This window comes from Bacillus sp. FSL L8-0152, assembly GCF_038006365.1.
In the GTDB taxonomy this organism is placed as follows: domain Bacteria; phylum Bacillota; class Bacilli; order Bacillales; family Bacillaceae_G; genus Bacillus_A; species Bacillus_A cereus.
This window is the reverse complement of record NZ_JBBOVB010000001.1, coordinates 85,001-142,193: the sequence shown is the minus strand read 5'-3', so window position 1 is coordinate 142,193 and position 57,193 is coordinate 85,001. Positions and strand designations below refer to the sequence as shown.

Genomic DNA, 57,193 nt, shown 5'->3' with positions numbered 1-57,193 from the left:
ACCCTACAAGTTCAATTGCCTCTCTTGCCTTTTGCTTCGCTTCTTCTACAGATACCCCAAAATTAGTAGGGCCGAAACAAATATCTTTCTCCACAGTCTCTTCAAACAACTGATGTTCTGGGAATTGAAAGACAACCCCTACTTTTTTACGTAGTGGCTTTAGCTTTTTTTCTTTCTTTCCTGCCGAAATCAAATGTTCACCAATTTGAACTGTACCATTTGTCGGCTGCAATAAACCATTTAAATGTTGAATCATCGTCGACTTACCTGAACCAGTATGACCGATAATGGCATAATAACCCCCACTTGGAAACGACACGTCTACATCATAAAGTGCGCGTCTTTCAAATGGAGTTTTATATTGATAACGATGTTCTACTTTTTGGAATGTAATCTCCAAAGTTCGTTCACCAAGCTTTCCATTGTAAGATGCGTATTTTGCAAAAGAATTTCATTTCTTTTTAATAATTCTGCTATTTTCACCGAAAACGGTACATCTAAGCCAATTTCTTGGAGCATATGAGAGGATTTGAAAATTTTTTCTGGAGTCCCTTCCTCTAATATTTCTCCCTTATTTAAAATAATGACACGATCTGACTGTGCCGCTTCTTCTAAATCGTGTGTAATTGATAGCACAGTAATACCTTTTTGATTAACAAGTTGTCTAACCGTTTCTACTACTTCACGTCTTCCTTGAGGATCTAACATTGACGTTGCTTCATCTAATATTAAAATAGATGGCTGAAGTGCTAAAACGCCTGCTATTGCCACTCGCTGCTTTTGCCCACCAGATAAGGAATGAGGCTCATCATTAAGAAAATCTTCCATACGGACAAGTCGTAAGGCCTGTTCTAATCTTTCAATCATTTGTTCTCTGGGCATTCCGATATTCTCTAAGCCAAATACAACATCATCTTGCACTGTTGTTCCAACAAATTGATTATCTGGATTTTGAAATACCATTCCAATTTGTTTTCGAACATCCCATACCGTTTCCTCTGATAAAACCATTGAATCATTTACTGTAATAGTCCCTGCTTCCGGCAAAAACAAACCATTCAATAATTTTGCAAGTGTAGACTTTCCTGAACCGTTTTGTCCAATAATAGATACCCATTCTCCCTCATATAAGGAAAATGAAACATCTTTTAATGCATACGTGGCTGCCCCAGGATATTGAAATGATATATTTCCTATCCGAAGTTTCTCTTTTTTCAATAGAAGGCACCCTTTCCTTCGCCAAGCTCGCCTATTTTTATATTTAAAAAAAAGGGCCATGACCAGTTTCTTGAAAAGAACTGTCCTGCCCTTTTAATTATCATTATACTAACTCGATAATTACCATTGGTGCTGCGTCTCCGCGACGTGGACCAATTTTTGCAATACGAGTGTATCCGCCTTGGCGCTCAGCATAGCGTGGAGCTACATCAGCGAATAATTTTTGAAGTGCATCTTGACCAGTCTCAGCGTTAGCTACTTCATTGCGAATGAAAGCTGCTGCTTGACGACGAGCATGAAGATCTCCGCGTTTACCTAAAGTGATCATTTTTTCCACTACAGAACGAAGTTCTTTTGCACGAGTTTCTGTCGTTTGGATGCGCTCGTTGATAATTAAATCAGTAGCTAAGTCACGTAACATAGCTTTACGTTGCGCACTTGTACGGCCTAATTTTCTGTATGCCATTCGTAGTTCCCTCCTTTGTTCATGGGTTTAAATCCTCAGTCGTCTTTACGTAAACCTAAACCTAATTCCTCAAGTTTATGTTTAACTTCTTCTAAGGATTTACGTCCTAAGTTACGAACTTTCATCATATCTTCTTCTGTTTTGTTCGCAAGCTCTTGTACAGTATTAATTCCTGCACGTTTTAGGCAATTATAAGAACGAACAGAAAGGTCTAGTTCTTCGATAGTCATCTCAAGAACTTTCTCTTTTTGATCTTCTTCCTTCTCGACCATAATCTCAGCATTTTGTGCTTCATCAGTTAAACCAACAAAGATATTTAAATGCTCAGTTAAGATTTTGGCACCTAAAGAGATAGCTTCTTTTGGCCCGATGCTTCCATCCGTCCATACATCAAGCGTAAGCTTATCATAATTAGCCACTTGTCCGACACGTGTCTTTTCCACTTGGTAAGTCACACGTGATACTGGAGTATAAATAGAATCAATAGGAATTACTCCTATTGGTTGATCTTCGCTTTTATTTGCATCAGCTGGCGTATACCCACGGCCACGCTTTGCAGTTAAACGCACGCGGAAATGCGCATCTTTTGCTAACGTTGCAATGTGTAAATCTGGATTTAAGATTTCTACATCACTATCGTGAGTAATATCAGCAGCTGTGACAATACCTTCGCCCTGCACATCAATTTCCAACGTCTTCTCTTCTTCAGAGTAGATTTTAAGAGCTAACTTTTTCAAGTTTAAGATGATCGTCGTAACGTCTTCTACTACGCCCTCAACTGTTGAAAATTCATGTAATACGCCATCGATTTGGATAGCAGTAACAGCGGCACCAGGGAGTGAGGATAAAAGAATACGACGTAAGGAGTTACCCAAAGTAGTACCATATCCACGCTCAAGCGGTTCAATTACGAATTTACCATATTTAGCATCTTCGTTAAGTTCAACCGTTTCGATTTTCGGCTTTTCGATTTCAATCATTAACTAAACCCTCCTTCAAAACGTCGAAACCCCGGTTAAACAAAGGTATAACCCCTGTCTAACCGAAAGTCCCCCTTAGGCAGTTCCCGATTGTGCACAACAAGCGATGTTTCTGTACGAAATTTCTCGATAATGCATCATATCCATTATAGACAAAAGGGAAAATTCTATACAGAAAAATTACACACGACGACGTTTTGGCGGACGACATCCATTATGAGGAACTGGAGTAACATCTCTAATTGCTGTTACTTCTAGACCTGCAGCTTGAAGAGCACGAATTGCAGCTTCACGACCAGCACCAGGACCTTTAACAGTAACCTCTAAAGTTTTTAAACCGTGCTCCATTGCAACTTTAGCAGCAGCTTCAGCAGCCATTTGCGCAGCGAATGGAGTAGATTTACGAGATCCACGGAAACCAAGTGCACCAGCACTAGACCAAGAAAGCGCGTTACCGTGAGTATCTGTAAGTGTTACGATTGTGTTGTTGAAAGTAGAACGAATATGAGCTATACCAGCTTCGATATTCTTTTTCACACGTTTTTTACGAGTGTTTGTTTTACGTGCCATTGTTAGTTCAACCTCCTTTACTTATTATTTCTTTTTATTTGCTACTGTACGACGTGGACCTTTACGTGTACGAGCATTGTTTTTAGAATTTTGACCACGAACTGGTAAACCACGACGGTGACGAAGACCACGGTAAGAACCGATCTCCATTAGACGTTTAATGTTAAGAGATACTTCACGACGAAGGTCTCCCTCAACTTTAATACGATCGATAACATCACGGATACGTCCTAATTCGTCTTCCGTTAAATCACGAACTCGTGTTTCTGAAGAAATACCAGCTTCAGTAAGAATTTTTTCAGCAGTTGTGCGACCAATGCCGAATACGTAAGTTAAAGAAATAACAACGCGTTTGTCTCGAGGAATATCTACACCTGCGATACGTGCCATTCTGAATGCACCTCCTTCTGATTAACCTTGTTTTTGTTTATGTTTAGGGTTTTCACAAATAACCATTACTTTTCCACGTCTACGAATAACTTTACATTTTTCGCAGATTGGTTTAACTGACGGTCTTACTTTCATGTCTCGAACCTCCTTAAAGATTACGGAGTGCTATATTATTTAAAACGGTACGTAATACGACCACGATTTAAATCGTACGGAGATAATTCTACCGTAACTTTGTCTCCTGGTAAAATACGAATGAAGTTCATACGGATTTTACCAGAAACGTGAGCCAATACGACATGCCCATTCTCTAATTCTACTTTGAACATAGCATTTGGCAACGTTTCAAGAACGGTACCTTCGACTTCAATTACATCATCTTTAGCCATTCAATAGTTCTCCCTTCTTCAAATCAGTAACATTTTACACTGCTCTGAAATCCCGGAGAGCCAGCTACTTATAAAGTGGTAAGGATTTCGTATCCTGCTTCTGTAAGAGCAATCGTGTGCTCAAAATGGGCACACCATTTACCATCTACCGTTACCACTGTCCAGTCATCAGATAGTGTTTTTACATATCGTCTTCCTTGATTCACCATCGGCTCAACACAGATGACCATTCCCGGCTTTAATCTAGGGCCTCTATTTGGTGGACCATAGTGCGGGATTTGAGGGTCCTCATGTAAGTCTTGCCCGATTCCGTGACCAACATACTCCCTAACGATCGAGAATCCATTCTCTTCAGCATGGGTTTGAACCGCATGTGAGATATTTGATAATCTCTCGCCTGGTTTTACTTGTTCTAGACCAAGATACAACGATTTTTCTGTGACATCAAGTAGCTTTTGAACAGATTCAGAAATGTTTCCAACTGGATACGTCCATGCAGAATCTCCATGGTACCCATTGTATTTCGCACCAATATCGATACTGATGATATCGCCCTCTTTGAGCTTGCGCTTTCCTGGAATTCCGTGTACAAGCTCTTCATTTACAGAAGCACATATGCTCCCCGGAAATCCGTTGTATCCTTTAAAAGATGGCGTAGCACCATATTTTTGAATCGTCTTTTCCGCTATTTGATCGAGCTCTTTCGTTGTAATTCCTGGAGTAATGTGCTGTTTCAACTCTTGATGAGTTAAAGCAACGATTCTGCCAGCTTCTCGCATGATTTCTATCTCGCGAGGAGTTTTGCAGATGATCATTACGCTAAGCCTCCGATGAGAACATCGATATCAGCAAATACTTTATTGATATCTTGCTCACCATTAATGCTTTTTAAGTAACCAAGCTCGTCGTAGAAATCAAGCAAAGGTTTTGTTTGCTTAATATTCACATCTAAACGATTTGCTACAGTTTCTTCATTGTCATCAGAGCGTTGGTATAATTCGCCACCACATTTATCGCACACATCAGCTGTTGCTGGTGGATTGAATTCTAAGTGGTAAGTCGCACCGCACTCTTTACAAATGCGACGGCCTGTAAGGCGTTTTAATAACAACCCTGAATCCACATTAATGTTTAAAACATAGTCGATTTTTTTGCCAAGATCTTTCATAATCTCTTCAAGAGCTGATGCTTGTGCAACAGTTCGTGGGAAACCGTCTAGTAAGAAACCTCTTACGCAGTCTTCTTGACTTAAACGTTCACGAACAATTCCGATTGTAACTTCATCTGGAACAAGTGCACCTTTATCAATAAAAGATTTTGCTTGTAGACCCATTTCAGTTTCAGCCTTCATAGCTGCACGGAACATATCTCCTGTTGAAATGTGAGGGATGTTATACTTGGCTACAATCTGTTCGGCTTGTGTACCTTTACCAGCACCAGGAAGCCCCATTAAAATTAAGTTCATCCTTGTTCCCCCTCAGTACATGAGCATGTAGGGAAGATGGTTCTTCCCACTTACTCACTGCTTGATAAACCCTTTGTAATGGCGTTTTACCAGTTGGCTTTCTAGCTGCTTCATTGTTTCTAAAGCAACGCCGACAACGATTAACATACTCGTTCCACCAATCTGTGCAGATGGAGGAAGATTTCCCAATTTCGTAAAGATAACTGGTAAGATTGCAATCGCTGCTAGGAAAATTGATCCTACAAAGGTCAAACGATACAAGATTTTTGTTAGATATTGTTCTGTATTCTTACCCGGACGAATACCTGGAACATATCCACCTTGCTTGTTTAGATTCTCTGACATTTGCTCTGGATTAACCTGAACAAACGCATAGAAATATGTGAAGGCTACAATGAGCGCAACATATATGATCATTCCCACTGGGTGAGAATAGTTAAAGTTTGCAATAATCCACTGCGATACATCATGTTTCGGGAAGAACTGTGCAATAGTTGGAGGCGTAATTAAGAATGAAACAGCAAAAATGACTGGAATAACACCCGCACTATTTACCTTAAGCGGTAAATGTGTGTTTTGTGCTCCAGCATGATTCCCATTCCCTCCTGTTACACGCTTCGCGTATTGAATTGGGATCTTTCTAACAGCTTGTTGAATGAAAATAACACCAACAATAACTGCTAGCACAGCTAGTAAAATCAATGCAACTTTAACGATACTCATGAACAATTGATCTCCGATATTTTGAAACTGTTGTTGATACACTTGAGATATAACACTTGGGATCGCTGCAGCAATACCGCCAAAGATAAGGATGGAAATACCATTACCCACACCTTTAGCTGTAATCTGTTCGCCTAACCACATTAAAAATGCAGTACCAGCAGTCAGTACCGTAGCAATGTATAAATAAGTGCTCCAACCAGGATTCAAAATTAATTGCCCACCTACCATACCGTTAAAACCGATTGACATACCAAACCCCTGAATAAACGCAAGAACAATTGTAAAGTAACGCGTGAATTGCGTTAGTTTACGACGGCCCATTTCACCTTGCTTCGACCATTCCGAAAATTTAGGAACAACATCCATCTGCAATAATTGCACGATGATGGATGCTGTAATATACGGCATGATTCCCATCGCAAAGATGGAGAAGTTTTTCAAGGCGCCACCGCCAAATGTATTTAGAATACCTAAAGCATTTAATTGGTCTTGTGCTTTCAGTACGTCTCCATTTGTAAATGGCACTGGGATAAACGTGCCAATCCTGAATACGATTAACATCGCTAAAGTGAATAATATTTTACGTCTTATCTCAGCAACGCGCATAAAGTTGGAGATTGTACGAAACATTAGATCACCTCAACTGATCCGCCAGCTGCTTCAATTGCTTCTTTAGCACTTGAAGAGAACTTGTGCGCTTTAACAGTTAGTTTTTTCTCTACTGCTCCGCTTGCAAGAATTTTAACACCGTCGTTTAACTTGCTGATAACGCCAGTTTCCAGCAATAATTCAGGTGTTACTTCTGTACCATCTTCAAAACGATTTAACGTTGATAAGTTTACAATAGTAAACTCTTTACGGTTAATGTTTGTGAAGCCGCGTTTTGGTAAACGACGGAATAATGGAGTTTGACCACCTTCGAAGCCAAGACGAACACCGCCACCAGAACGTGCGTTTTGTCCTTTATGACCTTTACCAGCAGTTTTACCGTTACCAGAACCGATACCACGACCGACACGGTTACGTACTTTACGAGAACCTTCTGCAGGTTTTAATTCATGAAGTTTCATTCCCAGGCACCTCCTTATATTAATGAGTTATCCTTAAGCTTCTTTTACAGTTAAAAGGTGAGAAACTTTGTTGATCATACCAAGAATAGCAGGAGTTTCTTCCTTAACTACAGTTGAATTCAACTTTTTAAGACCTAAAGCTTCTACCGTCGCACGTTGATCTTGTGGACGACCAATTACACTACGAGTGAGGGTAATTTCTAACTTTTTCGCCATTTGTTTTCCCTCCTTAACCTAGTAGCTCTTCTACAGATTTACCGCGTAATTTTGCAACATCTTCAGCGCGCTTAAGTTCGCTTAATCCGTTCACAGTAGCGCGAATCATGTTGATTGGTGTGTTAGAACCAAGAGATTTCGAAAGAATATCTTGTACACCAGCTAATTCAAGTACCGCACGAACAGGTCCACCAGCAATAACACCAGTACCTTCAGCAGCAGGTTTTAAGAATACTTCACCAGCTCCAAAGTGACCGTTGATTGTGTGTGGAATTGTTGTACCAACTAATGGTACAGCGATTAAGTTTTTCTTAGCGTCTTCGATAGCTTTGCGGATTGCGTCTGGTACCTCTTGTGCTTTACCAGTACCGAATCCAACATGACCGTTTTTATCGCCAACTACAACTAGTGCAGCAAAGCGGAAACGACGACCACCCTTAACAACTTTCGCGACACGATTTATCGTAACTACACGTTCTTCAAGTTCTAATTTACTTGGGTCAATGCGATGCATCAATTTTCCCTCCTTTGACCATTAAAATTGTAATCCAGCCTCACGAGCAGCTTCAGCTAGAGCTTTAACACGGCCATGGTATAAGTAACCACCGCGATCAAATACTACTTCTTTAACGCCTTTCTCTACAGCACGCTTAGCAACTGATTCTCCAACTTTCGTAGCAGCTTCAGTATTGCTAGTACCGTTAAGAGCAAGGTCTTTATCAAGAGTAGATGCACTTACTAACGTTACACCATTCACATCATCAATAACTTGAGCGTAAATATGTTGGTTAGAACGGAACACGTTTAAACGTGGACGCTCTGCAGTACCAGTAAGTTTAGCACGTACACGTGCATGTCTTTTCTTACGAGTCGCATTTTTATCAGCTTTAGTGATCATTTTCTTGTCACTCCTTTCTCTCACCTAACGGGTTTACTTAGCAGTTTTACCTTCTTTACGACGAACAACTTCGCCTTCGTAACGAATACCTTTACCTTTGTAAGGCTCAGGAGCACGTACAGCACGGATGTTAGCAGCAAATTCGCCAACACGTTGCTTGTCGATACCTTTAATTACGATTTTAGTTGGTGCAGGTACTTCAACTTCAAGACCTGCTTCCGGAGTCATTTCTACTGGATGAGAATAACCTACGCTTAAAACAAGTTTATCTCCTTGTTTTTGAGCACGGTAACCAACACCGACTAATTCAAGTCCGCGTGCGAAACCTGCAGTTACACCTTCAACCATGTTTCCGATTAAAGCACGAGTTGTACCGTGTAATGCACGGTGTTCCTTCTGTTCAGATGGACGCTCAACTGTTAGTGTATTTTCTTCAATTTTGATAGACATATCAGCATTGAATTTACGAGTTAATTCACCTTTAGGGCCTTTTACTGTTACAGTATTGTCTTCTGCAATTGTAATAGTAACACCTGCAGGGATTTCAAGAATCTTTTTACCAATACGAGACATGTGGTCACACCTCCGTTCGTTTTAAATATATATTACCAAACGTATGCTACTACTTCTCCACCAGTTTGTAATTGACGAGCGTCTTTGTCTGTCATTACTCCCTTAGATGTAGAAACAAGAGCGATACCTAATCCGTTAAGTACACGTGGTACTTCGTCAGCTTTAGCGTAAACGCGTAAGCCAGGTTTACTGATACGTTTTAATCCAGTGATTACACGTTCATTGTTTGCACCATATTTCAGGAAAATACGAAGGATACCTTGTTTGTTATCCTCGATGTATTCTACATCACGAATGAAACCTTCACGTTTTAAAAGTTCAGCGATCTCTTTTTTGATTTTAGAAGCAGGAACCTCTAATTTCTCATGACGTACCATGTTCGCATTACGGATGCGAGTAAGCATGTCTGCAATTGGATCTGTCATCACCATGTGTTTTACCTCCTTCCCATTTGTGGGTTTTACCAACTAGCTTTTTTAACACCAGGAATTTGACCTTTATATGCAAGTTCACGGAAACAAATACGGCAAAGTTTAAATTTGCGGTATACAGAATGCGGACGACCGCAGCGTTCGCAACGTGTATACTCTTGTACTTTAAACTTAGGAGTACGCTTTTGTTTCGCTATCATAGATTTTTTAGCCACGTTTTCGCCTCCTCTACTTAGCGTTGGCTTCCATTATTTTTGGAATGGCATACCGAATTGTGTTAAAAGTTCACGAGCTTCTTCATCAGTTTTCGCTGTAGTAACGATTACGATGTCCATACCGCGTACTTTGCTTACTTTATCATAATCAATCTCAGGGAAGATAAGTTGCTCTTTAACACCTAATGTGTAGTTCCCACGACCATCGAATGATTTCTTAGAAACACCACGGAAATCACGTACACGTGGTAAAGAAACCGATACTAATTTGTCGAAGAACTCATACATTTGCTCGCCGCGTAAAGTTACTTTCGCACCGATTGGCATACCTTCACGAAGACGGAAACCAGCGATTGATTTTTTAGCACGAGTTACAACAGGTTTTTGACCTGCGATTTGTGTTAATTCTTCTACTGCATTGTCTAAAGCTTTTGAGTTAGATACCGCGTCACCAACACCAGTGTTGATTACGATCTTTTCGATTTTCGGTACTTCCATCACAGATTTATAGTTAAACTTGCTCACTAGAGCAGGAGTAATTTCCTTTTGGAACTTCTCTTTAAGGCGATTCAATGAAGTGACCTCCTTTCTTAAGAAAATTATTTATCTAATAATTCACCAGATTTTTTTGCAATACGAACTTTTTTACCATCTTCTACTTTGAAGCCTACGCGAGTAGGTTCACCTGTTTTCGGATCTAAAATCATAACGTTAGAAACGTGAATAGGTGCTTCTTTAGTAATAATTCCACCTTGTGGATTTAATTGAGATGGCTTAGAGTGTTTTTTAACGATGTTAACACCCTCAACGATAACACGGTTTTGCTTTGGGAAAGCCACAAGGATAACGCCTTGTTTTCCTTTGTCTTTACCAGTGATTACCTGTACTTTATCACCTTTTTTTACATGCATCTTAATTCTGCACCTCCTTAGCAAGGCAATACCTTAAATTATAGAACTTCTGGAGCTAAAGAAACGATCTTCATGAAGTTGCTATCACGTAATTCACGAGCTACTGGTCCGAAGATACGAGTACCACGTGGGCTCTTATCGTCTTTAATGATAACCGCTGCGTTTTCATCAAATTTGATGTAAGAACCGTCCGGACGACGAGCTCCGCTCTTCGTACGTACTACTACTGCTTTAACAACGTCACCTTTTTTAACAACGCCACCTGGTGTTGCTTGTTTTACCGTAGCAACGATAATGTCACCAATGTTAGCATATTTACGACCAGAGCCGCCTAATACTTTAATTGTTAAAAGTTCACGTGCACCAGAGTTGTCAGCAACTTTCAAACGAGATTCTTGTTGGATCATGTTATGAAACCTCCCTTCGGACTAAAAATTCCGATTCGTCTATTTAGATAATAACCGCTTCTTCAACGATTTCAACTAAACGGAAACGCTTAGTAGCAGAAAGCGGGCGAGTTTCCATGATTTTAACGATATCGCCAAGTTTCGCTTGGTTTTGCTCATCATGGGCTTTGTACTTCTTAGAATACTTAACACGTTTTCCGTACAAGGAATGAGTTTTGTAAGTTTCAACTAAAACTGTAATCGTTTTGTCCATTTTGTCAGACACTACACGACCAGTATAAACTTTGCGTTGGTTACGTTCGCTCACTATGCAAACCTCCCCTCAATTTATCGATTAATTCCGATCTCTCTTTCACGAACTACAGTTTTCATACGAGCAATTGCTTTACGCACTTCACGAATGCGAGTTGGATTCTCTAATTGTCCTGTAGCAAGTTGGAAGCGAAGATTAAACAACTCTTCCTTTAAAGCTTTAACTTTTGTTTCGATTTCGGCAGTGGTTAATTCACGAATATCATTAGTTTTCATTAGATTCACCACCATTTTCTTCACGTTTTACGAATTTACATTTCACAGGTAACTTGTGAGCTGCAAGACGTAATGCTTCGCGTGCTACCTCTTCAGATACACCCGCGATTTCGAACATAATTTTCCCAGGTTTTACTACTGCTACCCAGCCTTCTGGTGCCCCTTTACCGGAACCCATACGTACTTCTAGAGGTTTTGCAGTGTAAGGTTTAGAAGGGAAAATTTTAATCCATACTTTACCGCCACGTTTCATGTAACGAGTCATTGCACGACGAGCAGCTTCGATTTGACGGTTTGTAATCCATGAAGCAGCTTGTGCTTGTAAACCGAATTCACCGAAAGCAACTTCAGTTCCACCTTTAGCACGACCACGCATTTTACCACGATGCTCTCTACGATATTTTACGCGTTTTGGCATTAACATATTATTTTCCTCCTTCCTCAGAAGCTTTCTTTTTTGTAGGAAGGACTTCTCCACGGTAGATCCATACTTTTACGCCTAATTTACCGTATGTTGTATCAGCTTCAACTGCTGCATAGTCAATATCAGCGCGAAGTGTATGAAGTGGAACAGTTCCTTCACTGTAAGATTCTGCACGAGCGATATCAGCTCCGCCAAGACGACCAGAAACCTGTGTTTTAATACCTTTAGCACCTGCACGCATAGCACGTTGAATAACTTGCTTTTGTGCACGACGGAATGATACACGGTTTTCTAATTGACGAGCGATGTTTTCGCCTACTAATTTAGCGTTAAGATCAGCTCTCTTAACTTCTAAAATGTTGATGTGTACACGCTTGCCTGTTAATTGGTTAAGAGCTTTACGAAGTGCTTCAACTTCAGTACCACCTTTACCAATTACCATACCAGGTTTTGCAGTGTGAATTGTAACATTTACACGATTTGCTGCACGTTCGATTTCTACTTTAGCAACAGCAGAATCTTTTAAGCGTACATTAATGTACTCACGGATTTTGATGTCTTCATGTAATAATGTAGCGTAATCTTTCTCAGCGAACCAACGAGATTCCCAGTCACGGATAACACCGACACGAAGACCAATTGGATTAACCTTTTGACCCATCGATTATCCCTCCTTCTTTTCTGATACCACAACTGTAATGTGGCTTGTGCGTTTGTTAATTTGGCTTGCACGACCCATTGCACGTGGACGGAAACGTTTCAACGTTGGACCTTCGTCAACGAAGACTTTTTCAACAACTAGGTTGTTAATGTCCATCTCATAATTGTGCTCTGCATTTGCGATTGCAGATTTTAAAACTTTTTCTACAACTGGAGAAGCAGTTTTTGGTGTGTGGTTAAGGATAGCAATCGCTTCACCCACTTGCTTACCTCGGATTAAGTCTACTACTAAACGAACTTTACGAGGAGCAATACGAACTGTTCTCGCTACTGCTTTAGCTTGCATTGAAGTGCCTCCTCTCATTATCTTCTAGTTTTCTTATCGTCAGCAAGGTGACCTTTATACGTACGAGTTGGTGCGAATTCACCTAACTTATGGCCAACCATATCCTCAGTGATGTACACAGGTACGTGTTTACGACCATCATATACAGCGATTGTGTGTCCGATGAACTGAGGGAAGATTGTTGAACGGCGAGACCAAGTTTTAACAACTTGTTTTTGCTCAGATGCAACTAATTTTTCCATTTTGCTCATTAAGTGATCATCGACAAATGGTCCTTTTTTTAAGCTACGAGCCATTTTGGTGCCTCCCTTCGTGATTGGCGTACGGTTCTAGAAATGAACCGTACTACAATCCCATTATTTTTTACGACGACGAACGATGAATTTGTCAGACGCTTTGTTTTTCTTACGAGTCTTGAATCCAAGAGTTGGTTTACCCCATGGAGACATTGGAGACTTACGTCCGATTGGAGAACGTCCTTCACCACCACCGTGTGGGTGATCAACCGGGTTCATTACAGAACCACGAACTGTTGGGCGTTTACCTAACCAGCGAGAGCGACCTGCTTTACCGATTTTGATAAGTTCGTGTTGTTCGTTACCTACTTGACCGATTGAAGCGCGACAAGCAGATAATACAAGACGTACTTCACCAGAAGTTAAACGTACAAGTACGTATTTACCTTCTTTACCAAGTACTTGAGCAGATGTACCAGCAGAACGAACTAATTGTCCGCCACGACCAGGCTTAAGCTCGATGTTATGAACAACAGTACCTACTGGAATGTTGATTAATGGTAATGCGTTACCGATTTTGATGTCAGCTTCTGGGCCAGACATAACTTCCATACCTACTTCTAAAGATTTAGGAGCAAGAATGTAACGTTTTTCACCGTCAACGTAGTTAATTAATGCGATATTCGCAGAGCGGTTTGGATCGTATTCGATCGTAGCAACGCGTCCTGGAATTCCATCTTTGTTACGCTTAAAGTCGATGATACGGTATTGACGCTTATGTCCGCCACCTTGATGACGTACAGTAATTTTACCTTGGTTATTACGACCAGCCTTCTTGCTTAAAGGAGCAAGTAATGACTTTTCGGGTCTGTCAGTCGTGATTTCAGCGAAATCATTCGTAGTCATATTACGACGACCGTTAGTAGTTGGATTATACTTTTTAATTCCCATCTCAATTTCCCTCCTTCTTTAGTAAGAATTAAACGCCTTGGAAGATTTCGATTTCTTTGCTGTCAGCAGTTAGCTTAACGATTGCTTTACGACGACGGCTAGTAAAACCAGCGTGACGACCAACGCGTTTTGCTTTCGGCTTGTAGTTCATGATGTTCACTTTTTCTACTTTAACACCAAAGATCGCTTCAAGAGCATCTTTAACTTCTGTTTTATTAGATTTAACGTCCACATCGAACGTGTATTTTTTTTCAGCCATCATTTCCATAGAACGTTCAGTGATAACTGGGCGCTTAATGATATCACGAGGATCTCTCATTATGCAAGCACCTCCTCTACTTTTTCCACTGCCGCTTTTGTCATGATTAGCTTATCATGATGAAGCACGTCTAAAACGTTTACGCCATCAGCAGTGATTACTGTTACTCCAGGGATATTGCGAGCAGATAACTCTACAGATTCGTTTGCATCAGCAGTTACGATAAGAGCTTTCTTCTCAACAGTTAATCCTTTAAGTACTGCTAGCATGTCTTTTGTTTTTGGTGCATTTAACACTAGGTCTTCAAGAACTACAATGTTGTTCTCAACTACTTTAGTAGCTAATGCAGATTTGATTGCTAAACGACGAACTTTCTTAGGAAGTTTGTACGCATAGCTTCTTGGTGTAGGTCCGAATACCGTACCACCACCACGCCATTGAGGAGAGCGGATAGACCCTTGACGAGCACGTCCAGTTCCTTTTTGACGCCATGGTTTACGACCACCACCGCGAACTTCAGAGCGAGTTTTTACTTTGTGTGTACCTTGACGTAAAGATGCACGTTGCATCATTACAGCTTCGAAAAGTACAGCTTCATTTGGTTCGATACCGAAAATAGCTTCAGCTAATTCGATTTCACCAACCTGTGAACCAGTTTGGTTATATACAGTAACTTTTGGCATTGGAATTCCTCCTTCCTATTGTGAATTATTTGCTAACCTTCACAGCGCCTTGAACAACTACAAGAGATTTCTTAGCACCTGGAACGTTACCTTTTACTAGTAATAAGTTGCGCTCAGTGTCAACTTGAACGATTTCTAAGTTTTGGATAGTAACTTGGTCTCCACCCATACGTCCAGCAAGTTTTTTGCCTTTGAATACACGGTTCGGAGCAACTGGGCCCATTGAACCTGGACGACGGTGATAGCGAGAACCATGAGACATAGGTCCGCGAGATTGTCCGTGGCGTTTGATAACACCTTGGAAACCTTTACCTTTAGAAATTCCTGTTACGTCAACGATTTCACCTGCAGCGAAAACTTCAACTTTTACCTCTTGACCAACCTCTAATCCGTCCACGTCTGCATCGCGGATTTCGCGAATGAAGCGCTTAGGAGTTGTAGATGCTTTAGCAGTGTGGCCTTGTTCAGGTTTGTTAGTTAACTTTTCACGTTTATCTTCAAATCCTAACTGGATTGCATTGTAGCCATCAGTTTCAGTTGTTTTCTTTTGAAGAACAACGTTTGGATTAGCAGCGATAACTGTTACTGGGATTAACTCACCGTTCTCAGCAAATACTTGAGTCATACCGATCTTTCTTCCTAAGATTCCTTTGGTCATGAGTTACACCTCCTACATTTTTAAGTTATATAATTTATAGTTTGATTTCGATATCTACACCAGACGGTAAGTCTAAACGCATTAATGAATCTACTGTTTGTGGAGTAGGACTCACGATATCGATTAAACGTTTGTGTGTGCGCATTTCGAATTGCTCACGAGAATCTTTGTACTTATGAACAGCACGAAGAATTGTGTAAATAGTCTTCTCAGTTGGTAATGGGATCGGACCAGAAACCGTTGCCCCAGAACGCTTAGCTGTTTCTACAATTTTCTCAGCTGATTGATCAAGAATACGGTGATCATAAGCTTTTAAACGGATACGAATTTTTTCTTTTGCCATTATTTTCCCTCCTTCGTTCGCCTATTTCTAAAATAGACCTTCTCCATGGAAATTTCCCCACACCATGCCATGGCAAAGCGGCCGGGTGTGTCAGCAACCTTCCACTTCATCGCAGTCAAAGACCAACATTGTCTATTATACAATGTTATTCGTCTAGATGCAAGCATCTTTTTGTTTGCATCTGCTTTTCTCTACTTTTGCTATTATACATGGCACTTTAAAGAATTTCAAGTTTTCATCTAACAGAATTCGTTTTACAGTTTCTGGATTATCTTTTTTTGTTTTTATATTACTATAGAAGAAACTCGTCAAAACAAAAAAACACACTCTTCTTCTTTATATAAACGCAAACAAAAAACCTAAGGGAAAATCCCTTAGGTTTTTTTATATCAGCTAAGATTACTCAACGATAGTAGCAACTACACCGTAACCTACTGTACGTCCACCTTCACGAATAGAGAATTTAGTTCCCTCTTCGATAGCGATTGGAGCGATAAGTTCGATAGTCATTTCGATGTTGTCACCAGGCATTACCATTTCAGTACCTTCTGGTAATTGGATGATACCAGTTACGTCAGTTGTACGGAAGTAGAACTGAGGACGGTAGTTAGCGAAGAATGGAGTGTGACGTCCACCTTCTTCTTTAGATAATACGAAAACTTCAGCTTTGAATTTAGCGTGTGCTTTTACAGAGCCAGTTTTAGCAAGAACTTGTCCACGTTGGATGTCTTCACGAGCAACCCCACGAAGAAGAGCACCGATGTTGTCTCCAGCTTGAGCTTGGTCAAGAAGTTTACGGAACATTTCTACACCAGTTACAGTTGTAGAAGCATTCTCTTCAGCAAGACCGATGATTTCTACTACGTCACCAACTTTAACGATTCCGCGCTCTACACGACCAGTTGCAACTGTACCACGACCTGTGATAGAGAATACATCCTCGATAGGCATTAAGAATGGTTTGTCAGTTTCACGTTCTGGAGTTGGGATGTAAGCATCAACTTCAGTCATTAATTCAATGATTTTTGCTTCCCAATCAGCTTCTCCTTGAAGAGCTTTAAGAGCAGAACCTTTGATTACAGGAATGTCGTCGCCTGGGAATCCGTATTCAGATAATAGGTCACGAACTTCCATTTCTACTAATTCTAATAATTCTTCGTCGTCTACCATGTCGCATTTGTTTAAGAATACAACGATGTAAGGAACACCTACTTGACGAGAAAGAAGGATGTGCTCACGTGTTTGAGGCATTGGGCCATCAGCAGCAGATACTACTAAGATACCGCCGTCCATTTGAGCAGCACCAGTGATCATGTTTTTAACATAGTCAGCGTGACCTGGGCAGTCAACGTGTGCATAGTGACGAGTTTCAGTTTCGTACTCAACGTGTGCAGTTGAGATTGTGATTCCGCGCTCTCTTTCTTCTGGAGCAGCGTCGATTTGATCGTATCCGCGTGCTTCAGCACCACCAGCTTTTGCAAGAACTGTAGTGATCGCAGCAGTTAATGTAGTTTTACCATGGTCAACGTGGCCGATTGTACCGATGTTAACATGGGGTTTAGAACGTTCGAATTTAGCTTTAGCCATTCTAAATTCCTCCTTAGTTTATATAGGTTATTTTATATTTAGACTAGAAAGCGAAACTTACGTCCCACTTTCTAAGCTTACATAAGTAGTTATACTCGAACAATTGATAAAAATCAATTATTCGCCTTTATTTTTTTTAATAATTTCTTCTGAAACAGACTTCGGTACTTCTTCATAATGATCAAATGTCATTGAGAATGTTCCGCGTCCTTGAGTGTTAGAACGTAATGCTGTCGCATAACCGAACATTTCAGAAAGTGGAACCATAGCGCGAACAACTTGTGCGTTACCGCGAGCTTCCATACCTTCTACACGTCCACGACGAGATGTTACGTCACCCATGATGTCTCCCATGTACTCTTCAGGAATTACAACTTCAACTTTCATCATTGGCTCAAGAATTACTGGGTTACATTTAGAAACCGCAGCTTTAAGTGCCATAGATGCAGCGATTTTGAACGCCATCTCAGATGAATCGACATCATGGTAAGAACCGTCAACTAATGCTGCTTTAATGTCAACTAGTGGGTAACCAGCTAGTACACCATTTTTAAGTGAGTCTTCAAGACCCGCTCCAACAGCTGGGATGTATTCACGTGGAACTACACCGCCGACGATTTTGTTTTCGAATTCAAATCCTTTACCTTCTTCGTTAGGTGCAAACTCAATCCAAACGTGACCGAATTGTCCACGTCCACCAGATTGACGAGCAAACTTACCTTCAACTTTCGCAGCAGCGCGGAAAGTTTCACGGTATGCTACCTGAGGAGCACCAACGTTTGCTTCGACTTTGAATTCACGGCGCATACGGTCAACGATGATATCAAGGTGAAGTTCACCCATACCAGCGATGATAGTTTGGCCAGTTTCTTGGTCAGTGTGAGCACGGAATGTTGGATCTTCTTCAGAAAGCTTAGATAATGCTGTACCCATTTTATCTTGGTCAGCTTTAGATTTTGGTTCGATAGCTACAGAGATAACTGGCTCTGGGAATTCCATAGACTCAAGGATAACAAGGCTCTTCTCGTCACAAAGAGTATCACCAGTAGTAGTATCTTTTAAACCTACAGCAGCAGCGATATCACCAGCGTAAACTGTTGAAATCTCTTCACGGCTGTTAGCGTGCATTTGTAGGATACGTCCTACACGCTCACGCTTACCTTTAGTTGAGTTTTTCACGTATGATCCAGAGTTTAACACACCAGAGTACACACGGAAGAACGTTAACTTACCAACATAAGGGTCAGTCATGATTTTGAATGCTAAAGCTGCGAATGGTTCTTCATCGCTAGACTTACGTTCTACTTCTTCATCTGTATCCGGAAGAGTACCTTTAATAGCAGGTACATCTAATGGAGATGGTAGGTAGTCGATAACTGCGTCTAACAGAATTTGAACACCTTTGTTTTTGAATGCAGAACCACAGATTACTGGGAAGAATTCTACAGAAGTTGTAGCCTTACGGATACCAGCTTTAAGCTCTTCTACAGTGATTTCTTCACCTTCTAGGTACTTCATCATCATTTCTTCATCAAGCTCAGCTACCGCTTCAATAAGCTTTCCACGGTATTCTTCAGCTAGTTCTTTGTGCTCTTCAGGAATTTCGACACGCTCGATGTCTGTTCCTAAATCGTTACCGTACATGTAAGCACACTCTTCAACAAGGTCAATGATACCATTGAACTCATCTTCAGCACCGATTGGTAACTGAATTGGATGTGCGTTTGCTTGTAAACGATCGTGGATTGTTCCTACAGAGTATAAGAAATCTGCACCGATCTTATCCATTTTGTTAACGAATACGATACGAGGTACACCGTAAGTAGTAGCCTGACGCCAAACAGTTTCTGTTTGTGGTTCTACACCAGATTGTGCATCAAGTACTGCTACCGCACCATCAAGTACGCGTAAAGAACGTTCTACTTCTACTGTGAAGTCTACGTGTCCTGGAGTATCAATGATGTTTACACGGTGACCTTTCCATTGAGCTGTAGTTGCAGCAGAAGTAATTGTGATACCACGCTCTTGCTCTTGCTCCATCCAGTCCATCTGAGATGCACCTTCATGAGTTTCACCGATTTTATGAATACGTCCTGTGTAATACAGAATACGCTCAGTTGCTGTTGTTTTACCAGCATCGATGTGAGCCATGATACCAATATTACGAGTGTTTTCTAAAGAGAACTCTCTTGTCATTTGGTGTCTTGCTCCTTCCATATATGGATTGGATTTTTTATTTTAAGTAGCAAAAAAGCCACTTTATATTGTTACATATGCCAGTGTCCAGTACCCTCATTATGTAAAACGAGCGCCCAACGAAAGGGAGAGGCATTCTCCCTCTCCACACTTCCATAAGCGACAAATAAAGCGGTTTATGCATACATTTATTTTACGTTGAATCCTACCAACGGTAATGAGCAAATGCTTTGTTAGCTTCTGCCATTTTATGAGTGTCTTCACGTTTCTTAACAGATGCACCAGCGTTGTTAGCTGCATCTAAGATTTCGTAAGCTAGACGCTCTTCCATAGTTTTTTCACCACGAAGACGAGCATAGTTTACTAACCAGCGAAGACCTAAAGTTGTACGGCGTTCTGGACGAACCTCAACTGGAACTTGGTAGTTAGCACCACCAACACGACGAGCGCGTACTTCAAGAACAGGCATGATGTTCTTAAGAGCTTGCTCGAATACTTCCATTGGTTCTTTATCTGAACGTTCACGAACGATATCGAAAGCGTTATAAAGAATTGTTTGAGATTTACCTTTTTTACCGTCAACCATCATTTTGTTGATAAGGCGTGTTACTAGCTTAGAATTGTACATTGGATCTGGTAACACGTCACGTTTCGCAACAGGTCCTTTACGAGGCATATTGAGTTCCTCCTTTCATTATAAGTTTATTATTTTTTAGCAGGTTTTGGTCGCTTAGTACCATATTTAGAACGTCCTTGCATACGTTTGTCAACACCAGCTGTATCAAGCGCTCCACGAACGATGTGGTAACGTACCCCTGGTAAATCCTTTACTCGACCACCGCGAATTAATACTACGCTATGCTCTTGTAAGTTATGACCGATACCTGGGATGTAAGCTGTAACTTCAATACCGTTTGTTAAACGTACACGAGCGTATTTACGTAACGCTGAGTTAGGTTTCTTTGGAGTCATTGTACCAACACGAGTACATACACCACGTTTTTGAGGTGCAGAGATATCAGTTGATTTTTTCTTTAAAGAGTTAAATCCTTTGTTTAACGCAGGTGATTTAGATTTCCATACTTTATCAGTACGACCATTTCTCACTAATTGGTTAATAGTAGGCATTTGATTATCCTCCCTTCGCATGTTTGTATGACCACATATCCAGGTGGTTCATTATTAGTTGAAAACAAAGTTTTTGCAAGGAAGAGCAAATGCTCTCTCCTCACAAAAACAGTTTTAACTTATTATTCCTATTGCTGAAGCTCCCACTTGAATCCCCGAAACTTTTCCAAGCTTACGAACTGATTCAACCTTTGTTATGGGTATGTTATGTTGCAAAGCAGTGCGAATGATAACATGGGTTAACCGCACATCAGCATCTTCTGCAATAACAACTTCTTTAACTATACCATTTTTGATTGCTTCCAATGTGCGTTTATGACCAACGACTACATTTTCAGCATTTGACACTTTTTGATAAGACATATAAATATCCTCCAAAGCATCGTTCAGGAGCAACCTTGATTATAGTAACATTTTGACTCATACAATGTCAACTAGGATTAGATGTTTTTATACAAAATTTACGACGGAAAATTTTACTGTTCCACATAAATCTCATCGTTTTCTACATTCATGTTATCTTGTGTTGTTTTTACAAGATCCACTTTGCGATAACGATTCATACCTGTTCCAGCAGGAACAAGTTTACCGATAATAACGTTCTCTTTCAATCCTAGAAGCTCATCACGTTTACCTTTAATTGCTGCATCAGTTAAGACACGAGTTGTTTCTTGGAATGATGCTGCAGATAAGAATGAATCAGTTTCAAGTGAAGCTTTTGTAATACCAAGTAGAACAGGTCTAGCTGTCGCTGGTTGTTTACCTTTCAGTAACACCTTCGCATTCGCATCAGTAAACTGATGGATATCTAGTAATGTTCCTGGTAATACGTCTGTTTCACCTGCATCACTTACACGAACTTTACGTAGCATTTGACGTACCATTACCTCTACGTGTTTGTCACCAATTTCTACCCCTTGCATACGGTATACTTTTTGAACTTCACGTAATAAGTATTCTTGAACTGCTGTAATGTCCGTTACTTTTAGTAATTCTTTCGGATCAATAGAACCTTCTGTTAACTCTTTACCGTGGCTAATTGGCTGTCCTGGAGTTACTTTCAGACGAGCACCGTAAGGAATAGCATACGTACGAGCTTCAACTTCACCCTGTACAACTACTTCTTGGCGATCTTTAACATCGTTGATCGCTGCGATAACACCGTCGATTTCACTGATAACTGCCTGACCTTTCGGATTACGAGCTTCGAAGATCTCTTGGATACGAGGTAAACCTTGAGTGATATCATCTCCGGCAACCCCACCTGTATGGAATGTACGCATCGTTAACTGTGTACCTGGCTCACCGATAGATTGAGCTGCGATAATACCTACCGCTTCTCCTACTTCTACGTCTGTACCAGTTGCTAAGTTACGACCGTAACACTTCTTACATACACCATGGCGAGTGTTACACGTAAACGCTGAACGAATATTTACAGTTTCAACACCCGAATTTTCAACGATATGAGCGATATCTTCAGTAATTAATTGGTTTTCACTAACTAATACTTCACCTGTTTCAGGATGTTTTACAGTTTTTCTTGCAAAACGTCCAACAAGACGATCATATAATGACTCAATTACTTCATTACCCTCTTTAATCGCACCAATTAATAGACCACGATCTGTTCCACAATCATCTTCACGGACAATTACATCTTGTGCAACGTCTACAAGACGACGTGTTAAGTAACCAGAATCGGCAGTTTTAAGTGCTGTATCGGCAAGACCTTTACGCGCACCATGCGTAGAGATGAAGTACTCAAGTACTGTTAAACCTTCACGGAAACTCGATTTGATTGGAAGTTCGATGATACGACCAGATGGATTGGCCATCAGACCACGCATACCAGCAAGCTGAGTAAAGTTAGATGCGTTACCACGGGCACCTGAGTCACTCATCATGAAGATTGGATTGCGTTTATTCAAGGATTTCATCAGTTTTCCTTGGATAACATCTTTTGCATTACTCCAAATAGAGATAACGCGATCGTAACGTTCTTCTTCCGTGATTAAACCGCGACGGAATTGTTTAATTACATTATCTACTTTTGCTTGTGCTTCGTGGAGAATTTCATCTTTTTCGCCTAATACAAGAATGTCAGATACCCCAACTGTAATACCAGCTTTTGTAGAGTACTTGAACCCTAAGTTTTTCATACGGTCAAGCATGCGAGACGTTTCTGTAATTTGGAAACGTTTGAACACTTCCGCAATGATGTTACCAAGGATCTTCTTGCTAAATGGCGCCACTTCTTCGCGACTAGCAATAATTTCTTTAATGTTCGCACCTTTTTCAACGAAATATTCCGCTGGTGTTTCTTTTTCAAGGTTTGAGTTTGTCGGTTCATTAATATAAGGGAACGACTCTGGTAAGATTTCGTTAAATATTAATTTACCAACTGTTGTTAATAGAAGCTTACCTTTTTGCTCTTCAGTAAACGTTACGTTATTTACTGAACTTGCAGCAACTGCAACACGTGTGTGCAGATGTACATATCCATTTTGATATGCAAGTATTGCTTCGTTTGCATCTTTGAAGACCATACCTTCACCGATTGCGCCTTCACGCTCAAGTGTTAAGTAGTAGTTACCTAATACCATATCCTGAGATGGAGTAACAACTGGTTTTCCGTCTTTTGGATTCAAGATGTTTTGTGCCGCTAACATAAGAATACGAGCTTCTGCTTGTGCCTCTGATGATAACGGAACGTGAACCGCCATTTGGTCACCGTCAAAGTCCGCGTTGTATGCAGTACATACAAGTGGGTGAAGACGAATTGCGCGACCTTCTACTAATGTAGGTTCAAACGCCTGGATACCAAGACGGTGAAGTGTTGGTGCGCGGTTTAGAAGTACTGGATGTTCTTTAATCACAGATTCTAAAACGTCCCAAACTTCAGGGTGTACACGCTCAATTTTACGTTTCGCACTCTTAATGTTGTGTGCTAACCCTTTTCCAACTAATTCTTTCATAACAAAAGGTTTGAACAGTTCAAGCGCCATTTCTTTCGGTAATCCACATTGGTACATCTTTAAGTTCGGTCCTACAACGATTACAGAACGACCAGAGTAGTCAACACGTTTACCTAATAAGTTTTGACGGAAACGTCCTTGTTTACCTTTAAGCATGTGAGATAGTGATTTTAATGGACGGTTACCTGGTCCAGTTACTGGACGGCCACGACGACCATTATCAATTAATGCATCTACAGCTTCTTGTAACATACGTTTTTCGTTTTGAACGATAATGCTTGGAGCACCTAGGTCCAATAGACGTTTTAAACGGTTGTTACGGTTAATTACACGACGATATAAGTCGTTTAAGTCAGAAGTAGCAAAACGTCCACCATCTAACTGTACCATTGGGCGTAGTTCTGGTGGGATAACTGGTAGAACATCTAAGATCATCCAAGATGGTTCATTTCCAGAGTTACGGAATGCTTCTAATACTTCTAGACGTTTAATAGCACGAGTACGGCGTTGTCCTTGTGCTGTTTTTAATTCTTCTTTTAAGAAGTCTACTTCTTTATCTAAATCAATGTCTTGTAGTAGCTTTTTAATCGCTTCTGCACCCATAGCAGCTTGGAATGTGCTACCATATCGATCACGATATGCACGGTATTCTTTTTCAGAAAGTAATTGCTTCTTATCAAGTGGTGTATCTCCACTTTCTGTTACAACATAAGAAGCGAAATAAATTACTTCTTCAAGCGCGCGAGGGGACATGTCTAAGACAAGTCCCATGCGGCTCGGGATACCTTTGAAATACCAAATATGAGATACAGGAGCAGCTAATTCAATATGACCCATACGTTCACGACGTACTTTTGCACGCGTTACTTCAACGCCACATCGATCACAAACTACACCTTTATAACGTACACGTTTGTATTTTCCGCAATGACATTCCCAGTCCTTTTGTGGTCCGAAAATACGCTCACAGAACAAGCCATCTTTTTCAGGCTTTAACGTACGATAGTTAATAGTTTCTGGTTTCTTAACTTCACCGTATGACCAAGAACGAATCTTGTCAGGTGAAGCAAGTCCAATCTTCATATATTCAAAGTTATTTACATCTATCAAGGGGCCTACCTCCCTTTTAGTCTACAGGTTATCCCAATTATTCCTTAGTTGTCTCAACTTCGACATTCAATTTATCTGCTGATTGATGATCATCGTCATCTTCTGTATCACGCATTTCAATTTCTGTATCGTCGCTAGACATCATTTTAACGTCCATACCTAAACTTTGCAGCTCTTTAATCAATACTTTGAATGATTCAGGAACGCCTGGTTCTGGAACATTTTCGCCTTTAACAATTGCTTCATAAGTCTTAACACGTCCAACAACATCATCAGACTTCACTGTTAAGATTTCTTGAAGAGTATAAGCAGCACCGTAAGCTTCAAGTGCCCAAACCTCCATCTCACCGAAACGCTGTCCACCGAACTGAGCTTTACCTCCAAGAGGTTGCTGCGTTACAAGTGAGTATGGTCCAGTAGAACGAGCATGAAGTTTATCGTCAACCATGTGCGCAAGTTTGATCATATACATGACACCAACAGATACGCGGTTATCGAATGGTTCACCAGTACGTCCGTCATACAGGATTGTTTTCGCGTCATTTGCCATACCAGCTTCTTCAATTGTGCCCCAAACATCTTCCTCACGAGCACCATCGAATACTGGTGTTGCAATGTGAATGCCCAGGTATCTTGCTGCCATACCAAGATGAAGCTCTAATACCTGACCGATATTCATACGAGATGGTACCCCTAATGGGTTTAACATGATATCGATTGGCGTACCGTCTGGTAAGTAAGGCATATCTTCTTCTGGTAAAATACGAGAAATAACACCTTTGTTACCGTGACGTCCGGCCATCTTGTCACCTTCAGAAATTTTACGTTTTTGAACGATATATGCACGTACAAGTTGATTCACGCCTGGTGGCAATTCATCGCCATCTTCACGGTTGAATACTTTTACGTCTAAGATAATACCGCCACCACCGTGTGGTACACGTAGTGATGTATCACGTACTTCACGCGCTTTTTCTCCAAAGATAGCATGTAATAGACGTTCTTCAGCTGTTAATTCTGTTACACCTTTAGGTGTTACTTTACCAACAAGTAAATCTCCATCTTTTACTTCAGCACCAACGCGAATGATACCGCGCTCGTCAAGGTTACGTAATGCGTCTTCCCCAACATTTGGAATGTCACGTGTAATTTCTTCTGGTCCAAGCTTCGTATCACGAGCTTCTGATTCATATTCTTCAATATGAATAGAAGTGTACACATCATCTTTTACAAGGCGCTCACTCATGATGATCGCATCCTCGTAGTTATAACCGTCCCAAGTCATGAAGCCAACAAGCACGTTACGTCCAAGTGCTAGTTCACCTAATTCCATAGAAGGACCATCCGCAAGGATTTCACCTTTTACAACTTCATTTCCAACACTTACGATTGGACGTTGGTTGTAACAAGTTCCTTGGTTAGAACGAATGAATTTTTGCATTTTGTAGCGATCTAAGTCGCCTTTTACTGTTTGACCGTCAACTTCTACATAGCGACGTACCCAAACTTCACGTGCTTCTACGCGCTCAACAACACCAGGATGTTTACAGATTACTGCAGCACCTGAGTCTTTTGCTGATACGTACTCCATACCTGTACCTACAATCGGAGATTCCGGATTCATTAACGGAACCGCCTGACGTTGCATGTTCGCTCCCATAAGTGCGCGGTTAGAGTCATCGTTTTCTAAGAACGGAATACAAGCTGTCGCTGCCGACACTACTTGTTTTGGAGATACATCCATGTAGTCGATGCGTTCTCTATTTGTGACAATGTTTTCACCACGGAAACGAGCTACGATATCTTCACTTAGGAATTCACCTTCATCAGATAATTTCATATTCGCTTGGGCTACAACATAGTTATCTTCTTCATCTGCTGTTAAATAATCAACATGCCCTGTTACAAGACCAGTTTCTGGGTCAACACGACGATATGGTGTTTCAATGAAACCAAACTCATTTACTTTCGCGAACGAAGATAATGAGTTAATCAAACCGATGTTTGGTCCCTCTGGTGTTTCAATCGGACACATACGACCGTAGTGGGAGTAATGAACGTCACGTACTTCAAAGCCTGCGCGCTCACGCGTTAAACCACCAGGTCCTAATGCAGATAGTCTTCGTTTGTGAGTTAACTCTGCTAATGGATTTGTTTGGTCCATGAACTGAGATAACTGAGAACTTCCGAAGAACTCTTTAATAGATGCAATAACAGGACGAATATTAATTAGCGCCTGTGGTGTAATTGCATTTGTATCTTGGATCGACATTCTCTCACGAACAACACGTTCCATACGAGAAAGACCGATACGGAATTGATTTTGTAATAGTTCTCCAACAGAACGCAGACGACGGTTTCCTAAATGGTCAATATCATCTGTATCCCCTACTTTGTATAGTAGGTTGAAGAAGTAACTGATAGAAGCAAGGATATCACCTGGTGTGATGTGTTTCACATCACGAGTAATATTTGCATTACCAATTACATTAATTACACGTTCGCCTTCCGACTCAGGAGCATAAATCTTAATAGATTGCAGCTCAACATCGCCTTCTACCACTCCACCCATTGGTTTCGCTGTTTTGAATCCAATGTTTTTCTCTAAGTAAGGTAAAATGCGATCAAGTGTACGACGATCTAAGATTGTTCCTTCTGCCGCTAAAATTTCACCAGTTTCTGGATCCACTAATGTTTCAGCTAAACGTTGATTAAACAATCTGTTTTTAATGTGTAACTTCTTGTTGATCTTATAGCGACCTACATTTGCTAAATCGTAGCGCTTTGGATCGAAGAAACGAGACACAAGTAAGCTCTTAGCATTTTCTACTGTTGGTGGTTCACCAGGACGTAGACGCTCATAAATTTCAAGCAATGCTTTTTCTGTACTATCTGTGTTGTCTTTTTCTAATGTGTTGCTTAAGTATTCGTTATCACCTAAAAGCTCGGTGATTTCTTGATCAGAGCCAAACCCTAATGCGCGTAACAAAACAGTTACAGGAAGTTTACGCGTACGGTCAATACGCACATATACAACATCCTTAGCATCTGTCTCATACTCTAACCAAGCTCCGCGGTTTGGAATTACAGTAGCAGTAAAACCACGTTTTCCGTTTTTATCCACTTTGCCACTATAGTATACGCTTGGAGAGCGAACTAACTGGGAAACGATAACACGTTCTGCACCGTTAATTACGAATGTTCCAGTCTCTGTCATGAGTGGGAAATCTCCCATGAACACATCTTGTTCTTTTACTTCACCAGTTTCCTTGTTGATTAGACGCACTTTTACACGAAGTGGTGCTGCATACGTCACATCACGCTCTTTGCATTCGTCTACAGAGTATTTAGGTTCACCTAAGCTGTAGTCGATAAATTCAAGCGATAGATTTCCCGTAAAGTCTTCAATCGGAGAAATGTCTTGGAACATTTCTCGCAAACCCTCATCAAGAAACCACTGATAAGAAGAGGTTTGAATTTCGATAAGATTTGGTAACTCTAATACTTCACTAATACGGGCATAACTTCTTCGTTGGCGGTGGCGTCCGTATTGAACTAGTTGACCTGTCAACTGCTTCACCCCTCAAATCATGAGTATTATAAATGCACAAAAAAATTTGTGCAAAATCACAAATAAATACAACTACTGCTATTAGCGTAGTCTTTTTCTCTTAAAGATAAATACGTTGAGTCTTTCTACCTGCTCAAAAAAGAAAAATGGCTTCTATAAGAAAACCATCATTCTGTTTCATAATCTACTGATTTTACTATCTTTTCCAAGAGAAACAAAAATATACATCTTTCTCAACGCAGAAAATCATATATTGGCATTGTATAATGTTAACATAGCCAAAAATAACCGTCAACGTTTTTTTGATTTTATGATATAATATCCTTTTTTCTTTTCTACAATCTCAACTTCAGAAAATACTTCTTCTAGTTTTTTCAGCGCAGATGGTGCACCTTGCTTCTTTTGAATAACAATCCAAAGTTCTCCACCTGGAACTAAATACTCCACAGCTTTTTCTAAAATCTCATGTACGATATCCTTACCCGCACGAATTGGAGGGTTAGATAGAATAGCAGCATACTCGCCATCTACATTTTCATAGACGCTACTTTGAAAAATACGTATATTCTCGATTCTGTTATTAGCGGCATTTTCTTTCGCAAGCCCAAGCGCCCTTTCATTCACATCCACCATGTGAACTTCACAACCTTGAAACTCTTTCGCTAACGACAAACCAATAGGACCGTATCCACAACCTACGTCTAATATATCACCTTTAATATCCGGCATTTGAAACGCTTCAATTAAAAGACGAGAACCAAAGTCCACCTCGTTTTTCGAAAACACCCCATGGTCAGATAAAAAAGTAAATTGAGATCCACGAAGTGGAAATTCCCATCGTTTACGATCACTTTTACTAGAAGGGTCGTTAGAAAAATAATGGTCTGCCATATGGCCACCTCTTTTCTTTACAGTTAAAAAAAAAGCTCGCATGAGAGCGAGCTTTTTTTAAAGCATCAAAAGTTAATTACTTAACTTCTACAGCAGCGCCAACTTCTTCAAGTTTAGCTTTCATTTCTTCAGCTTCCTCTTTAGAAACGCCTTCTTTGATTGCTTTTGGAGTGTTGTCAACTAATTCTTTAGCTTCTTTTAAGCCAAGACCAGTGATTTCACGTACAGCTTTGATAACTTTGATTTTTTGAGCGCCAGCACTTGCAAGTACTACATCAAACTCAGTTTTTTCAGCAGCAGCTTCACCAGCGCCACCAGCTACAGCTACAGGAGCAGCAGCAGTTACGCCGAATTCTTCCTCGATAGCTTTTACTAAGTCGTTAAGTTCTAATACAGTCATAGATTTAACTGCTTCAATGATTTGTTCTTTAGTCATTGTAAATATCCTCCCTTAAATAGGTTTGTATTGTTTTATAGATAACAAGTAATTATCTTTTAAAAAATTAAGCGCCTTGCTCTTCCTTTTGTTCTGCAACTGCTTTAGTAGCAAGTGCAAGGTTACGGATTGGAGCTTGAAGAACGCTAAGAAGCATAGAAAGTAAGCCTTCACGTGATGGAAGAGTAGCGATTGCTTTAACCTCATCAAGTGTTACAAGTTTACCTTCGATTACGCCCGCTTTAATTTCTAAAGCTTCATGTTTTGTAGCGAAGTCGTTTAATACTTTCGCAGGAGCAACTACATCCTCGTTACTGAACGCGATTGCGTTTGGTCCTGTTAAGAATTCGTTTAACTCAGCCATTTCAGCAGATTCTGCAGCACGACGAGTTAGAGAGTTTTTGTAAACTTTGAACTCAACGCCAGCTTCACGTAATTGCTTACGTAATTCTGTTGCTTCAGAAACTGTTAAACCACGGTAGTCAACAACAATTGTAGATTTACTAGCACGAAGTTTGTCCGCGATTTCAGTTACAACTTGTTGTTTAGTTTCGATTACTTTGCTCATGTTATTACACCTCCTGTAGATTATATAGAAGATGTACCGAAAGTGCACTAAAAACCTCCATGCCCAACTTGTAGACATGGAGGCATATAGTCACAGAAAAAAATTCCGTTTCGTATATTAACACCTAGGTAGGAAATTAAGTCTATTGACACCTACTGTCTACGGTACACTATTTAAATTCACAACATAAATGATTATATTAAATCTTCTTTATGAAGTCAACTTCCAATTTTTACGCTAATGTAGAAACGTCTACGCGTACGCCAGGTCCCATTGTAGAAGCAACTGTTACGTTCTTCATGTAAGTACCTTTTGCAGCAGATGGCTTAACTTTTAATAAAGTGTCAGCGATTGTTTTGAAGTTTTCTACTAATTTAGCATCTTCGAAAGATACTTTACCGATTGGAACATGGATGTTACCAGCTTTATCAACGCGGTATTCAACTTTACCAGCTTTGATTTCGTTAACAGCTTTAGTTACATCGAAAGTAACTGTTCCAGTTTTAGGGTTTGGCATTAAACCTTTAGGTCCTAATACGCGACCAAGTTTACCAACTTCACCCATCATGTCAGGAGTTGCTACTACTACATCGAAATCGAACCAACCTTGTTGGATTTTACCGATGTAATCAGTATCGCCTACGAAGTCAGCGCCAGCAGCTTCAGCTTCTTTAGCTTTTTCACCTTTAGCGAACACTAATACACGTTGTACTTTACCAGTACCGTGTGGAAGAACAACTGCACCACGGATTTGTTGGTCAGCTTTCTTAGGGTCAACACCTAAACGGAATGCAGCTTCTACAGTTGCATCAAATTTAGCTGTGTTTGTTTTCTTTACTAATTCTACTGCTTCTGTTGCAGAGTAAGCAGATGCACGATCAACAAGCTTTGCAGCTTCTACGTACTTTTTACCTCTTTTAGCCATTTTTATTTCCTCCTCGAATGTGGTTTTAGCGGAATAACCTCCCACGTTTACGCCTGTTTTCAGGTATAACCTGAGGATGAGCGCCATCCATTTATTTAAAAACAATAATCATTTACGATAATAAAGGTTGCGAATTGGAATTCCAGACCCGCAACCTTTTTTAAAAACAAATCGAATTAGTCTTCGATAACGATGCCCATACTGCGTGCAGTACCTTCAACCATACGCATTGCAGCTTCTACGCTAGCAGCGTTTAGGTCAGGCATTTTAGTTTCAGCGATTTCGCGTACTTTATCACGCTTAACAGTTGCCACTTTATTACGGTTTGGTTCACCAGAACCAGACTCAATACCAGCTACTTTCTTAAGAAGAACAGCAGCAGGAGGAGTTTTAGTAATGAAAGTGAATGAACGGTCCTCAAATACCGTAATTTCAACAGGGATGATAAGACCAGCTTGATCTGCTGTACGAGCGTTAAACTCTTTACAGAAGCCCATGATGTTAACACCTGCTTGTCCTAATGCTGGACCAACTGGTGGAGCTGGGTTAGCTTTACCTGCAGGAATTTGAAGCTTTACCATTTTAATTACCTTTTTAGCCACGAGACACACCTCCTTAAGTCCGTGATGTGGTCAATTGGACAGTGATTTGCCCTCCCACGTCATATTTTATCTGTAAGGATAAAATCTTTCAAAAAACGTCTCCGATAACGAAGACGTACTGACTTAAAAGATATTATCACTTTTTACAATTCATTTCAAGTTTCATTTTATAATTTTTCAATTTGATGGAAGTCAAGTTCAACTGGAGTCTCGCGACCAAACATGTCCACAAGTACGCTAACCTTTTTCTTCTCCACATCAATTTCTTCAATAGCACCTGTATAATCTGCGAATGGCCCCTCATTTACACGTACTGTCTCATGAAGTTCAAAGTCGAAATCAACCACTTCGTTGTCCATTCCCATATGTTTCATAATGGTAACAACTTCCTCTTCTAATAGAGGTGATGGTTTAGATCCAGAACCAGAAGAACCAACGAACCCAGTTACACCCGGCGTGTTACGTACAACATACCAAGAATCATCAGTCATGATTAATTCTACTAATACATAACCTGGGAACACTTTTCTTTTCATTAATTTTTCTTTTCCGTTTTTCATTTCTACTTCTACTTCTTCCGGGACAACAACACGGAAAATTTTATCTTGCATACCCATTGATTCTACACGCTTCTCTAGGTTTGCTTTTACTTTATTTTCATATCCAGAATAAGTATGGACAACATACCAACTTTTTTCCATTCATTTAGGACGAGCGTCCTTCCCTCCCTGACGTACATTTTTTTGCGCAAATGAAAAAACCCGTTCACCGGGCTTTTACACAGTTCTTATAAATAACATTATATCATGGATAAGTGCTTCTTATTCAAGAATTAACCAAGAATTAACCGAATTAAAGAAGAAATGCCCATATCAACTACTGCGAAGAAAATCGCAAAGAACACAACTGTAGCAACAACAGTCGCTGTTGAGCGGAGTAATTCATCTTTTTTAGGCCAACTTACTTTTTTCATTTCGCGACCTACATCGCCGAAAAAGTTCGTTAAACGCATCTGCGGGACCTCCAGTGTATTATTTCAATTATTTATTTTGTTTCCTTGTGAACTGTATGCTGATTGCATGTTTTACAAAACTTTTTTATTTCAAGTCGCTCTATTGAGCTCGTATCTTTCATAGTAGAGTAGTTTCGATTTTTACACTCTTCACATGAGAGTACAACTTTTTTCCTCATTAGTTACACCAACCTTGTAACATTATGTCCCTAAAAATGTATCATACAATAAAAGACAATGTCAATGACATGCATTTTGTACTGTCTACAAAAGAAAACAGGTGATTTATTTTACACCTGTTGCACTTGTTATTTGTTATGAATTTAAAGTTGTACTTTCTCGCATTTCCATATATCGTTCCAATTTCCTCTTCACCCGCTGTAAAGCGTTATCAATAGATTTCACATGTCTGTTTAACTGTTCTGAAATCTCTTGATAAGAACGCCCATCTAGATATAAAGAAAGTACTTTTCTTTCTAAATCGCTTAATAATTCTGATATTTTTGATTCTATGTCTGTATATTCTTCTTGGCTAATAATCATCTCTTCAGGATCAGTTACCTTCGCTTCAGAAATAACATCCAATAATGTTCGATCAGATTCCTCATCGTAAATCGGCTTATCTAAAGACACATACGAATTTAAGGGAATATGTTTTTGCCTTGTTGCCGTTTTAATAGCGGTAATAATTTGTCGAGTGATACACAGTTCAGCAAATGCTTTGAATGAAGACAGCTTGTCCTCTTTATAATCACGAATTGCTTTAAACAATCCTATCATACCTTCTTGAACAATATCTTCTCGATCGGCACCCACTAAAAAGTAAGATCTTGATTTCGCGCGAACAAAGTTCTTATATTTGTGAATTAAATATTCTAGAGCGTCAGTATTACCTTTTCGAACTAACTCAACGATTGCCTCATCCTCTAAATCACGAAATGTAACGTCGCCTACACTTACGAAGCCTGCTTCCACCTTGATCCCTCCGACCGCTATTTATTTAGCAATATTATACAGTAAAAAGACAAAGAGCGTCAATGCTTCAACGCTCTCCTCTTCTTAATTTTTCTAATTTTTCTGTAATATCTTTACTAAATATCTTTCGCATGGCGGGTTGCTGTTCTTTCGTGTCTTTTGTACGCCTTCTTACTTGTTGCTCCATTGCCTGTACTTCCAACTCTAATTCACGCGCAGATTTCCGAAGGGCACCTTGCGCAAATATAACCCATTGTTCCGTGTAATCAGAAGTCGCAACATATATTCGTGTATTTATATTTCTAAGCTCTATCGCAAGCTGCTCTATCTTTTCGTCTGCAGTTTGATTCTTTCGTGTGAATATTACTTCCACACGAGATTGTTTCATCTTTTTTTCAATACCATGTACTGTATAGGCATCAAAGACTATCATCACTTTTGTACCTGTATAACCTTGATAATCCGCCATCTTATCAATAAGTGCATCTCTTGATGATTGTAAATCTACATCCCGCAGTTTCTTCAAATCTCCCCAAGCTCCGATAATGTTGTAACCGTCAACGATTAAAATATCGTTCATCTTTTATTTACCAATTTCGTGACGTTTACGATATACCTCATACATTAACAAACTTGCGGCTACGGAAGCATTTAAGGATGTAACTTTACCAACCATCGGTAGAGTGATTAGGAAATCACACTTTTCACCAATAATACGACTCATACCTTTTCCTTCACTACCAATTACTAACCCAATTGGCATTTTACCATCTAAATTACGGTAATCCGTTTTCCCTTTGGCATCTGTACCAGCAATCCAAAGTCCACGTTCTTTTAATTCATCAATTGTACGGGATAAGTTCGTTACGCGCGCAACAGGAATGTATTCAATCGCTCCTGTTGATGCTTTCGCAACTGACGCTGTAAGCCCCACAGCCCTTCTCTTTGGAATAATAATTCCATGAGCTCCTGTCGCATCAGCAGTACGCATAATAGAACCTAGGTTATGCGGATCTTCAATCTCATCTAAAATTAAGAAGAATGGATCTTCATTACGTTTTTCTGCCACTTTGAATAACTCTTCTAACTCCGCATACTGATATGCAGCTACTTGAGCAATTACACCTTGATGATTACCCTCAACTAATTGATCTAACTTTTTCTTTGGTGCATGTTGTAAAATAACCTTATTTTCTTTCGCTAACGCTAGTACAATCTGTACTTGTCCTTTGGCAGCACCTTCTGCGATCCAAATTTTATTTATATCTCTCCCTGATCGTAACGCCTCAATTACAGGGTTACGTCCGATAATATATTCACTACTCATGATGATGTGCCCCCTTCCTTTTCTTCTAAAACTGCAATAGCCTTATATACAATTTCGTCTAATCTTTCACGGTTATTTAATAAATGATGATAACCAATTAGCGCTTCAAAGGCTGTACTATGTCGATATGTTTGTACATCCGTATTTTTTGGAACTGTACCTGAATTTGCATTACGTCCTCTTCTTAATACCGCCTCTTCTTCCTCTGTCAAAAACGCCGTCTCTAATAAATGATAAACAACTTTCGCCTGTGCTTTTGCTGAAACAAAGCTTGTCCCTAATCGATGTAATTGATTAGGGCGAACTTTCCCTTTTTGAAGTAGGTGATAGCGGATATATTGTTCATATACCGCATCACCCATGTATGCTAACGCTAAGCTGTTTAATTGCTTTGCATCAATCATTCTTATCCTCTTTTCCATCTTGTACCTTGAGCGGTATCTTCTAAAATAATATTACGGTCTTTTAAGTCATCGCGAATTTGATCTGATAATGCAAAATCACGATTTTTACGAGCTTCAATGCGTTTTTGAATAAGTGCATCAATTTCTTCATCAAGCAACTCTTCTTGCGCTAATTCTAACCCTAAAATATCAAATAATGTTTCAAGTTGTTTTACGTATGCTTCAATTACCACTGTAGACGTATGTTCTTCCAGTAAATATTGATTCGCATGATTTGCCACATTATATAACTCAGTGATTGCATTAGCAGTGTTGAAGTCATCATTCATCGCTTCTTCAAATGCAGTCTGGAATTTTTCCAGTTCCGCTAACCATTTCTCATTATGGTCTGTTAAATCAGTACTACTTTCCATACGGTGTTTTAAGTTACCGTAAGCCGTCTTAATTCTTTCCAGTCCGTTATTTGTGCTTTGTAATAACTCTTCACTGAAATTAATTGGATGACGGTAATGTACCGATAGCATAAAGAATCTAATTAACTGCGGATTATATTGCTTAATGATATCGTGAACTAAAATAAAGTTCCCCAATGACTTAGACATCTTCTCATTATTAATATTAATATATCCATTGTGCATCCAGTAACGTGCAAATGTTTTTCCAGTTAACGCCTCAGACTGCGCAATTTCATTCTCATGATGAGGAAATGCTAAGTCTTGACCACCAGCATGAATATCGATTGTATCTCCTAAGTATTTACGTGCCATTGCCGAGCATTCAATATGCCAGCCTGGACGACCTTTCCCCCAAGGGCTTTCCCAGAAGATTTCTCCTTCTTTAGCATCTTTCCATAAAGCAAAATCAAGAGGGTCTTGTTTCTTTTCTCCTACTTCAATACGCGCACCGTGACGTAAGTCTGCGATTGGTTGATGCGATAATTTACCGTATCCTTCGAATTCCTTCGTTCTAAAGTACACATCACCTTCTGATTCATATGCATATCCTTTATTCACAAGTTCTTGAATAAATTCAATAATAATATCCATATTTTCCGTTACACGCGGATGAACTGTTGCGTGTTTGCAACCTAGTGCCGTTACATCCTCAAAGTACGCTTCAACGAAACGGTCAGCAATTGTCGGCACATCTTCACCTAATTCATTTGCTGCTTTAATTAATTTATCATCTACGTCAGTAAAGTTGGACACATACTGCACATCATACCCTTTATATTCTAAATAACGGCGTACCGTATCAAATACCATAGGTGGTCTTGCATTCCCAATGTGAATATAGTTATAAACTGTAGGTCCACACACATACATCTTTACCTTATTTTCTTCTAATGGAGTAAACTCTTCCTTTTGACGTGTTAACGTATTATAAATGTGAATAGTCATTTTTATCCTTCCTTTCTACCTTTACTTCAAGTTGTTTTTTCAATTTATCAAGTTCTACTTCCATGACCTTTAACTTATCAAAAATTGGGTCTGGAAGGTCAGAATGATTTAATTCTTGACCGATTTTTACTCCATTTTGAATAACGACTCGGCCAGGTATACCTACAACTGTAGAATGTGCAGGGACTTCTTTTAATACGACAGAACCTGCTCCAATTTTAGAATTCTCTCCAACTGTAATAGAACCTAGTACTTTAGCACCTGTTGCAATTAATACATTATCCTGAATTGTAGGGTGCCTCTTTCCCTTTTCTTTACCCGTACCACCTAATGTAACCCCTTGATAGATCGTTACATTATCACCAATTTCGCACGTTTCTCCAATTACAACCCCCATTCCATGGTCTATGAAAAAACGACGACCAATTGTTGCTCCTGGATGAATCTCAATGCCAGTAAAGAAACGACTAACTTGTGAGATCGAACGTGCAATAAAGAAGAAATTTTTTTTATAAAAAGCATGTGCAATTCGATGGGCCCAAACTGCATGTAATCCAGAGTAAGTCAAAATGACTTCGAAATAACTTCTTGCCGCTGGATCCTGTTCAAAAACGACTTCAATATCTTCCCGAAGCCTCTTAAACATCGACGTTCCCTCCCCTTTATGGGCTGCTTTTTCGAATGAACTAACTCCCTACTTATCTCCCTAAATCTTTATACACGTAGATAAAATTTATACTCATACCCAGTTTTACGGTATAAAAAAAGACGCCTCTGTCATATTGACAGAGACGCCTTATAAGCGCGGTTCCACTCTGTTTAGGCTAAAAAAGCCTCAAACTCATCTCTGATAACGGTGTACACCGCTTCTGCTTACTTTACGCCCTAAGACGTTTCGCAAAACAATTTACTGTTCAGCAGAAGACTCGAAGGGGCATTTCAAAAATCCGCTTATAAACCACTTCCAGCCTAAAGGTGGTTCTCTCTGTAAAAAGCCTGATTTTCTACTTCTCCTTCTCGTCGCTTTTCCTTATTAGGTTTTAAGTATACTTATTATATTTCTAAACCTAGAAAATGTTAACCAATTACTTTTTGAAGACGATTTAAAACTTTTTCTTTTCCAAGAAGTGCAATAGCATTCGGAAGCTCTGGACCATGTGTTTGACCAGTAGTTGCAACACGGATTGGCATAAATAAGTTTTTACCTTTATGACCTGTTTCCTTTTGAACTGCTTTAATAGCCGCCTTAATTGCTGCTGGTTCCATCGCTTCTAGTGCTTCTACTTGACCAGCAAATGCACGAAGTACTTCTGGTACTTGTTCACCTTTTAATACTTCTTGTCCTTCTTCTTCATAATCAACATGATCTTTGAAGAACATTTCAGAAAGCTCTACAATTTCAGCTCCAAAACTCATTTGTTCATGGTATAAAGCAATTACACCACGGATCCAATCTTGGTCTTGTTCACTTAAAGTTTCTCCCACACGTCCAGCTTTCACTAAATGCGGTAAACTTAACTCTACAACCGTATCTAAATCTTGCTTTTTCATATACTGGTTGTTCATCCATTTTAGTTTTTGAGAATCAAATAATGCAGGTGATTTTGATAAACGAGCTGCATCAAACATTTTGATAAACTCATCTTTAGAGAAGATTTCTTCTTCACCTACTGGTGACCAACCTAATAGCGCAATAAAGTTAAAGATTGCTTCTGGAAGATATCCAAGCTCTTTATATTGCTCAATAAATTGAATAATAGATTCATCACGCTTGCTTAATTTTTTACGACTTTCATTTACAATTAAAGTCATATGACCGAATTGTGGGATATCCCAACCGAAAGCTTCATAAATCATCATTTGTTTTGGCGTGTTTGAAATATGATCATCACCACGAAGTACATGTGTAATTTCCATTAAGTGATCATCTACTGCTACCGCAAAGTTATAAGTTGGGATTCCATCTTTTTTCACGATAACAAAATCACCAAAATCATTTGAATGGAATGCAACTTCGTCTTTTACGATGTCTTTGAATGTGTAATCACGATTAGCTGGTACACGGAAACGAATACTCGGAATACGTCCCTCAGCTTCAAATTCTTTCATTTGTTCTTCAGTTAAATCACGGTGGTTACCTGCATAACGAGGTGTTTCACCACGAGAAATTTGTCCTTCACGCTCTGCTTCTAGCTCTTCTTCTGTCATATAACATTTGTAAGCTAAACCACGCTCTAATAAATCTAGATATAATTTTTTATAAATATCTAAACGCTCTGTTTGACGATATGGTCCAAATTCACCGCCAACATCAACACCTTCATCCCAGTCCATACCGAGCCATTTTAAGTATTTTAATTGGCTTTCTTCTCCACCAGCCACGTTACGTTTTACATCAGTATCTTCAATACGAATAATAAACTTGCCATCTAAATGACGAGCAAATAAATAATTAAATAATGCCGTACGCGCATTTCCGATATGTAAGTGTCCTGTTGGACTTGGCGCATAGCGCACTCTCACTTGCTTTTCCATAATTGGTACACCTTCCATTCTTAATGTCTACACATTCTATAATTGTACAACAAAAAAATGTGATTATCCATCTTACGAATTAAAAACCATTATTTTTTCTGTAATAATACCACTGCTTGAGAAGCAATTCCTTCTTCCCTACCTGTAAATCCTAATTTTTCTGTTGTAGTTGCCTTTACATTAATGTTATCTATAGACGTTTCTAACAGTTCACTAATACGTTTACGCATACTTTCAATATGCGGTGCCATTTTTGGCTTTTGAGCAATAATTGTACAATCTAAATTCCCTAACTCGTAACCTTGTTCACGCACAAATTCCCAAACTTTTTGCAACAATACAGCTGAATCTGCATCTTTAAAAGCTGGGTCTGTATCAGGAAAATGCTTTCCGATATCTCCTGCTGCAATGGCACCTAAACATGCATCAGCAATCGTATGTAACAATACATCTGCATCTGAATGGCCGATTAATCCTTTCTCGTGTGGAATTGTAATTCCGCCAATAATTAACGGTCTACCTTCTGCAAATTCATGCACGTCAAAACCTTGTCCAATTCGAAACATTCTTTACATCCTCCTTGAGCTAAACCACTGAGCTTTATGACTCTATATTATATCGATATCCTTACAAAGAAAAGCCCGGCCATTGCCGAGCTTTCCTTTGTTATACACCATCACGGCTATTTTTTCAGAACATGAAGGAAACTTTCAGCAATTAGTAAATCCTCTGGAGTCGTCACTTTAATATTATAGTAACTCCCTTCTACTACACCTACTTGCTTTCCAATACGTTCCACGAGACTTGCATCATCTGTACCAAGAAAACAGCTCTGTTTTGCACTTCTATGAGCTTCTAGCAAAAGAGAAACAGAGAACCCTTGCGGTGTTTGTACAGCCTTAAGCTGAGATCGTTCTACCGTTTCGACAACAACACCTTGCTCTACCTTCTTAACTGTATCCTTTACTGGCACTGCACAAATGGAAGCTCCATATTTTTCTGCTGCTGTTAATACATCTTGAATCACTTTATTCGTTACGAATGGGCGCGCTCCGTCATGTACAAGAACGTATTCAACACCACTCGCATGCTGAATCGCGTTATATACACTATCTTGTCTTTCGGCTCCACCCTGAATAAATTGTACCTGTTTTTCAATCGGATACTTCTGCATTAATTCTTCAAAATACGGGCGTTCCTCTTCGTTAATTGCCATAACAATACTTTTGCACGCTTTATCTCTTTCAAAAGCACGTAATGTATGAACGATAATCGGTACTTCATTTATAAGTAAGAACAACTTATTTTTGCCAGCACCCATCCGCTTTCCTTGGCCGGCTGCCGGAATAATTAATGTATACATATTAATAATCCTCTACCTATAATGCTTTTTCTAATAATTTACGTTTTGCGAAAATCATACGACCAGCTGATGTTTGTAATACGCTAGTAACCAGTACATTAAGTTGCGAACCTACATACTCTCTACCATCTTCTACTACAATCATCGTACCATCATCTAAGTACGCAACACCTTGGTTTTGCTCTTTACCATCTTTCACAACATAAACATTTAATTCTTCGCCAGGGAGTACAACTGGTTTAATTGCATTAGCTAAATCATTAATGTTTAACACTGTTACTCCTTGTAATTCAGAAACTTTATTTAAGTTAAAATCATTCGTTACTACAGTTCCACCGGTGATTTTTGCTAACTTTACAAGTTTGCTATCCACCTCTTGGATATCCTCGAAATCGCCTTCATAAATTTCTACCGGAATCGGCATCTCTTTTTGAATACGATTTAAAATGTCTAGTCCTCTGCGACCACGATTACGCTTTAAAGCATCGGAAGAATCGGCAATATGCTGAAGCTCTTCTAATACGAATTGTGGAATCACAATTGTTCCTTCCAAAAACTTCGTTTGGCAAATGTCAGCAATACGTCCATCGATAATTACACTCGTATCGAGAATTTTCCAATGAGTCGTAGATTTTTCTGCTTCTGCCTCTTCGTTCTCGTTATTATTTTTCTTCTTACCTCCGCGTTGGGGTAATGTAAATAATCCTAGCAATTCATTCCTCTTTTTAAATCCTACTTGGAATCCTAAATATCCAAGTAAAAGAGTGAAGAACACTTGCAATACCGTACTAATAACCGGAATTGTAAATTCACGAATCGGTATTAAAATTAAATATGCAACAATAAGACCAGAGATCAATCCTAATGTACCAAATAAAACATCTGCTACAGGCGCCTTTACAAGAGCCTCTTCAATATGCTTAATAAGTTGAACAATATAATCTACAAGCCAAAATGTTGTTAAAAATAAAATAATTGCACCAATAATCGCACGAACATACGATCCTTCCAATAAAGGAACAGCACCGATGTCTAATACATTAATAACTTTTGGGATTAAGTAAATCCCTAACGCTCCCCCGATCACTAGAAAGAAGAGCTGTACGATCCGTTTTAACATCCAACCACCTCCTACTCATTATTAACCATTGTTTCGCTAATCAAAACGCCGAATGCAAAAGCGGACGTGTTTTTTTATAAATAGTTTTATTTACCAATATATCATATCATATACCAAAAATGTTCTAGTGTCGTTATATTATGGAATCAATGTAATATTCTTAATTGTGTCTACTCATATATAGATGCTCTTGAATTCTTTTTAGGCCTTCTCGTATTTTCTTCGCCCTTACTTCCCCAATTCCTTCCACATCATCCAATTCATGAATAGTCGCGCGACAAACTCCTTGCAACGTTTTGAATCGATTAATTAAATTTTCAATGATAAGTGGCGGAACACGAGAGATTTTGCTTGTAATTCGATATCCCCTTGGCGTCACACTTTCTTCTAAACTGGTTTGCCCTGGGTAACCAAGTAATTTAACTAAATCACTATCCTCTAAAAGTTGTGTATTTGCAAGGTCCTGTAACTTTTTCAAAATTTGATGATGGTCTTGTGTTTTCTCCTGATGGTAATCTTTAATTAACAATGCTGCCTCTGCTTCTAAATCAGCTAGTAATTCTGTAAGCTGTAAACGAATTAACCTACCTTCTGTTCCTAACTCATGAATATAGCTCAATATTTCATTTTTAATACGCAGTACCATTTCAACACTATGTAAAACGTGAACTACCTCAGACATTGTAACGACCTCTTCAAATTCTAGAATGCCCAAATTCGTAATACCATCATTCCATACAGCCTTATATTTTTCTAACGTTTGAATAGCTTGGTTTGCCTTTGTTAAAATAACCCCTATATCTTTTAGTGTATAACGTAAGTTCCCTTGATATAGCGTAATTACGTTACGTCTTTGTGAAATGGCCACAACAAGGCTGCCCGTCTGCTTCGCTACACGTTCTGCTGTTCGGTGACGCATACCGGTTTCAATAGAATCAATAGATGCCTCTGGAACTAACTGTGCATTCGCTATTAAAATTTTACTTCCCGTTTCATTTAAAATAAGTGCCCCGTCCATTTTTGCTAATTCATATAAACTAGCAGGAGAGAATGCACAATTAATGTGAAAACCACCATCCACAATACTTTTAATCTGCTCATTATATCCAAGAACAATTAGCCCCCCTGTTTGTGCGCGAAGTACATTATCTATCCCTTCACGCAGTGGTGTTCCTGGGGCCACGAGCTGTAAAATATTAATCATACTTTTGACACGTTGCTTATTTTCTTCCATAGCCTAGCCTCCTAATGTCAAACGAAGCGCTTCTCCTAAATTAGAAACACCTACAACCTCAATCCCATCCGGAATTGTCCATCCTCCTAAGTTTTTTCTAGGAATAATAACACGTTGAAATCCTAATTTAGCCGCTTCTTGTACACGTTGTTCGATTCTTGATACTCTTCTTATTTCTCCAGTTAATCCTACTTCTCCTATTACTGCATCAGTTGGTGCCGTAGATTTATCCCTAAAACTTGAGGCTATACTTAAAGCCACTGCTAAATCAATTGCCGGTTCGTCTAATTTCAAACCACCAGCTACTTTTAAATATGCATCTTGATTTTGCAATAGTAAACCTGTTCTTTTTTCTAATACTGCCATAATAAGCGAAACACGGTTATGATCAATTCCCGTCGCCATTCTTCGAGGATTTCCAAAACTAGTAGGGGAGATTAATGCTTGTATTTCTACTAAAACCGGTCTTGTTCCTTCCATTGAAGCAACTACTGTTGATCCTGCAACACCAACCGGCCTTTCCTCAAGGAAGATTTCAGAAGGATTTAAAACTTCCGCAAGACCAAGCTCTTTCATTTCAAAGATACCCATTTCATTCGTGGAACCAAAACGGTTCTTCACAGCCCGTAAAATACGATACGTATGGTGTCGATCTCCTTCAAAATAAAGAACTGCATCGACCATATGTTCTAACATACGAGGTCCTGCAATTGCTCCTTCTTTTGTCACATGCCCGACAATGAAAATAGGGATTCCTTTTGTTTTTGCAAGTTTCATTAATTCCGCTGTACATTCACGTACTTGTGCCACACTTCCTGGTGCTGACGTCACTTCAGGTAAATGTATCGTTTGAATAGAATCAATAACAACAAAAGCTGGATTCATCTCTTCAATATGTGCTGCAATACGCTGCAGGTCTGTCTCTGCTACAACAAATAGATTGCTACCCTTTACATGCAAACGATCTGCACGAAGTTTAATCTGTTTTGCCGACTCCTCACCCGATATGTATAATACATCATATGAAGAATCTGCTAATTGTGATGAAATCTGTAATAGTAATGTTGATTTTCCAATCCCAGGGTCTCCACCAATAAGCACTAAGGACCCATCTACAATTCCACCACCAAGCACACGATTAAACTCTTGAAATTCCGTTTCAATACGTGCCTCAGACTTTGTTTCTACTTCGGTAAGACGTCTTGGTTTTGTTACTTCCGTTTGAATTGCATTCGCGTAATTAAGGCGCCTAGATGATACAACTGGCTCCATTTCTTCAACAAGTGTATTCCATTGACCACATCCAGGACATTTACCCATATATTTTGGTGACTGATAACCACATTCTTGACATATAAATTTCGTTTTCTTTTTAGCCATACCTTTTTATAGTTCACTTCACTTTCGTCTATAAACGTTTATCCTTCTCGTACAAGAAAGAGGGCTATCGCGTAGCCCTCTTTGTTTGTCTATACTTATTTTACCTTTTCCGCACTATGAATGACAAATGATTCTCCTTCTACATCAAAGATAACTTTTTGTCCTTTCTCAATAGCACCTTTTAAAAGTTCTTCTGATAGTCTATCTTCTACATGTTTCTGAATTGCTCTGCGAAGTGGACGAGCGCCATACTCACGATCAAATCCTTTATCTGCAATAGCTGAAATTGCCCCTTCCGTTAAGTGCAATTCGATTTCTTGTTCTTTTAAGCGATTAACTAACTGATTTACCATAAGAGTTACAATCTCTTGAATATGTTTTTTCTCAAGCATATGGAATACGATAATTTCATCAATACGGTTTAAGAATTCTGGACGAAATGCCTTTTTCAGCTCATCCATTACTTTACCTTTCATATCCGAATAATCACGGCTTTCATCTTGTACATTAAATCCAAGATGTTTGTTACGTTTTAACGCCTCGGCACCAACGTTAGACGTCATAATAACAATCGTATTACGGAAATCAACTGTACGTCCTTTAGAATCTGTTAAACGACCATCTTCTAATACTTGTAGTAAAATATTAAACACATCCGGATGAGCTTTCTCTACCTCATCTAATAAGACAACTGAATATGGCTTGCGACGAACTTTCTCTGTTAATTGTCCACCTTCTTCATATCCAACATATCCTGGAGGAGAACCAACTAAACGGGAAGTAGAATGCTTCTCCATGTATTCTGACATATCGATGCGAATCATTGCATCTTCATCACCGAACATAGATTCTGCTAGTGCTCTTGCAAGTTCTGTTTTACCTACACCTGTTGGCCCTAAGAAAATAAATGAACCAATTGGGCGCTTCGGATCTTTTAATCCTGCTCTTGCACGACGAACAGCTTTTGCTACAGCTACTACTGCTTCATCTTGACCAATCAAACGATCATGGAGAATGGATTCTAAATTTAATAATTTATCAGTCTCTGTTTGTGCAAGTTTAGAAACTGGGATACGCGTCCATGTAGAAACGACATTTGCAATATCTTCTACCGTAACCTCTGAATTTTCTTTTCCTTGTTGCTCTTTCCATTGACGTTTTGTATCTTCTAACTTCTCACGTAAGCGTTGCTCCATATCACGTAAGGATGCAGCCTTTTCAAATTCTTGACTTTGTACAGCTGCATCTTTTTCTTTTCGAATCTCCTCAAGCTTCACTTCAAGCTCTTTTAAGTTTGGTGGTGTTGTATAAGAACGTAAGCGAACTTTTGAAGCAGCTTCATCAATTAAATCAATTGCTTTATCTGGTAAAAAGCGATCTGTAATATAACGATCTGAAAGTTTTACAGCTGCATCAATAGCGTCATCTGTAATAGATACACGGTGATGCGCCTCATAACGATCACGTAAACCTTTCAAGATTTGAATCGATTCTTCTAAACTTGGCTCATCAACATGAATTGGTTGAAAACGTCTTTCTAAAGCCGCGTCTTTTTCAATATATTTACGATACTCATCTAAAGTTGTTGCCCCAATACATTGTAACTCTCCTCGTGCTAAAGATGGTTTTAAAATATTCGATGCATCGATTGCACCTTCTGCTCCACCTGCACCAATTAATGTATGAAGCTCATCAATAAATAGAATAATATTGCCTGCTTGGCGAATTTCATCCATCACTTTCTTTAAACGATCTTCAAATTCACCGCGATATTTCGTTCCAGCTACCACTGTACCCATATCTAGTGTCATAACACGCTTATCTCTTAAAGTTTCAGGAACTTCATTATTTACAATTTGCTGTGCTAATCCTTCTGCAATTGCCGTTTTACCTACACCAGGCTCACCAATTAATACTGGGTTGTTTTTCGTTCTACGGCTTAATACCTCAATTACACGTTGAATTTCTTTACCACGTCCAATAACAGGGTCTAAGCGATTTTCACGCGCAACAACTGTTAAGTCCCTTGCTAAACTATCAAGTGTCGGTGTATTTGCATTTGATGCTGAACCACCTTGATGACCTGAACTAGCTTCATTACTTCCAAGAAGTTGTAAGACTTGTTGTCTTGCTTTATTTAGACTTACACCTAAATTATTTAAAACACGTGCGGCTACACCTTCACCTTCACGGATTAAACCGAGTAAAATGTGTTCTGTTCCAACGTAAGAATGGCCTAGCTTACGCGCTTCATCCATAGATAATTCAATAACCTTTTTAGCACGAGGTGTATAATGTACAGTTTGAGAAGCTTCTGTTCCACGCCCAATTAACGCCTCTACTTCTTTTTGAACTTTCTCTGGACTTAATCCAAGAGCAATTAATGCTTTTGCTGCAATTCCTTCACCTTCGCGTACAAGCCCAAGTAAAATATGTTCTGTTCCAATATTATTATGCCCAATACGAATTGCTTCCTCTTGAGATAAAGCTAATACTTTCTGTGCTCTTTCTGTAAATCTTCCAAACATCATAGAAATCGCCTCCTACTTGCGCTTAGTTTTTTTCAATACGTAATCGCTCACGGATTAAGGTTGCTCTTCGATAATCTCTTTCTTCTGGCCCTAAAGGTCCACCTGCGTATTGTTGTAAAATACCTGGTTGCGTAAGAACCATTAGCTCAGTCAAAATATTTCTCGATATACCTTTTATATATCCTAGATCAATACCAAGTCGTACATCCGATAAGCAATTGGCTGCTTCTGCAGATTGAATTAAACGACTGTTTGCTAGTATGCCGTAAGAACGATAAACCTTATCTTCAAGTTCAATACTTGAATTTTGTACAATTAATTCTCTAGCTATTTTTTCTTGCTGTATAATTTGTTGAATGACACTCTTTAAATCTGCAATAATATCTTCTTCAGACTTTCCTAGCGTCATTTGATTTGAAACTTGAAATATATTACCTAACGCTTCGCTACCTTCACCGTATATTCCTCTTACTACTAACCCTAATTTTTGAATTACTTGTATAATACGGCTAATTCTTTTTGTTAAAACCAGTCCCGGTAAATGAATCATCACAGAAGCTCTTAACCCTGTGCCAACATTAGTAGGACAACTTGTAATATATCCAAGTGACTCATCAAAAGCGTATTCAACTTCTTTCTCAATCCAATTATCTATTTGATTGGCGCTTTGAAGCGCCTCTGATAACTGTAATCCTGAAAATAGGCACTGAATCCGAATATGGTCTTCTTCATTAAGCATAACACTAATATGTTCACTTTCTGATAGTAGACATGCTCCATATTCTGTCCCTGCAAGATTTGGACTAATTAAATGCTTTTCGACTAAAACTCTCCTTTGAAGAGGGGTTAATTCATTCATCTTTAATAGTCCAAACTCCCCAAAGGACCCTACTGCTTTATTTATAAATTTCTTTTTGAATAATTCATGAATCTGTTTAGCTTCTTCTTCGTTTTGCATAGTGGAAAATTGATATTGTTTAAAATTACGAGCCAAACGAATTCGACTACTTAAAACAATATCAGAATCAGGGCCATCCCCCTTCATCCATGGACTAATTGCTTCGTTCATAATTTTGTCCAGTGACATAGAATTATTCCCCCTCCCTATGCTCACTAAGCTGTATTTCAAGACCTCGGATTTTATCCCTTACCTCTGCAGCTTTCTCAAATTCCTCTTTCTGTACGTATTGTTTCAGAATAAGTTTTAGTTCATCTAATTCTTTCTTTAAGTGGATATTTCCTTCTATACGTTCCGGAATTTTTCCACAATGTTCTGTATGCCCACCGTGAAGGCGTTTTAATAATGGCTTTAAATGCTCCTTAAATGTATCGTAACAAGAAGAACAGCCAAAACGTCCGACTTTTGTAAATTGTTCATATGTCATCTTACAATCTGGACACCTTACTATATCTGCATTTGAAAATCCATTTTTTCCTTCTTCAAACATTGTTGATTCACCGTGTAATAAACCAGCAAATAAATCATGAAATGAAAAGTTAGACTGCGATGATTGAAAGAAAGACGTATAGCCACTTTGCTCTGCACATTGCTCACAAAGATGAACTTCCGCCTTCTTCTCGTTAATTACTTTTGTATAATGTAAAGTTGCTGGTCTTATGTTACAGTTTTGACAAGTCATCACTATCCCCACCTTTACAACAGGAACGCTCTATCTCATGATACTTTTCATACATTACTAGATTGTTCGCTTTCCTGAATCCATTTAAATAAAAGTGCATGTTCTTTTTCAAAACTTCTACAATATTTAACTGCTTTATCTTAGTTATCAATCTTTTACAAAAGTTATATTTATTTATATTTCAGTGTTCTTAACATTGCGCATAATATTCGAGCCCTAAGTTCATCTCGAGAAGGAACATCCATTGATAATACAGAACGGTCTATTACACTTAACATCAGTTTCGCTTCACGATTTGTTATGATTCCCTCTTCTATTAAACGTATAATCATACTTTCTGCATTCCCTTGCGCAACGCTATGATCAATCATATGAAGCATTTGATCAATAATGTCTATATCATCATGCAGTTTGACTTTTATAATGCGAATGTAACCTCCTCCACCACGTTTACTTTCTACTACAAATCCTCTTTCTAACGTAAAACGGGTATTGATTACATAATTGATTTGAGATGGTACGCACTCGAATCGATCCGCAATCTCATTTCTCTTGATTTCAATCACATTATTATTACTTAAGTCAATAACTTGCTTTAGATATTGCTCAATGATATCAGATATATTTCTCATTTATCCGCCACCTTTATTGACTTTGACTATCTTTGACTTTAATTATATACGTATTAATAAAATTTGCAACTCTTTTGCTTATTCACTATCCTAGCCACATTCCCTTGTATTTAAACAAAATATGAATACTTTAAACACATTTTTTATTACTATGGATTATAAAATAAAACACGAAAAAACACGAGTCATTTGACTCGTGTTTTAGTTGCTTGGCGACGTCCTACTCTCACAGGGACAAGGTCCCAACTACCATCGGCGCTAGAGAGCTTAACTTCCGTGTTCGGTATGGGAACGGGTGTGACCTCTCTGCCATCATCACCAAACTATGAAGGCATATTCCTTCAAAACTAGATAACATTTGCTACATATTATATGGTTAAGTCCTCGATCTATTAGTATTCGTCAGCTCCACATGTCACCATGCTTCCACCTCGAACCTATCAACCTGATCATCTTTCAGGGATCTTACTAGCTTACGCTATGGGAAATCTCATCTTGAGGGGGGCTTCATGCTTAGATGCTTTCAGCACTTATCCCTTCCGCACATAGCTACCCAGCTATGCCCTTGGCAGAACAACTGGTACACCAGCGGTGCGTCCATCCCGGTCCTCTCGTACTAAGGACAGCTCCTCTCAAATTTCCTACGCCCACGACGGATAGGGACCGAACTGTCTCACGACGTTCTGAACCCAGCTCGCGTACCGCTTTAATGGGCGAACAGCCCAACCCTTGGGACCGACTACAGCCCCAGGATGCGATGAGCCGACATCGAGGTGCCAAACCTCCCCGTCGATGTGGACTCTTGGGGGAGATAAGCCTGTTATCCCCGGGGTAGCTTTTATCCGTTGAGCGATGGCCCTTCCATGCGGAACCACCGGATCACTAAGCCCGACTTTCGTCCCTGCTCGACTTGTAGGTCTCGCAGTCAAGCTCCCTTATGCCTTTGCACTCTACGAATGATTTCCAACCATTCTGAGGGAACCTTTGGGCGCCTCCGTTACACTTTAGGAGGCGACCGCCCCAGTCAAACTGCCCACCTGACACTGTCTCCCGGGTCGATAAGACCCGTAGGTTAGAATTTCAATACAGTCAGGGCGGTATCCCACCAGCGCCTCCACCGAAGCTAGCGCTCCGGTTTCAATGGCTCCCGCCTATCCTGTACAAACTGTACCAAAATTCAATATCAGGCTACAGTAAAGCTCCACGGGGTCTTTCCGTCCTGTCGCGGGTAACCTGCATCTTCACAGGTACTATAATTTCACCGAGTCTCTGGTTGAGACAGTGCCCAAATCGTTACACCTTTCGTGCGGGTCGGAACTTACCCGACAAGGAATTTCGCTACCTTAGGACCGTTATAGTTACGGCCGCCGTTTACTGGGGCTTCAGTTCAGAGCTTCGCTTACGCTAACCCCTCTCCTTAACCTTCCAGCACCGGGCAGGTGTCACCCCCTATACTTCGCCTTACGGCTTCGCAGAGAGCTGTGTTTTTGCTAAACAGTCGCTTGGGCCTATTCACTGCGGCTTTCCGTTAAGAAAGCACCCCTTCTCCCGAAGTTACGGGGTCATTTTGCCGAGTTCCTTAACCAGAGTTCTCTCGCACACCTTAGGATTCTCTCCTCGCCTACCTGTGTCGGTTTGCGGTACAGGCACCTTTTATCTCGCTAGAAGCTTTTCTTGGCAGCGGGGAATCAAAGACTTCGCTCCATAAGGAGCTTCCCCATCACAGCTCAGCCTTCACGATAAGCGGATTTGCCTACTTATCAGCCTAACTGCTTGGACGTGCACAACCAATCGCACGCTTCTTCTATCCTTCTGCGTCCCTCCATTGCTCAAACGATAAAGAGGTGGTACAGGAATATCAACCTGTTGTCCATCGCCTACGCCTGTCGGCCTCGGCTTAGGTCCTGACTAACCCTGAGCGGACGAGCCTTCCTCAGGAAACCTTAGGCATTCGGTGGACGGGATTCTCACCCGTCTTTCGCTACTCATACCGGCATTCTCACTTCTAAGCGCTCCACCAGTCCTTCCGGTCTGACTTCACTGCACTTAGAACGCTCCCCTACCACTGATACCATTGGTATCAATTCGCAGCTTCGGTGGTGTATTTAGCCCCGGTACATTTTCGGCGCAGAGTCACTCGACTAGTGAGCTATTACGCACTCTTTAAATGGTGGCTGCTTCTAAGCCAACATCCTAGTTGTCTAAGCAACTCCACATCCTTTTCCACTTAATACACACTTTGGGACCTTAGCTGGCGATCTGGGCTGTTTCCCTCTTGACTACGGATCTTATCACTCGCAGTCTGACTCCTAAGGATAAGTCATTGGCATTCGGAGTTTGACTGAATTCGGTAATCCGATGAGGACCCCTAGTTCAATCAGTGCTCTACCTCCAAGACTCTTACACTTAAGGCTAGCCCTAAAGCTATTTCGGGGAGAACCAGCTATCTCCAGGTTCGATTGGAATTTCTCCGCTACCCACACCTCATCCCCGCACTTTTCAACGTGCGTGGGTTCGGGCCTCCATTCAGTGTTACCTGAACTTCACCCTGGACATGGGTAGATCACCTGGTTTCGGGTCTACGACCACGTACTAAACGCCCTATTCAGACTCGCTTTCGCTGCGGCTCCGCCTCTTCAGCTTAACCTCGCACGGGATCGTAACTCGCCGGTTCATTCTACAAAAGGCACGCCATCACCCATTAACGGGCTCTGACTATTTGTAGGCACACGGTTTCAGGATCTCTTTCACTCCCCTTCCGGGGTGCTTTTCACCTTTCCCTCACGGTACTGGTTCACTATCGATCACTAGGGAGTATTTAGCCTTGGGAGATGGTCCTCCCAGATTCCGACGGAATTTCACGTGTTCCGCCGTACTCAGGATACATTCAAGAGAGAACGAAGTTTCGACTACGGGGTTGTTACCCTCTACGACGGACCTTTCCAGGTCGCTTCGTCTACCTCGTTCCTTTGTAACTCCGTATAGAATGTCCTACAACCCCAAGAGGCAAGCCTCTTGGTTTGGGCTATGTTCCGTTTCGCTCGCCGCTACTCAGGAAATCGCATTTGCTTTCTCTTCCTCCAGGTACTTAGATGTTTCAGTTCCCTGGGTCTGTCTTCCATACCCTATGTATTCAGGTAAGGATACCATACCATTACGTATAGTGGGTTTCCCCATTCGGAAATCTTCGGATCAAAGCTTACTTACAGCTCCCCGAAGCATATCGGCGTTAGTCCCGTCCTTCATCGACTCCTAGTGTCAAGGCATCCACCGTGCGCCCTTTCTAACTTAACCAAACTAAAAATTAAAAAATATGAGCTACACTGTTATCTAGTTTTCAAAGAACATACATTTATATATGAGAGATAGTTCTCTCAAAACTGAACAAAACGAAACACGGAAACTTATATTGATGAACAGCGTTCATCAATTCTCCATAGAAAGGAGGTGATCCAGCCGCACCTTCCGATACGGCTACCTTGTTACGACTTCACCCCAATCATCTGTCCCACCTTAGGCGGCTGGCTCCAAAAAGGTTACCCCACCGACTTCGGGTGTTACAAACTCTCGTGGTGTGACGGGCGGTGTGTACAAGGCCCGGGAACGTATTCACCGCGGCATGCTGATCCGCGATTACTAGCGATTCCAGCTTCATGTAGGCGAGTTGCAGCCTACAATCCGAACTGAGAACGGTTTTATGAGATTAGCTCCACCTCGCGGTCTTGCAGCTCTTTGTACCGTCCATTGTAGCACGTGTGTAGCCCAGGTCATAAGGGGCATGATGATTTGACGTCATCCCCACCTTCCTCCGGTTTGTCACCGGCAGTCACCTTAGAGTGCCCAACTTAATGATGGCAACTAAGATCAAGGGTTGCGCTCGTTGCGGGACTTAACCCAACATCTCACGACACGAGCTGACGACAACCATGCACCACCTGTCACTCTGCTCCCGAAGGAGAAGCCCTATCTCTAGGGTTTTCAGAGGATGTCAAGACCTGGTAAGGTTCTTCGCGTTGCTTCGAATTAAACCACATGCTCCACCGCTTGTGCGGGCCCCCGTCAATTCCTTTGAGTTTCAGCCTTGCGGCCGTACTCCCCAGGCGGAGTGCTTAATGCGTTAACTTCAGCACTAAAGGGCGGAAACCCTCTAACACTTAGCACTCATCGTTTACGGCGTGGACTACCAGGGTATCTAATCCTGTTTGCTCCCCACGCTTTCGCGCCTCAGTGTCAGTTACAGACCAGAAAGTCGCCTTCGCCACTGGTGTTCCTCCATATCTCTACGCATTTCACCGCTACACATGGAATTCCACTTTCCTCTTCTGCACTCAAGTCTCCCAGTTTCCAATGACCCTCCACGGTTGAGCCGTGGGCTTTCACATCAGACTTAAGAAACCACCTGCGCGCGCTTTACGCCCAATAATTCCGGATAACGCTTGCCACCTACGTATTACCGCGGCTGCTGGCACGTAGTTAGCCGTGGCTTTCTGGTTAGGTACCGTCAAGGTGCCAGCTTATTCAACTAGCACTTGTTCTTCCCTAACAACAGAGTTTTACGACCCGAAAGCCTTCATCACTCACGCGGCGTTGCTCCGTCAGACTTTCGTCCATTGCGGAAGATTCCCTACTGCTGCCTCCCGTAGGAGTCTGGGCCGTGTCTCAGTCCCAGTGTGGCCGATCACCCTCTCAGGTCGGCTACGCATCGTTGCCTTGGTGAGCCGTTACCTCACCAACTAGCTAATGCGACGCGGGTCCATCCATAAGTGACAGCCGAAGCCGCCTTTCAATTTCGAACCATGCAGTTCAAAATGTTATCCGGTATTAGCCCCGGTTTCCCGGAGTTATCCCAGTCTTATGGGCAGGTTACCCACGTGTTACTCACCCGTCCGCCGCTAACTTCTTGAGAGCAAGCTCTCAATCCATTCGCTCGACTTGCATGTATTAGGCACGCCGCCAGCGTTCATCCTGAGCCAGGATCAAACTCTCCAATAAAGTTAGTTTGTCTAGCATCTAAAAAATAAAAATTGACGTTTCACGTTGTTTGTTTCGTTCAGTTTTCAAAGAACTAATGGTGGAGCCTAGCGGGATCGAACCGCTGACCTCCTGCGTGCAAGGCAGGCGCTCTCCCAGCTGAGCTAAGGCCCCAAACAAGTATCGGGAAGACAGGATTTGAACCTGCGACCCCCTGGTCCCAAACCAGGTGCTCTACCAAGCTGAGCCACTTCCCGAAAGAAAACGCGCCCGAGAGGAGTCGAACCCCTAACCTCTTGATCCGTAGTCAAACGCTCTATCCAATTGAGCTACGGGCGCATATGGTGCCGAGGGCGGGGGTCGAACCCGCACGGTGGTCACCCACCGCAGGATTTTAAGTCCTGTGCGTCTGCCTGTTCCGCCACCCCGGCATGTCATATTGAAAATTGGAGCGGAAGACGGGATTCGAACCCGCGACCCCAACCTTGGCAAGGTTGTATTCTACCACTGAACTACTTCCGCAAGACATGTTTGAGATATTTTATTAAAAGTGCGGGTGAAGGGAGTCGAACCCCCACGCCAAAGGCGCTAGATCCTAAGTCTAGTGCGTCTGCCAATTCCGCCACACCCGCATATTTCATTAAAATGGTGAGCCATGAAGGATTCGAACCTTCGACCCTCTGATTAAAAGTCAGATGCTCTACCAACTGAGCTAATGGCTCTCAAAATTAAAACTGGTGCCGACTAGAGGACTTGAACCCCCAACCTACTGATTACAAGTCAGTTGCTCTACCAATTGAGCTAAGTCGGCTAAATGGTGGAGGATGACGGGATCGAACCGCCGACCCCCTGCTTGTAAGGCAGGTGCTCTCCCAGCTGAGCTAATCCTCCGTTTGCCTGGCAACGTCCTACTCTCACAGGGACAAGGTCCCAACTACCATCGGCGCTAGAGAGCTTAACTTCCGTGTTCGGTATGGGAACGGGTGTGACCTCTCTGCCATCATTACCAGACTGTATTCATTTAAGACAAGAATTATTGTAACTCATTTAACTTCTAAAGTCAACAAGTTTTTTTATATTCTTTCAAAACTAGATAACATTGCTTCATATTATATGGTTAAGTCCTCGATCTATTAGTATTCGTCAGCTCCACATGTCACCATGCTTCCACCTCGAACCTATCAACCTGATCATCTTTCAGGGATCTTACTAGCTTACGCTATGGGAAATCTCATCTTGAGGGGGGCTTCATGCTTAGATGCTTTCAGCACTTATCCCTTCCGCACATAGCTACCCAGCTATGCCCTTGGCAGAACAACTGGTACACCAGCGGTGCGTCCATCCCGGTCCTCTCGTACTAAGGACAGCTCCTCTCAAATTTCCTACGCCCACGACGGATAGGGACCGAACTGTCTCACGACGTTCTGAACCCAGCTCGCGTACCGCTTTAATGGGCGAACAGCCCAACCCTTGGGACCGACTACAGCCCCAGGATGCGATGAGCCGACATCGAGGTGCCAAACCTCCCCGTCGATGTGGACTCTTGGGGGAGATAAGCCTGTTATCCCCGGGGTAGCTTTTATCCGTTGAGCGATGGCCCTTCCATGCGGAACCACCGGATCACTAAGCCCGACTTTCGTCCCTGCTCGACTTGTAGGTCTCGCAGTCAAGCTCCCTTATGCCTTTGCACTCTACGAATGATTTCCAACCATTCTGAGGGAACCTTTGGGCGCCTCCGTTACACTTTAGGAGGCGACCGCCCCAGTCAAACTGCCCACCTGACACTGTCTCCCGGGTCGATAAGACCCGTAGGTTAGAATTTCAATACAGTCAGGGCGGTATCCCACCAGCGCCTCCACCGAAGCTAGCGCTCCGGTTTCAATGGCTCCCGCCTATCCTGTACAAACTGTACCAAAATTCAATATCAGGCTACAGTAAAGCTCCACGGGGTCTTTCCGTCCTGTCGCGGGTAACCTGCATCTTCACAGGTACTATAATTTCACCGAGTCTCTGGTTGAGACAGTGCCCAAATCGTTACACCTTTCGTGCGGGTCGGAACTTACCCGACAAGGAATTTCGCTACCTTAGGACCGTTATAGTTACGGCCGCCGTTTACTGGGGCTTCAGTTCAGAGCTTCGCTTACGCTAACCCCTCTCCTTAACCTTCCAGCACCGGGCAGGTGTCACCCCCTATACTTCGCCTTACGGCTTCGCAGAGAGCTGTGTTTTTGCTAAACAGTCGCTTGGGCCTATTCACTGCGGCTTTCCGTTAAGAAAGCACCCCTTCTCCCGAAGTTACGGGGTCATTTTGCCGAGTTCCTTAACCAGAGTTCTCTCGCACACCTTAGGATTCTCTCCTCGCCTACCTGTGTCGGTTTGCGGTACAGGCACCTTTTATCTCGCTAGAAGCTTTTCTTGGCAGCGGGGAATCAAAGACTTCGCTCCATAAGGAGCTTCCCCATCACAGCTCAGCCTTCACGATAAGCGGATTTGCCTACTTATCAGCCTAACTGCTTGGACGTGCACAACCAATCGCACGCTTCTTCTATCCTTCTGCGTCCCTCCATTGCTCAAACGATAAAGAGGTGGTACAGGAATATCAACCTGTTGTCCATCGCCTACGCCTGTCGGCCTCGGCTTAGGTCCTGACTAACCCTGAGCGGA

63 protein-coding genes, 9 tRNA genes, 5 rRNA genes and 2 other annotated features (2 of these 79 cut by a window edge) are annotated in these 57,193 nt (G+C 40.8%); all 77 genes read right to left on the bottom strand.

Annotated features, from left to right (window positions below; genetic code table 11):
• Positions 1-400: the 5' portion of an energy-coupling factor ABC transporter ATP-binding protein gene (locus MHH27_RS00820; protein ID WP_000406539.1), read on the bottom strand. 482 nt of this gene lie to the left of the window's left edge; 400 of the gene's 882 nt are visible here — the first part of the coding sequence; the start codon lies at positions 398-400; the stop codon falls past the left edge of the window.
• Positions 376-1,218, bottom strand: coding sequence for an energy-coupling factor ABC transporter ATP-binding protein (locus tag MHH27_RS00815; RefSeq protein ID WP_000711763.1), 843 nt, complete (start codon positions 1,216-1,218; stop codon positions 376-378). The genes MHH27_RS00820 and MHH27_RS00815 overlap by 25 nt, the downstream gene beginning before the upstream one ends.
• Positions 1,219-1,321: 103 nt before the next feature.
• Positions 1,322-1,684, bottom strand: a complete 363-nt coding sequence (gene rplQ, locus MHH27_RS00810) for a 50S ribosomal protein L17 (protein ID WP_000331490.1) — start codon at positions 1,682-1,684, stop codon at positions 1,322-1,324.
• A gap of 35 nt (positions 1,685-1,719) precedes the next feature.
• A complete protein-coding gene (locus tag MHH27_RS00805; protein ID WP_000569643.1) occupies positions 1,720-2,664 on the bottom strand; it encodes a DNA-directed RNA polymerase subunit alpha in 945 nt (314 codons plus the stop codon).
• Between the two features lie 180 nt (positions 2,665-2,844).
• The gene (gene rpsK / locus MHH27_RS00800; RefSeq protein ID WP_000101797.1) at positions 2,845-3,234 is read right to left on the bottom strand and encodes a 30S ribosomal protein S11; all 390 of its coding nucleotides are present in this window, start codon (positions 3,232-3,234) and stop codon (positions 2,845-2,847) included.
• A 24-nt stretch (positions 3,235-3,258) separates the two neighbouring features.
• Positions 3,259-3,624 (bottom strand): 30S ribosomal protein S13, encoded by a 366-nt coding sequence (rpsM, locus tag MHH27_RS00795; RefSeq protein ID WP_000090792.1) that lies wholly within the window; start codon positions 3,622-3,624, stop codon positions 3,259-3,261.
• Between the two features lie 21 nt (positions 3,625-3,645).
• The gene (gene rpmJ / locus MHH27_RS00790; RefSeq protein WP_000868344.1) at positions 3,646-3,759 is read right to left on the bottom strand and encodes a 50S ribosomal protein L36; all 114 of its coding nucleotides are present in this window, start codon (positions 3,757-3,759) and stop codon (positions 3,646-3,648) included.
• Between the two features lie 35 nt (positions 3,760-3,794).
• On the bottom strand, positions 3,795-4,013 hold the full coding sequence (infA, locus tag MHH27_RS00785) for a translation initiation factor IF-1 (RefSeq protein WP_001029884.1): 219 nt from the start codon (positions 4,011-4,013) through the stop codon (positions 3,795-3,797).
• 68 nt (positions 4,014-4,081) lie between these two features.
• Positions 4,082-4,828 (bottom strand): type I methionyl aminopeptidase, encoded by a 747-nt coding sequence (gene map / locus MHH27_RS00780; RefSeq protein WP_000582539.1) that lies wholly within the window; start codon positions 4,826-4,828, stop codon positions 4,082-4,084.
• Positions 4,828-5,478, bottom strand: coding sequence for an adenylate kinase (locus MHH27_RS00775; RefSeq protein WP_001048997.1), 651 nt, complete (start codon positions 5,476-5,478; stop codon positions 4,828-4,830). The genes map and MHH27_RS00775 overlap by 1 nt, the downstream gene beginning before the upstream one ends.
• 54 nt (positions 5,479-5,532) lie before the next feature.
• Positions 5,533-6,834: a preprotein translocase subunit SecY gene (secY, locus tag MHH27_RS00770; protein WP_000490118.1), complete on the bottom strand. Its 1,302-nt coding sequence runs from the start codon at positions 6,832-6,834 to the stop codon at positions 5,533-5,535.
• Positions 6,834-7,274 carry a 50S ribosomal protein L15 gene (gene rplO, locus MHH27_RS00765; protein ID WP_000766083.1) on the bottom strand — a complete coding sequence of 147 codons (441 nt, stop codon included), beginning with the start codon at positions 7,272-7,274 and terminating at the stop codon, positions 6,834-6,836. The genes secY and rplO overlap by 1 nt, the downstream gene beginning before the upstream one ends.
• Positions 7,275-7,307: 33 nt before the next feature.
• Positions 7,308-7,490, bottom strand: a complete 183-nt coding sequence (gene rpmD, locus MHH27_RS00760) for a 50S ribosomal protein L30 (RefSeq protein ID WP_001085233.1) — start codon at positions 7,488-7,490, stop codon at positions 7,308-7,310.
• Positions 7,491-7,503: 13 nt separating this feature from the next.
• Positions 7,504-8,004 (bottom strand): 30S ribosomal protein S5, encoded by a 501-nt coding sequence (gene rpsE / locus MHH27_RS00755; protein ID WP_000554646.1) that lies wholly within the window; start codon positions 8,002-8,004, stop codon positions 7,504-7,506.
• 21 nt (positions 8,005-8,025) lie between these two features.
• Positions 8,026-8,388: a 50S ribosomal protein L18 gene (gene rplR / locus MHH27_RS00750; protein WP_000628818.1), complete on the bottom strand. Its 363-nt coding sequence runs from the start codon at positions 8,386-8,388 to the stop codon at positions 8,026-8,028.
• 33 nt (positions 8,389-8,421) lie between these two features.
• On the bottom strand, positions 8,422-8,961 hold the full coding sequence (gene rplF / locus MHH27_RS00745; RefSeq protein WP_000086551.1) for a 50S ribosomal protein L6: 540 nt from the start codon (positions 8,959-8,961) through the stop codon (positions 8,422-8,424).
• 32 nt (positions 8,962-8,993) lie between these two features.
• A complete protein-coding gene (gene rpsH / locus MHH27_RS00740; protein WP_000245511.1) occupies positions 8,994-9,392 on the bottom strand; it encodes a 30S ribosomal protein S8 in 399 nt (132 codons plus the stop codon).
• Positions 9,393-9,421: 29 nt separating this feature from the next.
• Positions 9,422-9,607 (bottom strand): 30S ribosomal protein S14, encoded by a 186-nt coding sequence (gene rpsN, locus MHH27_RS00735; protein WP_001085700.1) that lies wholly within the window; start codon positions 9,605-9,607, stop codon positions 9,422-9,424.
• 33 nt (positions 9,608-9,640) lie between these two features.
• On the bottom strand, positions 9,641-10,180 hold the full coding sequence (gene rplE, locus MHH27_RS00730) for a 50S ribosomal protein L5 (protein WP_001080829.1): 540 nt from the start codon (positions 10,178-10,180) through the stop codon (positions 9,641-9,643).
• 26 nt (positions 10,181-10,206) lie between these two features.
• Positions 10,207-10,518, bottom strand: coding sequence for a 50S ribosomal protein L24 (rplX, locus tag MHH27_RS00725; RefSeq protein WP_000558200.1), 312 nt, complete (start codon positions 10,516-10,518; stop codon positions 10,207-10,209).
• Positions 10,519-10,556: 38 nt separating this feature from the next.
• Positions 10,557-10,925, bottom strand: a complete 369-nt coding sequence (rplN, locus tag MHH27_RS00720; RefSeq protein ID WP_000615912.1) for a 50S ribosomal protein L14 — start codon at positions 10,923-10,925, stop codon at positions 10,557-10,559.
• A gap of 43 nt (positions 10,926-10,968) precedes the next feature.
• Complete coding sequence (rpsQ, locus tag MHH27_RS00715) at positions 10,969-11,232, bottom strand: 30S ribosomal protein S17 (protein WP_000004106.1); 264 nt, start codon at positions 11,230-11,232, stop codon at positions 10,969-10,971.
• A gap of 20 nt (positions 11,233-11,252) precedes the next feature.
• On the bottom strand, positions 11,253-11,453 hold the full coding sequence (gene rpmC, locus MHH27_RS00710) for a 50S ribosomal protein L29 (protein WP_000855718.1): 201 nt from the start codon (positions 11,451-11,453) through the stop codon (positions 11,253-11,255).
• Positions 11,443-11,877: a 50S ribosomal protein L16 gene (rplP, locus tag MHH27_RS00705; protein ID WP_000928971.1), complete on the bottom strand. Its 435-nt coding sequence runs from the start codon at positions 11,875-11,877 to the stop codon at positions 11,443-11,445. Before rplP ends, rpmC begins: the two co-directional genes overlap by 11 nt.
• A 1-nt stretch (position 11,878) precedes the next feature.
• On the bottom strand, positions 11,879-12,538 hold the full coding sequence (gene rpsC, locus MHH27_RS00700; RefSeq protein WP_000529956.1) for a 30S ribosomal protein S3: 660 nt from the start codon (positions 12,536-12,538) through the stop codon (positions 11,879-11,881).
• Positions 12,539-12,541: 3 nt separating this feature from the next.
• Entirely contained in the window at positions 12,542-12,883 is a 342-nt protein-coding gene (gene rplV, locus MHH27_RS00695) for a 50S ribosomal protein L22 (RefSeq protein WP_001148024.1), read from the bottom strand.
• Positions 12,884-12,900: 17 nt separating this feature from the next.
• Positions 12,901-13,179, bottom strand: coding sequence for a 30S ribosomal protein S19 (rpsS, locus tag MHH27_RS00690; RefSeq protein ID WP_000124454.1), 279 nt, complete (start codon positions 13,177-13,179; stop codon positions 12,901-12,903).
• 60 nt (positions 13,180-13,239) lie between these two features.
• A complete protein-coding gene (gene rplB / locus MHH27_RS00685) occupies positions 13,240-14,070 on the bottom strand; it encodes a 50S ribosomal protein L2 (protein ID WP_000511583.1) in 831 nt (276 codons plus the stop codon).
• Positions 14,071-14,098: 28 nt separating this feature from the next.
• On the bottom strand, positions 14,099-14,389 hold the full coding sequence (gene rplW / locus MHH27_RS00680) for a 50S ribosomal protein L23 (protein WP_001205558.1): 291 nt from the start codon (positions 14,387-14,389) through the stop codon (positions 14,099-14,101).
• Positions 14,389-15,012, bottom strand: a complete 624-nt coding sequence (rplD, locus tag MHH27_RS00675) for a 50S ribosomal protein L4 (RefSeq protein WP_001127258.1) — start codon at positions 15,010-15,012, stop codon at positions 14,389-14,391. The genes rplW and rplD overlap by 1 nt, the downstream gene beginning before the upstream one ends.
• Positions 15,013-15,037: 25 nt before the next feature.
• Positions 15,038-15,670: a 50S ribosomal protein L3 gene (gene rplC, locus MHH27_RS00670; protein ID WP_000160209.1), complete on the bottom strand. Its 633-nt coding sequence runs from the start codon at positions 15,668-15,670 to the stop codon at positions 15,038-15,040.
• A gap of 34 nt (positions 15,671-15,704) precedes the next feature.
• Positions 15,705-16,013, bottom strand: coding sequence for a 30S ribosomal protein S10 (gene rpsJ / locus MHH27_RS00665; RefSeq protein WP_001040595.1), 309 nt, complete (start codon positions 16,011-16,013; stop codon positions 15,705-15,707).
• Positions 16,014-16,412: 399 nt separating this feature from the next.
• Positions 16,413-17,600, bottom strand: coding sequence for an elongation factor Tu (tuf, locus tag MHH27_RS00660; protein WP_001029617.1), 1,188 nt, complete (start codon positions 17,598-17,600; stop codon positions 16,413-16,415).
• A 117-nt stretch (positions 17,601-17,717) separates the two neighbouring features.
• The gene (gene fusA, locus MHH27_RS00655; protein ID WP_000196384.1) at positions 17,718-19,796 is read right to left on the bottom strand and encodes an elongation factor G; all 2,079 of its coding nucleotides are present in this window, start codon (positions 19,794-19,796) and stop codon (positions 17,718-17,720) included.
• Between the two features lie 205 nt (positions 19,797-20,001).
• Positions 20,002-20,472, bottom strand: coding sequence for a 30S ribosomal protein S7 (gene rpsG, locus MHH27_RS00650; protein WP_001137492.1), 471 nt, complete (start codon positions 20,470-20,472; stop codon positions 20,002-20,004).
• Positions 20,473-20,501: 29 nt separating this feature from the next.
• Complete coding sequence (rpsL, locus tag MHH27_RS00645; RefSeq protein WP_001142341.1) at positions 20,502-20,924, bottom strand: 30S ribosomal protein S12; 423 nt, start codon at positions 20,922-20,924, stop codon at positions 20,502-20,504.
• 114 nt (positions 20,925-21,038) lie between these two features.
• On the bottom strand, positions 21,039-21,287 hold the full coding sequence (locus tag MHH27_RS00640) for a 50S ribosomal protein L7ae-like protein (protein WP_000121833.1): 249 nt from the start codon (positions 21,285-21,287) through the stop codon (positions 21,039-21,041).
• A gap of 113 nt (positions 21,288-21,400) precedes the next feature.
• A complete protein-coding gene (rpoC, locus tag MHH27_RS00635; protein ID WP_000567943.1) occupies positions 21,401-25,012 on the bottom strand; it encodes a DNA-directed RNA polymerase subunit beta' in 3,612 nt (1,203 codons plus the stop codon).
• Positions 25,013-25,049: 37 nt separating this feature from the next.
• Positions 25,050-28,583 (bottom strand): DNA-directed RNA polymerase subunit beta, encoded by a 3,534-nt coding sequence (gene rpoB / locus MHH27_RS00630; protein ID WP_000147553.1) that lies wholly within the window; start codon positions 28,581-28,583, stop codon positions 25,050-25,052.
• A gap of 291 nt (positions 28,584-28,874) precedes the next feature.
• Positions 28,875-29,474 carry a class I SAM-dependent methyltransferase gene (locus MHH27_RS00625; RefSeq protein ID WP_000763269.1) on the bottom strand — a complete coding sequence of 200 codons (600 nt, stop codon included), beginning with the start codon at positions 29,472-29,474 and terminating at the stop codon, positions 28,875-28,877.
• A gap of 76 nt (positions 29,475-29,550) precedes the next feature.
• Positions 29,551-29,910 (bottom strand): 50S ribosomal protein L7/L12, encoded by a 360-nt coding sequence (rplL, locus tag MHH27_RS00620; RefSeq protein WP_000159737.1) that lies wholly within the window; start codon positions 29,908-29,910, stop codon positions 29,551-29,553.
• A 67-nt stretch (positions 29,911-29,977) separates the two neighbouring features.
• Positions 29,978-30,478: a 50S ribosomal protein L10 gene (gene rplJ / locus MHH27_RS00615; RefSeq protein WP_000048718.1), complete on the bottom strand. Its 501-nt coding sequence runs from the start codon at positions 30,476-30,478 to the stop codon at positions 29,978-29,980.
• A gap of 39 nt (positions 30,479-30,517) precedes the next feature.
• Positions 30,518-30,661 (bottom strand) — a sequence feature (ribosomal protein L10 leader region).
• 49 nt (positions 30,662-30,710) lie between these two features.
• Positions 30,711-31,403: a 50S ribosomal protein L1 gene (gene rplA, locus MHH27_RS00610; RefSeq protein WP_002094239.1), complete on the bottom strand. Its 693-nt coding sequence runs from the start codon at positions 31,401-31,403 to the stop codon at positions 30,711-30,713.
• 176 nt (positions 31,404-31,579) lie between these two features.
• A complete protein-coding gene (gene rplK, locus MHH27_RS00605; RefSeq protein WP_001085872.1) occupies positions 31,580-32,005 on the bottom strand; it encodes a 50S ribosomal protein L11 in 426 nt (141 codons plus the stop codon).
• A 167-nt stretch (positions 32,006-32,172) separates the two neighbouring features.
• Positions 32,173-32,706, bottom strand: coding sequence for a transcription termination/antitermination protein NusG (gene nusG / locus MHH27_RS00600; RefSeq protein ID WP_000415794.1), 534 nt, complete (start codon positions 32,704-32,706; stop codon positions 32,173-32,175).
• Between the two features lie 131 nt (positions 32,707-32,837).
• On the bottom strand, positions 32,838-33,017 hold the full coding sequence (gene secE / locus MHH27_RS00595; protein ID WP_001241323.1) for a preprotein translocase subunit SecE: 180 nt from the start codon (positions 33,015-33,017) through the stop codon (positions 32,838-32,840).
• A gap of 32 nt (positions 33,018-33,049) precedes the next feature.
• The gene (rpmG, locus tag MHH27_RS00590) at positions 33,050-33,196 is read right to left on the bottom strand and encodes a 50S ribosomal protein L33 (protein WP_014481927.1); all 147 of its coding nucleotides are present in this window, start codon (positions 33,194-33,196) and stop codon (positions 33,050-33,052) included.
• A 136-nt stretch (positions 33,197-33,332) separates the two neighbouring features.
• Positions 33,333-33,992, bottom strand: a complete 660-nt coding sequence (locus MHH27_RS00585; RefSeq protein WP_000387198.1) for an RNA polymerase sporulation sigma factor SigH — start codon at positions 33,990-33,992, stop codon at positions 33,333-33,335.
• A gap of 67 nt (positions 33,993-34,059) precedes the next feature.
• The gene (locus MHH27_RS00580) at positions 34,060-34,572 is read right to left on the bottom strand and encodes an NYN domain-containing protein (protein WP_000997887.1); all 513 of its coding nucleotides are present in this window, start codon (positions 34,570-34,572) and stop codon (positions 34,060-34,062) included.
• A 3-nt stretch (positions 34,573-34,575) separates the two neighbouring features.
• The gene (gene rlmB / locus MHH27_RS00575) at positions 34,576-35,319 is read right to left on the bottom strand and encodes a 23S rRNA (guanosine(2251)-2'-O)-methyltransferase RlmB (protein WP_000093765.1); all 744 of its coding nucleotides are present in this window, start codon (positions 35,317-35,319) and stop codon (positions 34,576-34,578) included.
• Positions 35,316-35,723 carry a Mini-ribonuclease 3 gene (locus MHH27_RS00570; protein ID WP_000564261.1) on the bottom strand — a complete coding sequence of 136 codons (408 nt, stop codon included), beginning with the start codon at positions 35,721-35,723 and terminating at the stop codon, positions 35,316-35,318. The genes rlmB and MHH27_RS00570 overlap by 4 nt, the downstream gene beginning before the upstream one ends.
• Positions 35,724-35,725: 2 nt before the next feature.
• The gene (gene cysS / locus MHH27_RS00565; protein ID WP_000152272.1) at positions 35,726-37,123 is read right to left on the bottom strand and encodes a cysteine--tRNA ligase; all 1,398 of its coding nucleotides are present in this window, start codon (positions 37,121-37,123) and stop codon (positions 35,726-35,728) included.
• On the bottom strand, positions 37,104-37,769 hold the full coding sequence (gene cysE, locus MHH27_RS00560; protein ID WP_090978618.1) for a serine O-acetyltransferase: 666 nt from the start codon (positions 37,767-37,769) through the stop codon (positions 37,104-37,106). The genes cysS and cysE overlap by 20 nt, the downstream gene beginning before the upstream one ends.
• A 138-nt stretch (positions 37,770-37,907) precedes the next feature.
• Positions 37,908-38,153 (bottom strand) — a binding site (T-box leader).
• A 47-nt stretch (positions 38,154-38,200) separates the two neighbouring features.
• The gene (gene gltX, locus MHH27_RS00555; RefSeq protein WP_000415150.1) at positions 38,201-39,658 is read right to left on the bottom strand and encodes a glutamate--tRNA ligase; all 1,458 of its coding nucleotides are present in this window, start codon (positions 39,656-39,658) and stop codon (positions 38,201-38,203) included.
• A gap of 89 nt (positions 39,659-39,747) precedes the next feature.
• Positions 39,748-40,224, bottom strand: a complete 477-nt coding sequence (gene ispF / locus MHH27_RS00550) for a 2-C-methyl-D-erythritol 2,4-cyclodiphosphate synthase (protein ID WP_000488386.1) — start codon at positions 40,222-40,224, stop codon at positions 39,748-39,750.
• Between the two features lie 116 nt (positions 40,225-40,340).
• Entirely contained in the window at positions 40,341-41,021 is a 681-nt protein-coding gene (ispD, locus tag MHH27_RS00545; protein ID WP_053565450.1) for a 2-C-methyl-D-erythritol 4-phosphate cytidylyltransferase, read from the bottom strand.
• Positions 41,022-41,037: 16 nt separating this feature from the next.
• Positions 41,038-42,141 carry a PIN/TRAM domain-containing protein gene (locus MHH27_RS00540; RefSeq protein ID WP_000919679.1) on the bottom strand — a complete coding sequence of 368 codons (1,104 nt, stop codon included), beginning with the start codon at positions 42,139-42,141 and terminating at the stop codon, positions 41,038-41,040.
• A gap of 160 nt (positions 42,142-42,301) precedes the next feature.
• A complete protein-coding gene (gene disA / locus MHH27_RS00535) occupies positions 42,302-43,375 on the bottom strand; it encodes a DNA integrity scanning diadenylate cyclase DisA (protein ID WP_000392164.1) in 1,074 nt (357 codons plus the stop codon).
• 3 nt (positions 43,376-43,378) lie between these two features.
• Positions 43,379-44,755 (bottom strand): DNA repair protein RadA, encoded by a 1,377-nt coding sequence (gene radA, locus MHH27_RS00530; protein WP_001085199.1) that lies wholly within the window; start codon positions 44,753-44,755, stop codon positions 43,379-43,381.
• Positions 44,756-44,850: 95 nt separating this feature from the next.
• Positions 44,851-47,286: an ATP-dependent protease ATP-binding subunit ClpC gene (clpC, locus tag MHH27_RS00525; RefSeq protein ID WP_000971170.1), complete on the bottom strand. Its 2,436-nt coding sequence runs from the start codon at positions 47,284-47,286 to the stop codon at positions 44,851-44,853.
• A gap of 22 nt (positions 47,287-47,308) precedes the next feature.
• Complete coding sequence (locus MHH27_RS00520; protein WP_000050836.1) at positions 47,309-48,373, bottom strand: protein arginine kinase; 1,065 nt, start codon at positions 48,371-48,373, stop codon at positions 47,309-47,311.
• 4 nt (positions 48,374-48,377) lie between these two features.
• The gene (locus MHH27_RS00515) at positions 48,378-48,926 is read right to left on the bottom strand and encodes a UvrB/UvrC motif-containing protein (RefSeq protein ID WP_000128385.1); all 549 of its coding nucleotides are present in this window, start codon (positions 48,924-48,926) and stop codon (positions 48,378-48,380) included.
• 170 nt (positions 48,927-49,096) lie between these two features.
• Entirely contained in the window at positions 49,097-49,558 is a 462-nt protein-coding gene (ctsR, locus tag MHH27_RS00510; RefSeq protein WP_001244560.1) for a transcriptional regulator CtsR, read from the bottom strand.
• A gap of 207 nt (positions 49,559-49,765) precedes the next feature.
• Positions 49,766-49,881 (bottom strand): 5S ribosomal RNA (gene rrf, locus MHH27_RS00505).
• Between the two features lie 49 nt (positions 49,882-49,930).
• Positions 49,931-52,852 (bottom strand): 23S ribosomal RNA (locus MHH27_RS00500).
• A 146-nt stretch (positions 52,853-52,998) separates the two neighbouring features.
• Positions 52,999-54,550: ribosomal RNA gene (locus tag MHH27_RS00495) — 16S ribosomal RNA — on the bottom strand.
• A 77-nt stretch (positions 54,551-54,627) separates the two neighbouring features.
• A tRNA-Ala gene (locus tag MHH27_RS00490) sits at positions 54,628-54,703 on the bottom strand.
• 9 nt (positions 54,704-54,712) lie between these two features.
• Positions 54,713-54,786, bottom strand: a tRNA-Pro gene (locus MHH27_RS00485).
• Positions 54,787-54,794: 8 nt separating this feature from the next.
• Positions 54,795-54,868: transfer RNA gene (locus MHH27_RS00480), tRNA-Arg, on the bottom strand.
• A gap of 3 nt (positions 54,869-54,871) precedes the next feature.
• Positions 54,872-54,960 (bottom strand) — tRNA-Leu (locus MHH27_RS00475).
• A 16-nt stretch (positions 54,961-54,976) separates the two neighbouring features.
• Positions 54,977-55,051 (bottom strand) — tRNA-Gly (locus MHH27_RS00470).
• Positions 55,052-55,080: 29 nt separating this feature from the next.
• Positions 55,081-55,161 (bottom strand) — tRNA-Leu (locus MHH27_RS00465).
• A gap of 14 nt (positions 55,162-55,175) precedes the next feature.
• Positions 55,176-55,251: transfer RNA gene (locus tag MHH27_RS00460), tRNA-Lys, on the bottom strand.
• Positions 55,252-55,264: 13 nt separating this feature from the next.
• Positions 55,265-55,340 (bottom strand) — tRNA-Thr (locus MHH27_RS00455).
• 4 nt (positions 55,341-55,344) lie between these two features.
• Positions 55,345-55,420, bottom strand: a tRNA-Val gene (locus MHH27_RS00450).
• 4 nt (positions 55,421-55,424) lie between these two features.
• Positions 55,425-55,540: ribosomal RNA gene (gene rrf / locus MHH27_RS00445) — 5S ribosomal RNA — on the bottom strand.
• Between the two features lie 102 nt (positions 55,541-55,642).
• Positions 55,643-57,193, bottom strand: a 23S ribosomal RNA gene (locus MHH27_RS00440) (it continues 1,371 nt past the right edge of the window).
• The 16S, 23S and 5S rRNA genes sit together here with 9 tRNA genes alongside, the layout of an rRNA operon.

Excerpts from the sequence above, each read along its gene's own strand:
- rplQ (WP_000331490.1), bottom strand. The coding sequence starts at position 1,684 with ATGGCATACAGAAAATTAGGCCGTACAAGTGCGCAACGTAAAGCTATG.
- MHH27_RS00805 (WP_000569643.1), bottom strand. The coding sequence starts at position 2,664 with ATGATTGAAATCGAAAAGCCGAAAATCGAAACGGTTGAACTTAACGAA.
- rpsK (WP_000101797.1), bottom strand. The coding sequence starts at position 3,234 with ATGGCACGTAAAACAAACACTCGTAAAAAACGTGTGAAAAAGAATATC.
- rpsM (WP_000090792.1), bottom strand. The coding sequence starts at position 3,624 with ATGGCACGTATCGCAGGTGTAGATATTCCTCGAGACAAACGCGTTGTT.
- rpmJ (WP_000868344.1), bottom strand. The coding sequence starts at position 3,759 with ATGAAAGTAAGACCGTCAGTTAAACCAATCTGCGAAAAATGTAAAGTT.
- infA (WP_001029884.1), bottom strand. The coding sequence starts at position 4,013 with ATGGCTAAAGATGATGTAATTGAAGTCGAAGGTACCGTTCTTGAAACG.
- map (WP_000582539.1), bottom strand. The coding sequence starts at position 4,828 with ATGATCATCTGCAAAACTCCTCGCGAGATAGAAATCATGCGAGAAGCT.
- MHH27_RS00775 (WP_001048997.1), bottom strand. The coding sequence starts at position 5,478 with ATGAACTTAATTTTAATGGGGCTTCCTGGTGCTGGTAAAGGTACACAA.
- secY (WP_000490118.1), bottom strand. The coding sequence starts at position 6,834 with ATGTTTCGTACAATCTCCAACTTTATGCGCGTTGCTGAGATAAGACGT.
- rplO (WP_000766083.1), bottom strand. The coding sequence starts at position 7,274 with ATGAAACTTCATGAATTAAAACCTGCAGAAGGTTCTCGTAAAGTACGT.
- rpmD (WP_001085233.1), bottom strand. The coding sequence starts at position 7,490 with ATGGCGAAAAAGTTAGAAATTACCCTCACTCGTAGTGTAATTGGTCGT.
- rpsE (WP_000554646.1), bottom strand. The coding sequence starts at position 8,004 with ATGCATCGCATTGACCCAAGTAAATTAGAACTTGAAGAACGTGTAGTT.
- rplR (WP_000628818.1), bottom strand. The coding sequence starts at position 8,388 with ATGATCACTAAAGCTGATAAAAATGCGACTCGTAAGAAAAGACATGCA.
- rplF (WP_000086551.1), bottom strand. The coding sequence starts at position 8,961 with ATGTCTCGTATTGGTAAAAAGATTCTTGAAATCCCTGCAGGTGTTACT.
- rpsH (WP_000245511.1), bottom strand. The coding sequence starts at position 9,392 with ATGGTGATGACAGATCCAATTGCAGACATGCTTACTCGCATCCGTAAT.
- rplX (WP_000558200.1), bottom strand. The coding sequence starts at position 10,518 with ATGCATGTAAAAAAAGGTGATAAAGTACAGGTAATCACTGGTAAAGAC.
- rplN (WP_000615912.1), bottom strand. The coding sequence starts at position 10,925 with ATGATCCAACAAGAATCTCGTTTGAAAGTTGCTGACAACTCTGGTGCA.
- rpmC (WP_000855718.1), bottom strand. The coding sequence starts at position 11,453 with ATGAAAACTAATGATATTCGTGAATTAACCACTGCCGAAATCGAAACA.
- rplP (WP_000928971.1), bottom strand. The coding sequence starts at position 11,877 with ATGTTAATGCCAAAACGCGTAAAATATCGTAGAGAGCATCGTGGTAAA.
- rpsC (WP_000529956.1), bottom strand. The coding sequence starts at position 12,538 with ATGGGTCAAAAGGTTAATCCAATTGGTCTTCGTGTCGGTGTTATCCGT.
- rplV (WP_001148024.1), bottom strand. The coding sequence starts at position 12,883 with ATGCAAGCTAAAGCAGTAGCGAGAACAGTTCGTATTGCTCCTCGTAAA.
- rpsS (WP_000124454.1), bottom strand. The coding sequence starts at position 13,179 with ATGGCTCGTAGCTTAAAAAAAGGACCATTTGTCGATGATCACTTAATG.
- rplB (WP_000511583.1), bottom strand. The coding sequence starts at position 14,070 with ATGGGAATTAAAAAGTATAATCCAACTACTAACGGTCGTCGTAATATG.
- rplW (WP_001205558.1), bottom strand. The coding sequence starts at position 14,389 with ATGAGAGATCCTCGTGATATCATTAAGCGCCCAGTTATCACTGAACGT.
- rplD (WP_001127258.1), bottom strand. The coding sequence starts at position 15,012 with ATGCCAAAAGTTACTGTATATAACCAAACTGGTTCACAGGTTGGTGAA.
- rplC (WP_000160209.1), bottom strand. The coding sequence starts at position 15,670 with ATGACCAAAGGAATCTTAGGAAGAAAGATCGGTATGACTCAAGTATTT.
- rpsJ (WP_001040595.1), bottom strand. The coding sequence starts at position 16,013 with ATGGCAAAAGAAAAAATTCGTATCCGTTTAAAAGCTTATGATCACCGT.
- tuf (WP_001029617.1), bottom strand. The coding sequence starts at position 17,600 with ATGGCTAAAGCTAAATTCGAACGTTCTAAACCCCATGTTAACATCGGT.
- fusA (WP_000196384.1), bottom strand. The coding sequence starts at position 19,796 with ATGACAAGAGAGTTCTCTTTAGAAAACACTCGTAATATTGGTATCATG.
- rpsG (WP_001137492.1), bottom strand. The coding sequence starts at position 20,472 with ATGCCTCGTAAAGGACCTGTTGCGAAACGTGACGTGTTACCAGATCCA.
- rpsL (WP_001142341.1), bottom strand. The coding sequence starts at position 20,924 with ATGCCTACTATTAACCAATTAGTGAGAAATGGTCGTACTGATAAAGTA.
- MHH27_RS00640 (WP_000121833.1), bottom strand. The coding sequence starts at position 21,287 with ATGTCTTATCAAAAAGTGTCAAATGCTGAAAATGTAGTCGTTGGTCAT.
- MHH27_RS00625 (WP_000763269.1), bottom strand. The coding sequence starts at position 29,474 with ATGGCAGACCATTATTTTTCTAACGACCCTTCTAGTAAAAGTGATCGT.
- rplL (WP_000159737.1), bottom strand. The coding sequence starts at position 29,910 with ATGACTAAAGAACAAATCATTGAAGCAGTTAAATCTATGACTGTATTA.
- rplJ (WP_000048718.1), bottom strand. The coding sequence starts at position 30,478 with ATGAGCAAAGTAATCGAAACTAAACAACAAGTTGTAACTGAAATCGCG.
- rplA (WP_002094239.1), bottom strand. The coding sequence starts at position 31,403 with ATGGCTAAAAGAGGTAAAAAGTACGTAGAAGCTGCAAAGCTTGTTGAT.
- nusG (WP_000415794.1), bottom strand. The coding sequence starts at position 32,706 with ATGGAAAAAAGTTGGTATGTTGTCCATACTTATTCTGGATATGAAAAT.
- secE (WP_001241323.1), bottom strand. The coding sequence starts at position 33,017 with ATGCGTTTAACGAACTTTTTCGGCGATGTAGGTCGCGAAATGAAAAAA.
- rpmG (WP_014481927.1), bottom strand. The coding sequence starts at position 33,196 with ATGAGGAAAAAAGTTGTACTCTCATGTGAAGAGTGTAAAAATCGAAAC.
- MHH27_RS00580 (WP_000997887.1), bottom strand. The coding sequence starts at position 34,572 with ATGAACGATATTTTAATCGTTGACGGTTACAACATTATCGGAGCTTGG.
- rlmB (WP_000093765.1), bottom strand. The coding sequence starts at position 35,319 with ATGAGTAGTGAATATATTATCGGACGTAACCCTGTAATTGAGGCGTTA.
- MHH27_RS00570 (WP_000564261.1), bottom strand. The coding sequence starts at position 35,723 with ATGATTGATGCAAAGCAATTAAACAGCTTAGCGTTAGCATACATGGGT.
- cysS (WP_000152272.1), bottom strand. The coding sequence starts at position 37,123 with ATGACTATTCACATTTATAATACGTTAACACGTCAAAAGGAAGAGTTT.
- cysE (WP_090978618.1), bottom strand. The coding sequence starts at position 37,769 with ATGTTTAAGAGGCTTCGGGAAGATATTGAAGTCGTTTTTGAACAGGAT.
- gltX (WP_000415150.1), bottom strand. The coding sequence starts at position 39,658 with ATGGAAAAGCAAGTGAGAGTGCGCTATGCGCCAAGTCCAACAGGACAC.
- ispF (WP_000488386.1), bottom strand. The coding sequence starts at position 40,224 with ATGTTTCGAATTGGACAAGGTTTTGACGTGCATGAATTTGCAGAAGGT.
- ispD (WP_053565450.1), bottom strand. The coding sequence starts at position 41,021 with ATGTATACATTAATTATTCCGGCAGCCGGCCAAGGAAAGCGGATGGGT.
- MHH27_RS00540 (WP_000919679.1), bottom strand. The coding sequence starts at position 42,141 with ATGTTAAAACGGATCGTACAGCTCTTCTTTCTAGTGATCGGGGGAGCG.
- disA (WP_000392164.1), bottom strand. The coding sequence starts at position 43,375 with ATGGAAGAAAATAAGCAACGTGTCAAAAGTATGATTAATATTTTACAG.
- radA (WP_001085199.1), bottom strand. The coding sequence starts at position 44,755 with ATGGCTAAAAAGAAAACGAAATTTATATGTCAAGAATGTGGTTATCAG.
- clpC (WP_000971170.1), bottom strand. The coding sequence starts at position 47,286 with ATGATGTTTGGAAGATTTACAGAAAGAGCACAGAAAGTATTAGCTTTA.
- MHH27_RS00520 (WP_000050836.1), bottom strand. The coding sequence starts at position 48,373 with ATGTCACTGGACAAAATTATGAACGAAGCAATTAGTCCATGGATGAAG.
- MHH27_RS00515 (WP_000128385.1), bottom strand. The coding sequence starts at position 48,926 with ATGACTTGTCAAAACTGTAACATAAGACCAGCAACTTTACATTATACA.
- ctsR (WP_001244560.1), bottom strand. The coding sequence starts at position 49,558 with ATGAGAAATATATCTGATATCATTGAGCAATATCTAAAGCAAGTTATT.